53 protein-coding genes and 3 tRNA genes are annotated in these 53,777 nt (G+C 65.3%); 46 read left to right on the plus strand and 10 right to left on the minus strand.

Annotation, left to right across the window (positions count from 1 at the left end; translation table 11 throughout):
* Positions 1 to 40: 40 nt before the first annotated feature.
* The 25 genes from ACFWB0_RS10075 to ACFWB0_RS10195 all read left to right on the plus strand — a co-directional run bounded on the left by ACFWB0_RS10075 (position 41) and on the right by ACFWB0_RS10195 (position 25,828).
* Positions 41 to 113, plus strand: a tRNA-Thr gene (locus ACFWB0_RS10075).
* Positions 114 to 158: 45 nt separating this feature from the next.
* Positions 159 to 231 (plus strand) — tRNA-Met (locus ACFWB0_RS10080).
* A gap of 60 nt (positions 232 to 291) precedes the next feature.
* The gene (rpmG, locus tag ACFWB0_RS10085) at positions 292 to 459 is read left to right on the plus strand and encodes a 50S ribosomal protein L33 (protein ID WP_003941903.1); all 168 of its coding nucleotides are present in this window, start codon (positions 292 to 294) and stop codon (positions 457 to 459) included.
* Positions 460 to 546: 87 nt separating this feature from the next.
* Positions 547 to 1,119, plus strand: coding sequence for a (3R)-hydroxyacyl-ACP dehydratase subunit HadA (hadA, locus tag ACFWB0_RS10090; protein WP_378490300.1), 573 nt, complete (start codon positions 547 to 549; stop codon positions 1,117 to 1,119).
* Complete coding sequence (gene hadB / locus ACFWB0_RS10095) at positions 1,106 to 1,531, plus strand: (3R)-hydroxyacyl-ACP dehydratase subunit HadB (protein WP_378490301.1); 426 nt, start codon at positions 1,106 to 1,108, stop codon at positions 1,529 to 1,531. Before hadA ends, hadB begins: the two co-directional genes overlap by 14 nt.
* A gap of 178 nt (positions 1,532 to 1,709) precedes the next feature.
* Positions 1,710 to 1,782: transfer RNA gene (locus tag ACFWB0_RS10100), tRNA-Trp, on the plus strand.
* 33 nt (positions 1,783 to 1,815) lie between these two features.
* The gene (secE, locus tag ACFWB0_RS10105) at positions 1,816 to 2,238 is read left to right on the plus strand and encodes a preprotein translocase subunit SecE (RefSeq protein WP_378490302.1); all 423 of its coding nucleotides are present in this window, start codon (positions 1,816 to 1,818) and stop codon (positions 2,236 to 2,238) included.
* Positions 2,239 to 2,286: 48 nt separating this feature from the next.
* Positions 2,287 to 3,069: a transcription termination/antitermination protein NusG gene (gene nusG, locus ACFWB0_RS10110; RefSeq protein WP_378490303.1), complete on the plus strand. Its 783-nt coding sequence runs from the start codon at positions 2,287 to 2,289 to the stop codon at positions 3,067 to 3,069.
* Between the two features lie 79 nt (positions 3,070 to 3,148).
* Positions 3,149 to 3,583: a 50S ribosomal protein L11 gene (gene rplK / locus ACFWB0_RS10115; RefSeq protein ID WP_330151368.1), complete on the plus strand. Its 435-nt coding sequence runs from the start codon at positions 3,149 to 3,151 to the stop codon at positions 3,581 to 3,583.
* 85 nt (positions 3,584 to 3,668) lie between these two features.
* Positions 3,669 to 4,382, plus strand: a complete 714-nt coding sequence (rplA, locus tag ACFWB0_RS10120) for a 50S ribosomal protein L1 (protein WP_378490304.1) — start codon at positions 3,669 to 3,671, stop codon at positions 4,380 to 4,382.
* A 421-nt stretch (positions 4,383 to 4,803) separates the two neighbouring features.
* Positions 4,804 to 5,331: a 50S ribosomal protein L10 gene (gene rplJ, locus ACFWB0_RS10125; RefSeq protein ID WP_378490305.1), complete on the plus strand. Its 528-nt coding sequence runs from the start codon at positions 4,804 to 4,806 to the stop codon at positions 5,329 to 5,331.
* A 126-nt stretch (positions 5,332 to 5,457) separates the two neighbouring features.
* Positions 5,458 to 5,841: a 50S ribosomal protein L7/L12 gene (gene rplL / locus ACFWB0_RS10130; RefSeq protein ID WP_378490306.1), complete on the plus strand. Its 384-nt coding sequence runs from the start codon at positions 5,458 to 5,460 to the stop codon at positions 5,839 to 5,841.
* Between the two features lie 334 nt (positions 5,842 to 6,175).
* Positions 6,176 to 7,261 (plus strand): ABC transporter ATP-binding protein, encoded by a 1,086-nt coding sequence (locus ACFWB0_RS10135; RefSeq protein ID WP_378490351.1) that lies wholly within the window; start codon positions 6,176 to 6,178, stop codon positions 7,259 to 7,261.
* Positions 7,262 to 7,269: 8 nt separating this feature from the next.
* On the plus strand, positions 7,270 to 8,061 hold the full coding sequence (locus ACFWB0_RS10140; protein WP_378490307.1) for an MlaE family ABC transporter permease: 792 nt from the start codon (positions 7,270 to 7,272) through the stop codon (positions 8,059 to 8,061).
* A gap of 4 nt (positions 8,062 to 8,065) precedes the next feature.
* Positions 8,066 to 8,926, plus strand: a complete 861-nt coding sequence (locus tag ACFWB0_RS10145; protein ID WP_378490308.1) for an MlaE family ABC transporter permease — start codon at positions 8,066 to 8,068, stop codon at positions 8,924 to 8,926.
* The gene (locus ACFWB0_RS10150; RefSeq protein WP_378490309.1) at positions 8,923 to 10,293 is read left to right on the plus strand and encodes an MCE family protein; all 1,371 of its coding nucleotides are present in this window, start codon (positions 8,923 to 8,925) and stop codon (positions 10,291 to 10,293) included. The genes ACFWB0_RS10145 and ACFWB0_RS10150 overlap by 4 nt, the downstream gene beginning before the upstream one ends.
* Complete coding sequence (locus ACFWB0_RS10155; protein ID WP_378490310.1) at positions 10,290 to 11,369, plus strand: MCE family protein; 1,080 nt, start codon at positions 10,290 to 10,292, stop codon at positions 11,367 to 11,369. The genes ACFWB0_RS10150 and ACFWB0_RS10155 overlap by 4 nt, the downstream gene beginning before the upstream one ends.
* The gene (locus ACFWB0_RS10160) at positions 11,366 to 12,364 is read left to right on the plus strand and encodes an MCE family protein (RefSeq protein ID WP_378490311.1); all 999 of its coding nucleotides are present in this window, start codon (positions 11,366 to 11,368) and stop codon (positions 12,362 to 12,364) included. The genes ACFWB0_RS10155 and ACFWB0_RS10160 overlap by 4 nt, the downstream gene beginning before the upstream one ends.
* Complete coding sequence (locus ACFWB0_RS10165; protein ID WP_378490312.1) at positions 12,364 to 13,623, plus strand: MCE family protein; 1,260 nt, start codon at positions 12,364 to 12,366, stop codon at positions 13,621 to 13,623. The genes ACFWB0_RS10160 and ACFWB0_RS10165 overlap by 1 nt, the downstream gene beginning before the upstream one ends.
* Before the next feature lie 29 nt (positions 13,624 to 13,652).
* Positions 13,653 to 14,951, plus strand: coding sequence for an MCE family protein (locus ACFWB0_RS10170; RefSeq protein ID WP_378490352.1), 1,299 nt, complete (start codon positions 13,653 to 13,655; stop codon positions 14,949 to 14,951).
* Positions 14,948 to 16,195, plus strand: coding sequence for an MCE family protein (locus tag ACFWB0_RS10175; RefSeq protein WP_378490313.1), 1,248 nt, complete (start codon positions 14,948 to 14,950; stop codon positions 16,193 to 16,195). Before ACFWB0_RS10170 ends, ACFWB0_RS10175 begins: the two co-directional genes overlap by 4 nt.
* A 47-nt stretch (positions 16,196 to 16,242) precedes the next feature.
* Positions 16,243 to 16,830: a hypothetical protein gene (locus ACFWB0_RS10180; RefSeq protein ID WP_378490353.1), complete on the plus strand. Its 588-nt coding sequence runs from the start codon at positions 16,243 to 16,245 to the stop codon at positions 16,828 to 16,830.
* A 304-nt stretch (positions 16,831 to 17,134) separates the two neighbouring features.
* Complete coding sequence (locus ACFWB0_RS10185) at positions 17,135 to 17,875, plus strand: hypothetical protein (RefSeq protein WP_378490314.1); 741 nt, start codon at positions 17,135 to 17,137, stop codon at positions 17,873 to 17,875.
* 359 nt (positions 17,876 to 18,234) lie between these two features.
* A complete protein-coding gene (gene rpoB / locus ACFWB0_RS10190; RefSeq protein WP_378490315.1) occupies positions 18,235 to 21,741 on the plus strand; it encodes a DNA-directed RNA polymerase subunit beta in 3,507 nt (1,168 codons plus the stop codon).
* A gap of 115 nt (positions 21,742 to 21,856) precedes the next feature.
* A complete protein-coding gene (locus tag ACFWB0_RS10195; protein ID WP_378490316.1) occupies positions 21,857 to 25,828 on the plus strand; it encodes a DNA-directed RNA polymerase subunit beta' in 3,972 nt (1,323 codons plus the stop codon).
* Between the two features lie 108 nt (positions 25,829 to 25,936).
* Here the strand turns inward: ACFWB0_RS10195 and ACFWB0_RS10200 are convergent, their stop codons facing one another.
* On the minus strand, positions 25,937 to 26,428 hold the full coding sequence (locus ACFWB0_RS10200; protein WP_378490317.1) for a SixA phosphatase family protein: 492 nt from the start codon (positions 26,426 to 26,428) through the stop codon (positions 25,937 to 25,939).
* 176 nt (positions 26,429 to 26,604) lie between these two features.
* Here ACFWB0_RS10200 and ACFWB0_RS10205 point away from each other — a divergent pair, with 176 nt between their 5' ends.
* The 4 genes from ACFWB0_RS10205 (at position 26,605) to ACFWB0_RS10220 (ending at position 29,624) form a co-directional block, all read left to right on the plus strand.
* Positions 26,605 to 28,284: an FAD-dependent oxidoreductase gene (locus tag ACFWB0_RS10205; RefSeq protein WP_378490318.1), complete on the plus strand. Its 1,680-nt coding sequence runs from the start codon at positions 26,605 to 26,607 to the stop codon at positions 28,282 to 28,284.
* Between the two features lie 155 nt (positions 28,285 to 28,439).
* Positions 28,440 to 28,901: a Rieske (2Fe-2S) protein gene (locus tag ACFWB0_RS10210; RefSeq protein WP_378490319.1), complete on the plus strand. Its 462-nt coding sequence runs from the start codon at positions 28,440 to 28,442 to the stop codon at positions 28,899 to 28,901.
* 63 nt (positions 28,902 to 28,964) lie between these two features.
* The gene (locus ACFWB0_RS10215) at positions 28,965 to 29,300 is read left to right on the plus strand and encodes a YidH family protein (protein ID WP_378490354.1); all 336 of its coding nucleotides are present in this window, start codon (positions 28,965 to 28,967) and stop codon (positions 29,298 to 29,300) included.
* Positions 29,301 to 29,306: 6 nt separating this feature from the next.
* Positions 29,307 to 29,624, plus strand: coding sequence for a DUF202 domain-containing protein (locus tag ACFWB0_RS10220; protein ID WP_378490320.1), 318 nt, complete (start codon positions 29,307 to 29,309; stop codon positions 29,622 to 29,624).
* Here ACFWB0_RS10220 and ACFWB0_RS10225 read toward each other — a convergent pair.
* The gene (locus ACFWB0_RS10225; protein WP_378490321.1) at positions 29,616 to 30,038 is read right to left on the minus strand and encodes a PaaI family thioesterase; all 423 of its coding nucleotides are present in this window, start codon (positions 30,036 to 30,038) and stop codon (positions 29,616 to 29,618) included. The two genes, ACFWB0_RS10220 and ACFWB0_RS10225, sit on opposite strands and share 9 nt — an antisense overlap.
* 46 nt (positions 30,039 to 30,084) lie before the next feature.
* Between ACFWB0_RS10225 and ACFWB0_RS10230 the strand changes: the two genes are divergently transcribed.
* From ACFWB0_RS10230 to ACFWB0_RS10265, 8 genes are all read left to right on the plus strand, one after another.
* On the plus strand, positions 30,085 to 30,978 hold the full coding sequence (locus ACFWB0_RS10230) for a LysR family transcriptional regulator (RefSeq protein ID WP_378490322.1): 894 nt from the start codon (positions 30,085 to 30,087) through the stop codon (positions 30,976 to 30,978).
* 88 nt (positions 30,979 to 31,066) lie between these two features.
* Entirely contained in the window at positions 31,067 to 31,858 is a 792-nt protein-coding gene (locus ACFWB0_RS10235; protein ID WP_378490323.1) for a TIGR03084 family metal-binding protein, read from the plus strand.
* Positions 31,855 to 33,582, plus strand: a complete 1,728-nt coding sequence (locus ACFWB0_RS10240; RefSeq protein WP_378490324.1) for an acyclic terpene utilization AtuA family protein — start codon at positions 31,855 to 31,857, stop codon at positions 33,580 to 33,582. The genes ACFWB0_RS10235 and ACFWB0_RS10240 overlap by 4 nt, the downstream gene beginning before the upstream one ends.
* Positions 33,579 to 34,727 carry an acyl-CoA dehydrogenase family protein gene (locus tag ACFWB0_RS10245; protein WP_378490325.1) on the plus strand — a complete coding sequence of 383 codons (1,149 nt, stop codon included), beginning with the start codon at positions 33,579 to 33,581 and terminating at the stop codon, positions 34,725 to 34,727. The genes ACFWB0_RS10240 and ACFWB0_RS10245 overlap by 4 nt, the downstream gene beginning before the upstream one ends.
* Positions 34,724 to 36,322 (plus strand): acyl-CoA carboxylase subunit beta, encoded by a 1,599-nt coding sequence (locus ACFWB0_RS10250; RefSeq protein WP_378490326.1) that lies wholly within the window; start codon positions 34,724 to 34,726, stop codon positions 36,320 to 36,322. The genes ACFWB0_RS10245 and ACFWB0_RS10250 overlap by 4 nt, the downstream gene beginning before the upstream one ends.
* A gap of 8 nt (positions 36,323 to 36,330) precedes the next feature.
* The gene (locus ACFWB0_RS10255) at positions 36,331 to 38,406 is read left to right on the plus strand and encodes a biotin carboxylase N-terminal domain-containing protein (RefSeq protein WP_378490327.1); all 2,076 of its coding nucleotides are present in this window, start codon (positions 36,331 to 36,333) and stop codon (positions 38,404 to 38,406) included.
* Positions 38,403 to 39,563, plus strand: coding sequence for an acyl-CoA dehydrogenase family protein (locus ACFWB0_RS10260; RefSeq protein WP_378490328.1), 1,161 nt, complete (start codon positions 38,403 to 38,405; stop codon positions 39,561 to 39,563). Before ACFWB0_RS10255 ends, ACFWB0_RS10260 begins: the two co-directional genes overlap by 4 nt.
* A gap of 13 nt (positions 39,564 to 39,576) precedes the next feature.
* Positions 39,577 to 40,377, plus strand: coding sequence for an enoyl-CoA hydratase family protein (locus ACFWB0_RS10265; RefSeq protein ID WP_378490329.1), 801 nt, complete (start codon positions 39,577 to 39,579; stop codon positions 40,375 to 40,377).
* Positions 40,378 to 40,409: 32 nt separating this feature from the next.
* Here ACFWB0_RS10265 and ACFWB0_RS10270 read toward each other — a convergent pair whose 3' ends face one another.
* A complete protein-coding gene (locus tag ACFWB0_RS10270) occupies positions 40,410 to 40,946 on the minus strand; it encodes a TetR/AcrR family transcriptional regulator (protein ID WP_378490355.1) in 537 nt (178 codons plus the stop codon).
* 101 nt (positions 40,947 to 41,047) lie between these two features.
* On the opposite strand from ACFWB0_RS10270, the gene ACFWB0_RS10275 reads away from it, so the two are divergent.
* The 7 genes from ACFWB0_RS10275 to tuf all read left to right on the plus strand — a co-directional run bounded on the left by ACFWB0_RS10275 (position 41,048) and on the right by tuf (position 47,527).
* Entirely contained in the window at positions 41,048 to 41,677 is a 630-nt protein-coding gene (locus tag ACFWB0_RS10275) for a TetR/AcrR family transcriptional regulator (RefSeq protein ID WP_378490330.1), read from the plus strand.
* An 11-nt stretch (positions 41,678 to 41,688) separates the two neighbouring features.
* The gene (locus tag ACFWB0_RS10280; protein ID WP_378490331.1) at positions 41,689 to 42,255 is read left to right on the plus strand and encodes a DUF3558 domain-containing protein; all 567 of its coding nucleotides are present in this window, start codon (positions 41,689 to 41,691) and stop codon (positions 42,253 to 42,255) included.
* Between the two features lie 83 nt (positions 42,256 to 42,338).
* Positions 42,339 to 42,824, plus strand: coding sequence for a DUF3558 domain-containing protein (locus ACFWB0_RS10285; protein WP_378490356.1), 486 nt, complete (start codon positions 42,339 to 42,341; stop codon positions 42,822 to 42,824).
* Between the two features lie 332 nt (positions 42,825 to 43,156).
* A complete protein-coding gene (rpsL, locus tag ACFWB0_RS10290; protein WP_378490332.1) occupies positions 43,157 to 43,531 on the plus strand; it encodes a 30S ribosomal protein S12 in 375 nt (124 codons plus the stop codon).
* Positions 43,531 to 44,001, plus strand: coding sequence for a 30S ribosomal protein S7 (gene rpsG, locus ACFWB0_RS10295; protein WP_378490333.1), 471 nt, complete (start codon positions 43,531 to 43,533; stop codon positions 43,999 to 44,001). The genes rpsL and rpsG overlap by 1 nt, the downstream gene beginning before the upstream one ends.
* Before the next feature lie 140 nt (positions 44,002 to 44,141).
* Positions 44,142 to 46,244, plus strand: coding sequence for an elongation factor G (gene fusA, locus ACFWB0_RS10300; RefSeq protein WP_378490334.1), 2,103 nt, complete (start codon positions 44,142 to 44,144; stop codon positions 46,242 to 46,244).
* 92 nt (positions 46,245 to 46,336) lie between these two features.
* Positions 46,337 to 47,527, plus strand: coding sequence for an elongation factor Tu (gene tuf, locus ACFWB0_RS10305; protein WP_378490335.1), 1,191 nt, complete (start codon positions 46,337 to 46,339; stop codon positions 47,525 to 47,527).
* A 112-nt stretch (positions 47,528 to 47,639) separates the two neighbouring features.
* On the opposite strand, the gene ACFWB0_RS10310 is transcribed toward tuf, so the two are convergent.
* The 5 genes from ACFWB0_RS10310 to ACFWB0_RS10330 are packed head-to-tail and all read right to left on the minus strand — an operon-like array spanning position 47,640 to position 50,241.
* The gene (locus tag ACFWB0_RS10310) at positions 47,640 to 48,203 is read right to left on the minus strand and encodes a hypothetical protein (protein ID WP_378490336.1); all 564 of its coding nucleotides are present in this window, start codon (positions 48,201 to 48,203) and stop codon (positions 47,640 to 47,642) included.
* Entirely contained in the window at positions 48,200 to 49,249 is a 1,050-nt protein-coding gene (locus ACFWB0_RS10315; RefSeq protein WP_378490337.1) for a DUF6286 domain-containing Asp23/Gls24 family envelope stress response protein, read from the minus strand. Before ACFWB0_RS10315 ends, ACFWB0_RS10310 begins: the two co-directional genes overlap by 4 nt.
* On the minus strand, positions 49,242 to 49,436 hold the full coding sequence (locus ACFWB0_RS10320; RefSeq protein ID WP_378490338.1) for a DUF2273 domain-containing protein: 195 nt from the start codon (positions 49,434 to 49,436) through the stop codon (positions 49,242 to 49,244). The genes ACFWB0_RS10315 and ACFWB0_RS10320 overlap by 8 nt, the downstream gene beginning before the upstream one ends.
* Positions 49,433 to 49,783 (minus strand): hypothetical protein, encoded by a 351-nt coding sequence (locus tag ACFWB0_RS10325; protein ID WP_378490339.1) that lies wholly within the window; start codon positions 49,781 to 49,783, stop codon positions 49,433 to 49,435. Before ACFWB0_RS10325 ends, ACFWB0_RS10320 begins: the two co-directional genes overlap by 4 nt.
* Positions 49,780 to 50,241: an Asp23/Gls24 family envelope stress response protein gene (locus ACFWB0_RS10330; RefSeq protein ID WP_378490340.1), complete on the minus strand. Its 462-nt coding sequence runs from the start codon at positions 50,239 to 50,241 to the stop codon at positions 49,780 to 49,782. Before ACFWB0_RS10330 ends, ACFWB0_RS10325 begins: the two co-directional genes overlap by 4 nt.
* 205 nt (positions 50,242 to 50,446) lie before the next feature.
* Here ACFWB0_RS10330 and ACFWB0_RS10335 point away from each other — a divergent pair, with 205 nt between their 5' ends.
* Together ACFWB0_RS10335 and ACFWB0_RS10340 are read left to right on the plus strand one after the other, a co-directional pair.
* Positions 50,447 to 51,628 carry an NAD(P)/FAD-dependent oxidoreductase gene (locus ACFWB0_RS10335; RefSeq protein ID WP_378490341.1) on the plus strand — a complete coding sequence of 394 codons (1,182 nt, stop codon included), beginning with the start codon at positions 50,447 to 50,449 and terminating at the stop codon, positions 51,626 to 51,628.
* Positions 51,629 to 51,660: 32 nt separating this feature from the next.
* On the plus strand, positions 51,661 to 52,437 hold the full coding sequence (locus tag ACFWB0_RS10340) for a glutamate racemase (protein WP_378490342.1): 777 nt from the start codon (positions 51,661 to 51,663) through the stop codon (positions 52,435 to 52,437).
* Between the two features lie 15 nt (positions 52,438 to 52,452).
* Here the strand turns inward: ACFWB0_RS10340 and ACFWB0_RS10345 are convergent, their stop codons facing one another.
* On the minus strand, positions 52,453 to 53,118 hold the full coding sequence (locus tag ACFWB0_RS10345; protein WP_378490343.1) for a TetR/AcrR family transcriptional regulator: 666 nt from the start codon (positions 53,116 to 53,118) through the stop codon (positions 52,453 to 52,455).
* An 82-nt stretch (positions 53,119 to 53,200) separates the two neighbouring features.
* Positions 53,201 to 53,563, minus strand: a complete 363-nt coding sequence (locus ACFWB0_RS10350; protein ID WP_378490344.1) for an SPW repeat protein — start codon at positions 53,561 to 53,563, stop codon at positions 53,201 to 53,203.
* Between the last annotated feature and the right edge of the window lie 214 nt (positions 53,564 to 53,777).

A 53,777-nucleotide genomic window follows, 5' to 3' on the forward strand; every position in this document is an offset into this window, starting at 1 on the left:
TTTGGAGGCCGCAGCGAGCAGAGATGCTTACGGTGGCCGTGCCCCCTTAGCTCAGTCGGCAGAGCGTTTCCATGGTAAGGAAAAGGTCGACGGTTCGATTCCGTCAGGGGGCTCGCTGGATTGGAGTGACGCCCTTTATCTGCGACACTCGACACCGAGGCGGTGTAGCTCAGTTGGTAGAGCAAACGACTCATAATCGTTGCGTCGCCGGTTCAAGTCCGGTCACCGCTACCGAAGTAGAACGAACCACCTGATCCGAAATGGTCAGATTTACGCGAAAGAAGGCATCCCGTGGCCTCCTCCACCGACGTTCGGCCGAAGATCACTCTGGCCTGCGAGGTGTGCAAGCACCGTAACTACATCACCAAGAAGAACCGTCGTAACGATCCCGACCGCCTCGAGCTGAAGAAATTCTGCCCGAACTGCGGCACCCATCAGTCGCATCGCGAGTCGAAGTAGCCTGTTCGGGATCGACGTCGACGCGTGAGCTCTCCGCAGTACCGCCCACGCCGTTAGGCGTTGAGCGGAATTGCGGAGGTTTTGCGTATGACAGACATTCTTATGAACGATGAACCCGTGGACGTGACCGAACGGGCCGGGATCCCGTTCGATGCCGCCGCCCACGCCGCCTCCATGGTCGGTCATCACTACCGAGTGGACGACTTCTACGAGGTCGGCCGCGAGAAGGTGCGTGAGTACGCCCGCGCCGTGCTCGATTCTCACCCGGCGCATCACGATGAAGAAGCAGCGAAGGGCCTCGGATACGACGGCCTGATCGCTCCGCTGACCTTCGTCTCGATCATCGGGATGATCGCACAGCGGAAGCTGTTCGAGGAGATCGTCACCGGATACGACCTCAGCCAGATCATGCAGACCGATCAGCGCTTGGTGTTGCACCGGCCGATCCAGGTCGGCGATCGTTTGTTCTGCGACGTGTACCTCGACGACTTCCGTCAGGTTGCCGGCAGCGACATCATCACCACCAAGAACGTGATCACTGATCAGTACGACAATCTCGTGTTGACCACGTGGACCACGCTCGTCGGTCGTACGGGTGGTGAGGTCGACGCGAACATCGCGGAGGCGGTCAAGGATGTGATGATGCATGACGCTCCGTAGCTTCGTCGACGTGACGGTGGGCGAGGAACTTCCCTCGCGTGTCGTGACGCTCACGCGTGGAAACCTGGTCAATTACGCCGGTGTGTCGGGTGATCCCAACCCGATCCACTGGAGCGACAAGGTTGCCGAACTTGCCGGTTTGCGCAACGTGGTCGGGCACGGCATGCTCTCCATGGGCATTGCTGCCGGCTTCGTCACCGACTGGCTCGGCGATCCGGGCGCTGTGAACGAATACAATGTTCGTTTCACGAGCCCGGTGTTCGTGGAGGCCGACAAGGCCGCCGCAATCGAGTTCACAGGCAAGGTCAAGTCGGTGGACCCGGAAAGCAGGACGGCAGTGGTCGCGATCGTGGCGAAGTCCGAAGGGCGCAAGATCTTCGGTCGGGCCACGGCAACGGTCCGCTTGGCTTGACGGTCGAGCGGATTGGGTAGTCCCGGGGCAATGCAGTACACTAGGGCTTCTGGGATCGCATAGCGCAGCGCGCTGCTCTTCGGTACTTGGATGTACCGGTGGGGTGGCGCGCGTGTCATGTGATTGCAGATCGGCCGATCTGCGAGGTGTCGAAGTGTCGACGCCGATGATCGGCCAAAGGGGCGTAGCTCAATTGGCAGAGCAGCGGTCTCCAAAACCGCAGGTTGCAGGTTCAAGTCCTGTCGCCCCTGCACCCGGACTGCCCAGCGACCGAGAGGAACGATGTGAGCGAGGAGCGCGGTAGGCGCGACGGCGACACCGGAGGGTTTGCACCCGGTGATGCCGGAACGGAAACCGGCGCAACCCCCGACGCTTCCTCTTCGGCTGCGCGTCCGAGTGGTAAGCGCGCAGTTCGCCGTTCCGGCGCACAGGCATCGTCTTCTGCAGACGCCGAGGGCCCGCGTACCCGCCGATCCGCAGTCGAGGCGGCAGACCGGCCAGCTCAGCAGAAACCCGAGAACATCTTCAAGCGCCTGCGTCGATTCCTCCGCGAGGTCATCGCGGAACTCCGCAAGGTGATCTGGCCGAATCGTAAGCAGCTGACGACCTATTCGATTGTCGTTGTTGTATTCGTGGCCGTCATGACCGCGCTCATCTTCGGATTGGACCTGGCATTCGGTCAGGGCGTCAACTGGTTGTTCGGCTAGCGCGTACGCGCGCCGGCAAATTGTGATCGACGAGAGGAAAGTGCCCCGGTGAGCACCCCCGAGAACGACTCCTACGAGCCCTCGCCCGACGAGCGCGTTTCGGACGAGGTCGTTGTCGACGAGGCAGTCGTCGACCAGGAGGTCGTCGATGGCCCCGCGACCGAAGAGTCGGTGGAGGCGGGCGCAGCAGCCGATACCGAGACCGCCGACGAGGTCGATCCTGCTGAGGCGCTCGAGAAGCAGCTGCGCCTCGAGCCGGGCGACTGGTACGTGATCCACTCGTACGCCGGCTACGAGAACAAGGTGAAGACCAATCTCGAGACCCGCGTCCTGAACCTCGACCTGAGCGAGTACATCTTCCAGGTCGAGGTGCCGACCGAAGAAGTCACCGAGATCAAGAATGGTCAGCGTAAGCAGGTCAACCGCAAGGTGTTGCCCGGTTACATCCTGGTGCGCATGGAGCTGAACGACGAATCGTGGGGCGCCGTGCGCAACACGCCCGGAGTGACCGGATTCGTCGGCGCCACGTCTCGGCCATCGCCGCTGACGATCAAGGAGGTCGTGAAGTTCCTCCTTCCTCAGCAGGCGAAGAAGAAGCCCGCCGCCGGTGCGTCCGCGGGAGGCGAGCAGACATCCGCCGCCAGCAAGCCGGCCATCGAGGTCGACTTCGAGGTCGGCGAGTCGGTCACCGTCATGGACGGTCCGTTCGCCACGCTGCCCGCGTCGATCAGCGAGGTCAACGCCGAGCAGCAGAAGCTCAAGGTCCTGGTGTCGATCTTCGGTCGCGAAACTCCCGTGGAGTTGTCCTTCACGCAGGTCTCGAAGCTCTGATCTGCCGATCCTTTCGACACACGAAAGCTTGCAGTAGGAATACGCAAGAACCACACCGAGCAAGAAACTAGGAATAGAGATGCCCCCCAAGAAGAAGAAGATCGCCGGGCTCATCAAGCTCCAGATCCAGGCCGGCGCGGCCAACCCGGCTCCGCCGGTCGGCCCCGCGCTGGGTCAGCACGGCGTCAACATCATGGAGTTCTGCAAGGCCTACAACGCGGCGACCGAGTCGCAGCGCGGCAATGTGGTGCCGGTCGAGATCACGGTCTACGAAGACCGCTCGTTCGACTTCAAGCTGAAGACCCCTCCGGCTGCCAAGCTGCTGCTCAAGGCTGCTGGTGTGCAGAAGGGCTCCGGCGAGCCGCACAAGACCAAGGTCGCCAAGGTGACCATGGATCAGGTCCGCGAGATCGCGAAGACCAAGCAGGAAGACCTCAACGCCAACGACGTCGAGGCCGCCGCGAAGATCATCGCGGGCACGGCACGCTCGATGGGCATCACCGTCGAGGGCTGACCTCCACCAGGCAAGTGTGGGAGGGCCGGCCAGGCCCGCACCACTCCCGAACCATTCACCTACCGGTGAGAAGTTAGGAAACAACATGGCAAAGCGCAGCAAGGCTTACCTCGCCGCCGCCGAGAAGATCAATCCGGACGCCCTCTACAGCCCGCTCGATGCAGCGAAGCTGGTCGAGGAGACGACGTCCAAGAACTACGACGCCACGGTCGAGGTCGCCATGCGCCTCGGTGTGGACCCGCGCAAGGCGGACCAGATGGTCCGCGGCACGGTGAACCTGCCGCACGGCACGGGTAAGACCGCGCGCGTCGTCGTCTTCGCTGTCGGCGAGAAGGCCGCTGAGGCCGAGGCCGCAGGCGCGGATGTCGTCGGTGCCGAGGATCTGATCGAGCGGATCCAGGGTGGCTGGACGGATTTCGACGCCGCCATCGCGACACCGGATCAGATGGCCAAGGTCGGCCGCATCGCTCGTGTTCTGGGCCCGCGTGGTCTCATGCCGAACCCGAAGACCGGTACGGTCACCCCGGACGTCGCGAAGGCTGTGACGGACATCAAGGGCGGCAAGATCAACTTCCGCGTCGACAAGAACTCGAACCTGCACTTCGTGATCGGCAAGGCGTCGTTCGGCGAGACGAAGCTGGTCGAGAACTACGCTGCTGCCCTCGACGAGGTGCTTCGTGTGAAGCCGTCGAGCGCGAAGGGTCGCTACATCAAGAAGGTCACGATCGCGACGACCTCCGGACCGGGCATCCCGGTGGATCCGGCGCGTACGCGTAACCTCCTCGAGATCGCCGAATAGGCTTCGGTAGCACCTTCGTTCGTTCTACGAACGCAACGAGCGGTCGGCACGGATCATCTCCGTGCCGACCGTTTTGCATTCCCGCCGATTCATCCGCTATTGTTCAGCGTGTAGTTCGGCATTGTGCCGATCTTCACCCCGATCATGTTCTACCCAAGACCGTTGGTCACCCTTTCCGCATGCGGAATCGGTTGAAGGTCCGGATTTGTCCGGCGGCCCACGCAGGAGGACGAGGTTAGGGAGATGCGAGAGAATTCGCGCGTCGAGCCTTCGGGTAAGAAGCCGATTCACCGCCTTTTCCTTCTACGCCCCGTGTGCCCTGCGCCGGGGCGTTCGTCGTTTCTCGGCCCAACGCCTGTCGCAGGTGGGACGTCCCGTTCGGGACGCCGGGAAAACGACTGTAACTGAGAGGAGGCGAAGTATGGCAAAGCCCGAGAAGGTCTCCGCAGTTGAGGAGATCACCGAGCAGTTCAAGACCTCGACGGCCGCTGTGGTCACGGAATACCGTGGTCTGTCGGTGGGAAGTCTGACCGAGCTGCGTCGCGCGCTCGGAGGGGGTGCGACCTACTCCGTCGCCAAGAACACCCTGGTCAAGCGTGCCGCCGCTGAGGCGGGCGTCGAGGGTCTCGACGATCTGTTCGTCGGTCCGACCGCCATCGCGTTCGTCAAGGGCGAGCCGGTGGACGCTGCGAAGGCTCTCAAGGCCTTCGCAAAGGACAACAAGGCACTCGTCATCAAGGGCGGGTACATGGACGGCGACGTGCTGTCCGTGGACCAGGTCAACAAGATCGCGGACCTCGAGTCCCGCGAGGTTCTGTTGGCCAAGCTCGCCGGCGCGATGAAGGGCAACTTGGCAAAGGCCGCCGGCCTGTTCAATGCTCCCGCTTCCCAGGTGGCTCGCCTCGCGGCCGCCCTGCAGGAGAAGAAGGCGGCCGAAGAAGCCGCCTGACGCTGATCCGCATCACCGCGAATCTGCATCACCGCGAAAACAGATACATCCACGCATGCTTCGGCGTGCACCCTCCCAATCGGTCGCGGATCAGCGACATGGGACTTATCAGGAAGGACCGCCACCATGGCGAAGCTCACCACCGAAGAGCTGCTCGACGCTTTCAAGGAACTGACCCTGCTCGAGCTCTCGGAGTTCGTGAAGGCGTTCGAGGAGACCTTCGAGGTCACCGCTGCTGCTCCGGTTGCCGTCGCTGCTGCCGGTGCTCCGGTCGCTGCCGAGGCTGCTGAAGAGCAGGACGAGTTCGACGTCGTCCTCGAAGGTGCCGGCGAGAAGAAGATCCAGGTCATCAAGGTCGTGCGCGAGCTCGTCTCCGGCCTGGGCCTGAAGGAAGCCAAGGACCTCGTCGAGAGTGCTCCGAAGGCGATCCTCGAGAAGGTTGCCAAGGACGCTGCCGAGGCTGCAAAGGCCAAGCTCGAAGAGGCCGGCGCCAAGGTCACCGTCAAGTAGGACGGTTCCTCATTCGCGCGGGAGTTGCTCTCGCGTAGTGGCGTGAACGTATAGCCGCCCCCACGGATTTCGAATCCGTGGGGGCGGCTTTTACGTGTGTGCCGAGAATGTCGTCCGAATCGGAATTGCCCGCGTGTTCCCTGCGCATTCCGGACGCTTGTCGAATACCGTACTGACTGTGTATCGGCGCAGGTCATGGCGTAAGTGCTCCTATGCGCAGAGTGTCGATTTGCCAACTTACTCATAAGTAGTATTCACTGTCACAGACACCACTTCGATGCGATAGAGTGGCCCAACCCACAGCGGGGGATGGCGTCGAAACAGTGTGGAGGTAATCGTGGGCGTAGAGGTTTCCGTCGAGGGGCTGACCAAGTCGTTCGGCTCGCAGCGAATCTGGCAGGACGTGTCGTTGACGCTTCCCGCGGGTGAAGTCAGTGCGCTGCTCGGTCCGTCCGGTACGGGTAAGTCGGTGTTCCTCAAGTCGCTGATCGGTCTGCTGCGGCCCGAGCAGGGCACGATCGTCATCGACGGCACCGACATTCTGCAGTGCTCGAGCAAAGATCTCTACGAGATCCGGAAGCTGTTCGGCGTGCTGTTCCAGGACGGCGCGCTGTTCGGTTCGATGAACCTGTACGACAACGTGGCTTTCCCGTTGCGTGAGCACACCAAGAAGTCCGAGTCGGACATCCGCAAGGTCGTGATGAGCAAGCTCGAGCTCGTGGGTCTGCTCGGTGCGGAAGACAAGCTTCCCGGTGAGATCTCCGGTGGTATGCGTAAGCGTGCGGGGCTGGCTCGTGCGCTGGTGCTCGATCCCGAGATCATCCTGGTGGACGAGCCGGACTCGGGTCTCGATCCGGTGCGTACGACGTACATTTCGCAGACCTTGATCGATATCAACGCGGAGATCGACGCGACGATCCTGATCGTGTCGCACAACATCAATCTGGCTCGTACGGTGCCCGACAACATCGGGATGCTGTTCCGTCGGCAGTTGGTGATGTTCGGTCCGCGTGAGGTGCTGCTCACCTCGGATGAGCCGGTGGTCAAGCAGTTCCTCAACGGCACGATGATCGGTCCGATCGGGATGTCGGAGGAGAAGGACGAGGCGCAGATGGCTCACGAGCAGGCGCTCGTGGACGCCGGGCACCATGCCGGTGGTGTCGAGGATGTGGAGGGCATCGTTCCGCAGATGCATGCGACGCCGGGGATGCCGGTGCGTCAGGCGGTGGGGCGGCGTCAGGCACGTGTGCGTCGGATCCTGCACACGCTTCCGCCGGCGGCACAGGCCGCGATCGTCGAATCGCTCGACGGTGAAGACACAGCGTCTTCCTACCCCCAGCACGACTACCGCGACGACGACACCCAGGTGATTCCCGCGTACTCGCCCGAAGGATACAACCAGCCTCACGGCATGAAGTAGGAGAATAGATGGGGGGAAGTACCTCGTTCGTGCGCCCGGTGCACGGCGCTCTCACCCAAGCCGGGAACATCTTCGAACTGTTCGTCGACGTCGTACGCAACACCTTCCGGCGTCCGTTCCAGTTCCGGGAATTCATCGAGCAGGCCTGGTTCATCGCCAGCGTCACGATCCTCCCCACAGCGCTGGTAGCGATCCCGTTCGGTGCCGTCGTATCGCTGCAGACCGGGTCGCTGATCAAGCAGCTCGGTGCGGAATCGTTCACCGGCGCAGCGAGCGTGCTCGCGGTGATCCAGCAGGGCAGCCCGATCGTGACCGCATTGCTGATCGCGGGCGCGGCAGGTTCCGCGGTCACGGCCGATCTCGGATCTCGCACCATCCGCGAGGAGATCGACGCGATGAAGGTGCTGGGCATCGACCCGATCCAGCGACTGGTGGTGCCGCGTGTGCTCGCGATGGTGTTGGTGGCCCTGCTCCTCAACGGACTGGTCTCGGTCGTCGGTATCGCGGGTGGGTACTTCTTCAACGTCATCCTCCAGGACGGGACCCCGGGGGCGTACCTCGCATCGTTCTCGGCCCTGGCGCAGCTTCCCGACCTCTATGTGGCGGAGCTCAAAGCGGCGATCTTCGGTGTCATCGCCGGCGTCGTCGCGTCGTACAAGGGACTGAACCCGGGTCCCGGCCCGAAGGGCGTCGGCGAAGCGGTGAACCAGACCGTCGTCATTACATTCCTGTTGCTTTTCTTTGCGAATCTCATCCTGACGATGGTGTATTTGCAGGTCGTTCCGGCGAAGGGGTCCTGAACCGATGACAATCGCCAAGGGCCGCGGAGATCTCTTTCTGATCCGCGGCCGGAGAGTGCTGCGCGCACCGCTGAACATTCTCGACCGCGCGGGCGAGCAGATGTCGTTCTACGCGCGGGCGGTCGCGTGGATTCCGCGAACGATCACGCATTACCGCAAGGAAGTTCTTCGGCTCCTCGCCGAGGTGACCTTCGGCAGTGGTGCCCTCGCCGTGATCGGCGGCACCATCGGCGTCATCGCGATGATGTCCGGGTTCACCGGCGTCGTCGTAGGCCTGCAGGGCTACGCGGCGCTCGAACAGCTCGGATCGTCGGTGCTCACGGGCTTCCTGTCTGCCTACGTCAACACCCGTGAGCTCGCGCCGGTCGTCGCAGCGCTCGCGTTGTCGGCCACTGTCGGCTGTGGTTTCACCGCACAGCTCGGCGCGATGCGGATCAGTGAAGAGATCGATGCCCTCGAGGTGATGGCGGTTCCGTCGGTGCCGTTCCTCGTGACCACGCGAATGATTGCAGGCTTCGTTGCGGTCATCCCGCTGTACATCGTCGGCCTGCTCGCCGCGTACCTGATGACACGGGTGATCAGCACCATGTTCAACGGGCAGTCGGCAGGGTCGTACGACCACTATTTCAATCTGTTCCTCCCACCGGAGGACGTGCTCTATTCGTTCGCGAAAGTACTGGTATTCGCGTTCGTGCTGATCCTCATCCACTGCTACTACGGATTCCACGCGAGTGGCGGTCCCGCAGGCGTCGGTGTGGCTGTGGGGCGTGCGGTGCGGACCGCGATCGTCACCATCGCGGTGCTCGACTTCTTCCTCAGTCTCGCGATCTGGGGGACCAGCACGACGGTGAGGGTGGCGGGATGAGCGAGACATCGACGGTGCGGCGGCGCCTGCTCGGTCTGGTGTTCTTCCTCGTCTTGGCACTGTTCATCGCCGGCACCATCGCGATGTACAACAAGACGTTCAAGAAGGTCGTCGAGGTCGAACTCCTCACCGACAGCATCGGCAACGCGCTCCCCAAGAACGCCGACGTGAAGGTACGCGGTGTGATCGTGGGGGAGGTGCGATCGACGAGCACCTCGGGCGACCAGGTCACTGCGCACCTCGCCATCGACCCGAATCAGGCCGACCTCATTCCCGCCGATTCGACAGGACAGCTGCTGCCGAAGACGCTTTTCGGTGAGCGGTACGTGTCGCTGATCATCCCGGACGATCCCGGCCGTTCGCTGCAGGCAGGCGACGTCCTGGTGCAGGACACCAGCGAGAAGACCGCCGAACTCGGCGAGGTGCTCGACGGACTGCTCCCCCTGCTGCAGGCGATTCCTCCGCAGGACCTCGCGAACACCCTCGGTGCACTCGCACAGGGACTCAGCGGCCGAGGCGAGACGCTCGGCCGGACCGTCGACAACCTCGAACAGATATTCCGAGAGGTCAACGTGGAACTGCCGACCCTGCAGGAAGACCTGCGCGGCCTCGCCGATTTCACCCGGACCTACTCCGAGGCTGCCCCCGACCTCATCAATGCACTCGACAACCTCCGGACCACCGGCGGCACCGTCGTCGAACAGCAGAACCAGATCCGGACCCTGCTGGCCAGCGCGACCGGCGCCTCCGCGTCGACCGCAGATTTTCTGCAGACCAACGCGAACTCGCTGATCAGCATCGCTGCGGACTCCAAGGAAGCCTTGCAGTTGCTCGCCCGGTACTCGCCGTCGTTCCAATGCACGTTCCGGGGTTTCGCCGAAGCCAAGCCCGCCGCGGTGGAACTGCTCGCCGCTGACGATCCTTTCCCCGGCGCGCGCGCAAACATCCAGTTCACCAACCCCAAGGGCCGCTACCTGCCCAACCAGGACGAACCGCGTCTGCTCGACACTCGAGGACCAGCCTGCTACGACCAGGTCACCGAACCGGGCCGGCATTTCCCCCAGTACCCCGGTGGCTCGGTCAACGACGGCTCCTACCAGGTGCCCTCTCGTAACCCGGGACCCGCGTCGATCCCGATGTTTCCGGCACCCGAAGGATCTGGTGTGCCCGACGACGTGAGCACCATCATCGGGCTGTCCGGGCCGGACGCCGCGACCCCGGTCTCGTACGAGGGGTCGCGTGCAGAACAGGACACCCTCGACGTGATCTACGGCCAGGCCACAGGCATCGCACCGCAGGACGTCCCGGGGTGGACGACACGGCTGGGCGCACCCGCACTTCGTGGTGCGGAGGTGAGCTTCCAGTGAGAGGCCTTGCTGCACCACTGATCAAGTTGATCGTCTTTGCTGTCGTCACCATCTTCGCCACCGGTGTCCTCGCAGCCACCATCGCGACCGTCGGAGGTAGCGGAGGGGCGAAGTTCCACGCCGTGTTCTCCGACGTGACCTCACTCAACGAGGGCGACGACGTGCGCATCGCAGGCGTCAAGGTGGGACAGGTCGACGACATCGCGATCGTCAACGAACGCCAGGCCCGCGTGACGTTCTCACTCCAGCAACGCGATTGGCTTCCTGCGACGTCGACCGCGGCCCTGCGTTTCCGGAATCTGGTCGGCCAGCGCTACATCGCGCTGGGACAGGGCGAAGGCGACCAGGGGCTGCGCATGACCGAAGGGGAGACCATCCCCATCGAACGGACTCGGCCGGCAGTCAACCTCACGACGTTGTTCGACGGATTCCGCCCGCTGTTCCAAACGCTCAGCGCCGACGACGTCAACAAGCTGTCCTTCCAGATCATCCAGGTCTTCCAAGGCGAAGCGGGCACCATCGGCGATCTCGTGCGCAGCACCGCAAGCCTGACCAACACGATCGCCGACAAGGACGCCGTGATCGGTGCCGTGATCGACAACCTCAACACCGTCCTCACGACGATCGACGAGCGCGACGAACAACTCGACTCGCTCCTGGTCAACACCCAAGCGCTCGTCAGCGGTCTCGCAGCGGACCGCGACACGGTGGGTTCGTCGGTGCAGTCACTCGCGGGCCTGACCGACGCGGTGGCGGACGTGCTGGAACCGACCCGCCCGTCGGTCACCCAGTCGATCACCGCGCTGAACGAGCTGACCGCGAACCTCAATGCGAACAGCGGTGAAGTGAACGACGTGCTCGCGAACCTGCCCGTCAAACTCGAGAAACTCGGCCGTGTCGCCAGCTACGGGTCGTGGTTCCAGTTCTACCTGTGCGGTATCGACATCATCGCCGGCCCCGGTTCGGTGCCGTACCTGAATCTCCCCACAGGGCTACCCACCGTCAATCAGCCCATCTATACGAATGCGGCGCAGCGATGCTCGCAGGACGGGATGCAGGAGTTGCAGGGACGATGAGTACACGCCGCAGTCCGGCAGCCGCCGGTGCCCTGGGCATCGTCGTGATTCTGCTGGCAACACTGTCCGCATTCTTTCTCGACTCGTTGCCGATCGTCGGCGCCGGAGCGACCTACAAAGCCGAGTTCAGCGAGGCGGCAGGGCTCAAGGCCACCAACGAGGTCCGCATCGCCGGCGTCAAGGTCGGTACGGTCAGCGCCGTCGAACTCGAAGGTGATCGCGTCATCGTGTCCTTCCGAGTGCAGGACGCCTGGGTCGGCGACAACACCTCGGCATCGATCCAGATCAAGACGATCCTGGGGCAGAAGTACCTCGCGCTGAACCCGAGCGGTGCCGAGGTCCTCGACCCGGACGACCGGATTCCGTTGGACCGCACGGTCTCGCCGTACGACGTGATCGAGGCATTCTCGTCCGCGGCCACGACACTCGGCGACATCGACTCCGACCAGCTCGCAACGAGTTTCGAGACCTTGGCCGGCGCGTTCTCGGAGACTCCCGACGACATCCGCGCGTCTCTCGACGGCGTGAGCAGGTTGTCGGAGACGATCGCGAGTCGCGACAAGGAACTCAAGCGGCTCCTCGAAGCCACGGGCAATGTGTCGCAGATCCTGGCCGACCGGAACACCGAGTTCAATCGTCTGCTCAGCGACGGAGCCCTGCTCATCACCGAGCTCAACAACCGGCAACAGGCCATCTCACAGCTGCTCGAAGGAACCAAGCGGCTCTCCACGGAGCTCTCGGCGCTGGTGGTGGAGAACCAGGAACAGATCGGTCCGGCTCTCGAGAACCTGCGCGGCGTCGTGCAGATCCTGCAGGACAACAACGACAACCTCGACAGGGCCATGAAGCTGTACGAGCCGTTCGTGCGTCTGTACTCCAATGTGGTCGGCAACGGCCGCTGGTTCGATCAGGTCGTCGTGAACCTCACGCCGCCGGGTCTGCCCGAGATTCCGGGATACCGAGAGCCGGGGCGCACATTGGGAGAGGGGAACTGATGGCACACGCCGACAACACCGATTCCCCGGAGCGGAGCGGCCGCGGGCGCACTGCGCTGATCGCGCTCGCAGTGGCCGTGGCGCTCGTGGTCGCGGGTGCCCTGTGGTGGGTGTTCGCCCGCGCCGGAACGACGACGGTCACCGCGTACTTCGACAAGGCCGTCGGTATCTACGAAGGATCCGACGTACGGGTTCTCGGCGTCGAGGTCGGCAGTGTCACCTCCGTCGAACCGCAAGGGGAGATCGTCGAGGTCTCCATGCGCATCGCTCGCGGAGTGGACATCCCGGCCGACGCCAGGGCCGTGCAGATCACGCCCTCCGTGGTCGCCGACCGCTACGTCCAGCTCACCCCTGCCTACTCGGGTGGCGAGACGATGAGCGACGGTGCCGTCATCGACCGCGAACACACCGCTACTCCCGTCGAGGTCGACGAGCTGTACGCGAGCATCGACGAGCTGGCGCGGGCCCTCGGACCGGAGGGAGCGAACGCCGACGGTGCGCTGACCGAGTTCGTGGAGGTCGGTGCCGAGAACCTCGAAGGCAACGGCGCGGCGCTCGGCCAGAGCATCGACCAGCTCTCGGCTGCTGCCCGCACGCTCAACGAATCGCGCGGTGATCTCTACGGAACCATCGAGAACCTGCAGATCTTCGTGAGCGCGCTCGCGGCCAACGACCAGCAGGTGCGGCAGTTCAACACTCAACTTGCGGATCTGTCGGGATTTCTCGCCGGGGAACGCCAGAACCTCGGTGAAGCTCTCGAACAGCTTTCGATGACGCTCGGGGACGTCACGACGTTCGTGCGCGACAACCAGGAAGCGGTCAAGGACAACGTCGATGCCTTGGTTCCCGTCACGGAGAATCTGGCGAACAATCGTCAATCTCTCGTGAACTCCCTGACGCTGCTGCCACTCGCGGTGAGCAACCTCGTCAACTCGTACGACGCAGAATCGGGCTCGTTGTCGTCGCGTCTGGTCCTGCCGGATCTGGAGGATCCGGCCGGGGCCATCTGCAAGCTCATCGACGTGGGCAAGCTGATGCCCGGCGATCCCGAGTTCGAAGCGCTGGGACGGCAGATGCAGCCCTTGATCGACCGCTGCGGCGACGTCATGGGGCAGATCACCGAGGACACGAGGTCCCCGGACCTGATCCTGCCGTTCGGAATCATGAGCGGCGAGAACATCCAGCGGCAGGTCGTCCCGGGTACGGTGCCGGGTGTCGTGTCGCCGCGGCTGGACCTGAGCGAAGAGGGGGGCCAGTGAGGCGCACGGTGACACATGGACGCACGAGCCTGCCGCGTTCGACGCTCGTCGGCGTGGGGGCATGCGTCGTCGCGATGACGGTCGCGGGTTGCGGTGGCATCTACGATGTTCCGCTTCCCGGCGGCGCCGATCTCGGCGACGATCCGATCCGGGTCACCATCGAATTCGACGATGTCCTCGATCTGGTGCCGCAGTCGACCGTCAAGGTCTACGGCGTGCCGATGGGGCGGGTCCAATCGATCGGCGTGGCAGGGGACGGATGGACCGCAGACGTCGAGATCGTCCTCAACTCCGAAGCCGACCTACCCGCCAACACGTTCGCCGTGGTCGAGCAGAGCAGTCTGCTGGGCGAGAAGTTCGTGCAGCTCGCTCCGCCGTCGGACGAGCCCGCGTCGGGTGAACTCGTGGACGGCGCCACCATCCCGCTCGAACGGACACGTCACGCGACCGAGATCGAGCCCGTCCTCGGGGCACTGTCATTGCTGCTCAACGGTGGCGGTGTCGGTCAACTCGCCCCCGTGATCGAAGAGCTGTCGACGGCATTCGAGGGGCGGGAAGGCACGACACGCAGCCTCATCCAAGAGGCAGAATCCCTGATCACCGGACTCGACCAGCAGCGGGACGACATCACCCGCGCGATCGACGGCCTCGACGCGTTGTCCGAGCGGGTCGCAGCGCAGAACGAGCAGGTCGCCGCGATCCTCGACGACCTCCCGGTGGCGACGGAGGTGCTCGAACAGCAGCGACCCGAGCTCACGCAACTCCTCGTGCAGCTCGACCGGCTCGGAACGGTCGGCACCGATATCCTCGATCAGTCCAAGGACGACCTCATTGCCGATCTGCTCGCGCTGCGCCCGACTCTCCAGGCACTGGCTGCGTCGGGCGACGATCTCGTGCAGTCTTTGTCGTTCATCCCGACGGTGCCGTTCCCGGACAGCGTCGAAGACATCATCGTCGGCGGTTCCATGAACCTGTTCCTCCTCGTCGACCTGCAGATCGGCGACGCACTCGCCTCACTCGGTGTGGGGCAGGGCGAGCCCGTCTACAGAGAGCCGAAGTTCGGGAACCCGAAGCCGCTCGTCGACCCGTCCAACCCGTACTACAACGGAAACGGACCGCATGTGGGGTGGCCGACGGTCTCGTTGGTACCGCTACTGCCCGCACCGACATTGCCCGACCTCCTGACCCTTCCCGACGGTGTCACGTTGCCGGAGGGTGTCGAGATCCCCGGGGTCGCTGAGGCCGGCGGCAGCCGTGCGCCCGCACCGCCTCCGCCCAATCCGCTGGAGGGCCTGATGGATCAGCTCGGAATCGGGGGTGGCAGATGAGATCGCGGTTGGTGAGGATTCAGCTCGTGGCCTTCGTCGTCATCGCGCTGCTGGGCGTGGTGTACGTGGGCGCCCGTTACGTTCGGCTCGACAATCTCATGGGCTTCGGCCAGTACACCGTCAACGCCCAATTCCCGAGTTCGGGCGGTGTGTTCGAGAATGCGGAGGTCACCTACCGAGGCGTACCGGTCGGGCGGGTGGGCACTCTCTCGCTCACCGCCGACGGTATCGATGTCGAGTTGAATCTCGACGACGGCGGGCCGCAGATCCCGGCATCGGCTCGGGCCGTGGTCGCGAACCGATCCGCGATCGGTGAACAGTACGTCGACCTACGACCACCCACCGACCAAGGCCCGTACCTGGTCGAGGGATCGGTCATCGAATCGACGGCCGACGATCTTCCGGTGCCGGTCGAAGACCTGCTGGTGAGTACGAACGAGCTGACGCGTTCGGTGCCGAAGGAGGCACTGCACACCGTCGTCACCGAACTCGGCGCGGCGTTCGACGGTCGAGGCGACGAGCTGCAGATTCTCGTCGACTCGCTCGCCCAGCTCAGTGAATCGGGTGTCGAATACCTGCCGCAGACCGTCACGTTGATCCGGGACAGCCTGACCGTGCTCGACACCCAGTCCGAGCAGTCGTCCGCAATCGAGCAGTTCAGCTCCGATCTCGACCTGATCACCGCTCAACTGCGCGACAGCGACCCCGACATCCGCAGGCTCATCGAAGCCGGAACCTCTGCGAGCGATGAGCTGGACCGACTGATCGCGGATTCAGGTCCGGGACTCACCGCTGACCTGACCAACCTCGCTGCGCTCGGTGAGACTCTTGCGCCGCAGGCGATCGCACTGCAGCCACTGCTCGCGTTTCTTCCGGCTGTGGCGGCCAGCGCCGGTACCGTCGCCCCCGGCGACGGTACGGTGAGGCAGGGCATCGTGCTGGAGACGAACAACCCGCCGTCGTGCACCCTGGGATACGAGGGAACGTACGAGATCATCGAGCAGATGCGCGCGGAGAATCCGAACTTCGACGATCACCAGCAGGACTTCCCGTTCAACACGGAAGCGTCGTGCGAGGCGCCGCAAGGCAGCGTGACGGGTGTGCGCAGTGCGAACCGGATCGTGTTCGCCGATCCCGCGACCATCCAGCCGTGGGATTTCATCCCGAAGAAGGACCCCGACAAGCTGAACCTGAATCCGATAGCGACGCAGTTGGCGCCGCTTCTCGGAGTCACCCCGAAATGAGCAGTGAGTAGGTTATTGGAGTGAGAGCAAGAACTGTCGCCCTGTCGATCGTGAGCGCTCTGGCGGTGGTCGCCCTCGTGGCCGTCGTGTGGTTCGGATTCGGATGGGCGAAGGCACTGATCGTCGATCGTTCGGTGGCCGAAACGCGCGATGCCGCGTTGGCCGGGGCGTTCCAGGCAACGATCAACCTCAACAGTGTCGATGCGCAGGATGTGGATGCGTCGCTCGACAACATGCGCTCGTCGATCACCGGCGACGCGCTGCTGGGCGATCTCGCCGCGACCGAACAACAGATCCGCGACCAGGTCACTGCGACCGGCACCAGCATGTCGGCGGAGGTGCTCTTCGGATCCTTGACCGAACTGAATACCGACGACGACGTGGCAAAGGCACTCGTCGTGCTCGCGGTGCGCACGACCACTCCCGAGAACTACGTGGTCAACAAGGTCTCGGTGAACGCGTCGATGGCGAAGGACGGCGACGTCTGGAAAGCGGTGACGATCGAGCCGCTCGGGTCGGTCGCGATGGAGGAGGGCCCGACCGCGGGCACACAGCCTGCTCCCTCCGAGCCTGTACCGGGAGAGCCGGCGCCGGCAGAGCCCGCTCCGGTACCCGAGGGTGCCGCAACGCCGTGACCTGCAACAACGTCCCCATCTGCAGCAACGTCTCGACCAGCAGTGACGGCTCGACGAGCAGTGACAGTAGCGAGCCGACGAAGGAGAACGTGTAGTGCCACCGCAGCGACGCAACCCCGGGCCGCCGCGCCGTCGACCGAAGATCGCCGGCGCGTCCCGTACCAGGCCTGAGCCGAGTACCGACGCGGTCACCCCGAACCCGGATTCTTCGAACCCGGATTCTTCGAGCCCGGTTTCTTCGAGCCCAGTTTCTTCGAGCCCAGCGTCTTCGAGTCGCGAAGCCGATCGCGTCGAGCAGGTCGACGTGTCCGCCTCGACCGGTCCGGCCACTGACAGCTCCGCCAGCTCCGACAGCGCGGTCGACTCGGCCCGGCCGGACGGCGCCGACAAGAAGGCTGGGCCGGACGCGAAGGCCGGGCCGGACGAGACGGTCGATCCTGAAAAGATTTCCGCCCCGAGTCCGGGCGAGACCCCGCTGCAGACCTATGACCGGTTGCATGCCGACGCCTCCCATCAGATGTACCCACCGCACCAGCCCGATGGCCGGCAAAGATCGGGACCGAGCCGGATGTCGGTGCTCGCAGTGGCGGTGGTCGCCGTCCTGCTGGGTGCGCTCGCGGTGGTCGCGGCCTTCCGGCCCGGAACGTCGGACGGAAGTGTTGCGTGGGTCGACCGGGCGGAGACCGCCGCGGTGACCGAGGCCGCCGCGTACGCGATCGAGGCGATGCACGGGTACAACTTCGAGACGATCGACGAGGATTTCGCCGAGATCCGCGAACTGCTCACCGACGAACGCCGCGAGGAATTCGACTCGACTGCCCAGGTCACCAAGGAGGCCGCCGTGCAGACCCGGACCGTGACGGAGGTGACTGTGGCGCACATCGGAGCACGGATGATCGACGAGTCCAAGGCCGAGGTCGCTGCGTACATCAACGTGAGCGCGACCGGTGACGGGGTGGCGCAGGGGAGTGCGGCAGCGCCATTGCTGGTGCGGATGGAGAAGGCGGATGGTCGCTGGCTGGTCTCCGAGATCCGTGATCAGTAGGCCCGGCGCACCCGGTCGGTAGGCCTGTTGCGGGTGGGACACCGGTGACCGATGGCTCTTGACGTGAACGACGTGAGACGTCACTCTATCGGTACGCCTGTGCGATACCGACTCAGTTACGTCGCCTCCAGGTTTCTTTGACGCACCCGTGGACATTTTCGTGTGTTCAGTGTAAGTTGGTTCTTTGCGCTGGCTGCCTCCTGTCCACACCTCGACCTGTGAGCCCGTGAATCGTTCCCTTAGGGCGATTTCATCGGATTCTTCGGCGGGGTTTCAGTTCGGGTTGTGACCAGCCGAAACGCCCCACATGAAGAAGCAGGTACAGCGGCGGTCGCACCGGTTGGAGCGACCCGCGTGAGGTGCTGGAAGGACGCATCTTGGCAGTCTCTAGCCAGACCAAGGCAGTAGCCGGAATCCCCGGAGCCCCGAAGAGGGTCTCATTCGCGAAAATTCGCGAACCCCTCGAAGTTCCCGGGCTCCTCGATGTACAGACAGATTCCTTCGAATGGTTGATCGGGTCGGAGCGCTGGCGCGCGAAGGCTGCTGAGCGCCGCGACGGCAGTGTTGCCGGTGGTCTCGAAGAGATCCTCGCCGAGCTTTCGCCGATCGAAGATTTCTCGGGTTCGATGTCCCTCTCCTTCTCCGACCCGCGCTTCGACGAGGTCAAGGCCTCGGTCGAGGAGTGCAAGGACAAGGACATGACGTACGCGGCTCCGCTGTTCGTCACTGCCGAGTTCATCAACAACAACACCGGTGAAATCAAGAGCCAGACGGTCTTCATGGGTGACTTCCCGATGATGACCGGCAAGGGCACCTTCGTCATCAACGGCACCGAGCGTGTCGTCGTGTCGCAGCTCGTGCGTTCGCCCGGTGTGTACTTCGACAAGTCCGTCGACAAGAGCACCGAGAAGGACCTGCACAGCGTCAAGGTCATCCCCGGTCGCGGTGCATGGCTCGAGTTCGACGTCGACAAGCGCGACACCGTCGGTGTGCGCATCGACCGTAAGCGTCGCCAGCCCGTCACGGTGCTGCTCAAGGCTCTCGGTTGGTCCACCGAGCAGATCGTGGAGCGCTTCGGCTTCTCCGAGATCATGATGTCCACGCTCGAGAAGGACAACACCGCAGGTACCGACGAGGCGCTCCTCGACATCTACCGCAAGCTTCGTCCGGGCGAGCCGCCGACGAAGGAGAGCGCACAGACGCTCCTCGAGAACCTGTTCTTCAAGGACAAGCGCTACGATCTGGCGCGCGTGGGCCGTTACAAGATCAACAAGAAGCTGGGCCTGAACACCGGCCAGCCGATCGAGGCATCGACCCTCACCGAAGAAGACATCGTCGCGACCATCGAGTACCTGGTGCGTCTGCATGCGAGCGAGAACTGGATGACCGCTCCGGACGGCGTCGAGGTTCCGGTCGAGGTCGACGACATCGATCACTTCGGCAACCGTCGTCTGCGTACCGTCGGCGAGCTCATCCAGAACCAGATCCGCGTGGGCCTGTCCCGCATGGAGCGCGTCGTTCGTGAGCGCATGACGACCCAGGACGTCGAGGCGATCACGCCGCAGACCCTGATCAACATCCGTCCCGTCGTGGCCGCGATCAAGGAGTTCTTCGGAACTTCGCAGCTGTCGCAGTTCATGGACCAGAACAACCCGCTGTCGGGCCTGACGCACAAGCGTCGCCTGTCGGCTCTCGGCCCCGGTGGTCTGTCGCGTGAGCGTGCCGGCCTCGAGGTTCGTGACGTCCACCCGTCGCACTACGGCCGCATGTGCCCGATCGAGACCCCTGAAGGCCCGAACATCGGCCTGATCGGTTCGCTGTCGGTGTACGCGCGGGTCAACCCGTTCGGGTTCATCGAGACCCCGTACCGCAAGGTCGTCGACGGTATCGTCACCGACGAGGTCGACTACCTCACGGCAGACGAAGAGGACCGCTTCCTCATCGCGCAGGCGAACTCGCCGATCGCAACGGACAATACGTTCGCCGATGATCGCGTGCTCGTCCGCAAGAAGGGCGCGGAGATCGAGTACGTCGGTGCCGACGCAGTCGAGTACATGGACGTCTCGCCGCGCCAGATGGTGTCCGTCGCGACGGCCATGATCCCGTTCCTCGAGCACGACGATGCCAACCGCGCGCTCATGGGCGCGAACATGCAGCGTCAGGCCGTGCCGCTGATCCGTAGCGAGGCTCCGGTCGTCGGTACCGGCATGGAGCTGCGTGCTGCAGTGGATGCCGGCGACGTCATCGTCACCGAGAAGCCCGGCGTGGTCGAGGAGGTGTCGGCCGACTTCATCACGGTGATGGCCGACGACGGCACCCGCCGCACCTACCGTCTGCGCAAGTTCGACCGATCGAACCAGGGCACGTGCTCCAACCAGCGTCCGATCATCGACGAGGGGCAGCGTGTCGAGGCCGGCCAGGTTCTGGCCGACGGCCCCTGCACCGAGAACGGTGAGATGGCGCTGGGCAAGAACCTGCTCCTCGCGATCATGCCGTGGGAAGGCCACAACTACGAGGACGCGATCATCCTGTCGCAGCGCCTCGTGGAAGAGGACGTCCTGACCTCGATCCACATCGAGGAGCACGAGATCGATGCCCGCGACACCAAGCTCGGTGCCGAGGAGATCACTCGCGACATTCCGAACGTCTCCGACGAGGTCCTTGCCGACCTCGACGAGCGCGGCATCGTCCGCATCGGTGCCGAGGTCCGCGACGGCGACATCCTGGTCGGCAAGGTCACCCCGAAGGGCGAGACCGAGCTCACCCCGGAGGAGCGCCTGCTCCGCGCGATCTTCGGTGAGAAGGCCCGCGAGGTGCGCGACACGTCGCTCAAGGTTCCTCACGGCGAGACCGGCAAGGTCATCGGCGTCCGCGTGTTCTCCCGCGAGGACGACGACGATCTGCCTCCGGGCGTCAACGAACTCGTCCGCGTGTACGTGGCGCAGAAGCGCAAGATCCAGGACGGCGACAAGCTCGCCGGACGCCACGGCAACAAGGGCGTCATCGGCAAGATCCTCCCGCAGGAGGACATGCCGTTCCTGCCCGACGGCACGCCTGTCGACATCATCCTGAACACCCACGGTGTTCCGCGTCGTATGAATATCGGCCAGATCCTCGAGACTCACCTCGGCTGGATCGGCAAGGCCGGTTGGAACGTGCAGGTCGCCGACGACGGGTCGCGCCCCGAGTGGGCACAGAATCTGCCCGCGGAGATGCTCGCCGCCGAGCCCGACTCGAACATCGCAACGCCGGTGTTCGACGGTGCTCGCGAGGAGGAGCTCACGGGTCTGCTGTCGTCGACGCTGCCGAACCGCGACGGCGAGGTCATGGTCGGCCCCGACGGCAAGGCGACGCTGTTCGACGGTCGTTCCGGCGAGCCGTTCCCGTACCCGGTTGCGGTCGGCTACATGTACATCATCAAGCTGCACCACTTGGTCGACGACAAGATCCACGCGCGTTCGACCGGTCCGTACTCGATGATCACGCAGCAGCCGCTCGGTGGTAAGGCCCAGTTCGGTGGTCAGCGCTTCGGTGAGATGGAGTGCTGGGCCATGCAGGCCTACGGCGCCGCATACACCCTGCAGGAGCTGCTCACCATCAAGTCCGACGACGTGGTGGGTCGCGTGAAGGTGTACGAGGCGATCGTCAAGGGCGAGAACATCCCCGAGCCCGGTATTCCGGAGTCGTTCAAGGTGCTCCTCAAGGAACTTCAGTCGCTCTGCCTCAACGTGGAGGTGCTGTCCAGCGACGGCGCTGCCATCGCAATGGCCGACAGCGACGACGAGGACCTGGAGCGGGCAGCAGCCAACCTGGGCATCAACCTTTCCCGCAACGAGTCGGCCACGGTCGACGACCTCGCGAACTAGGAGCCGAACCGATGCGGTACGCCACCGAGTCACACCGGACGCGTACCGCATCGGGCCCCGGCAGCGATAGCGACAACTAGCAGCAACAAGGCCCGCACAGGGGAAAGGAAGTTACGTGCTCGACGTCAACTTCTTCGATGAACTCCGGATCGGTCTGGCCACCGCGGCCGACATCCGTAACTGGTCGTACGGCGAGGTCAAGAAGCCGGAGACCATCAACTACCGCACGCTCAAGCCCGAGAAGGACGGCCTCTTCTGCGAGAAGATCTTCGGCCCCACCCGGGACTGGGAGTGCTACTGCGGTAAGTACAAGCGTGTCCGCTTCAAGGGCATCATCTGTGAGCGCTGCGGCGTCGAGGTGACCCGCGCCAAGGTGCGCCGTGAGCGGATGGGCCACATCGAACTGGCCGCACCCGTCACACACATCTGGTACTTCAAGGGTGTGCCGAGCCGTCTCGGTTACCTGCTCGACCTCGCTCCGAAGGATCTCGAGAAGATCATCTACTTCGCTGCGTACGTCATCACCTCGGTCGACGACGAGCTCCGTCACAACGAGCTCTCGACGCTCGAGGCGGAGATGGAGGTCGAGAAGAAGGGTGTCGCCGATCAGCGCGACGCCGACCTCGAAGCTCGCGCACAGAAGCTCGAAGCCGATCTGGCGGAGCTCGAGGCAGAAGGCGCGAAGTCGGACGTCCGCCGCAAGGTCAAGGACGGCGGCGAGCGCGAAATGCGTCAGCTGCGCGACCGTGCTCAGCGCGAGCTCGATCGCCTCGACGAGATCTGGACGACGTTCACGAAGCTCGCTACCAAGCAGCTCATCGTGGACGAGCTGATCTACCGCGAGCTGCAGGACCGCTACGGCGAGTACTTCACCGGCGCGATGGGTGCAGAGGCGATCCAGAAGCTCATCGAGACCTTCGACATCATCGCCGAGGCCGAGAACCTGCGCGAGATCATCCGCAGTGGCAAGGGCCAGAAGAAGCTCCGCGCGCTCAAGCGTCTCAAGGTCGTGGCGGCGTTCGCGCAGTCCGGCAACTCGCCGATGGGCATGGTTCTCGACGCTGTTCCGGTGATCCCGCCGGAGCTGCGTCCCATGGTGCAGCTCGACGGTGGCCGCTTCGCGACCTCCGACCTCAACGACCTGTACCGCCGTGTCATCAACCGGAACAACCGCCTCAAGCGACTGATCGACCTCGGAGCTCCCGAGATCATCGTCAACAACGAGAAGCGGATGCTCCAGGAGTCCGTCGACGCGCTGTTCGACAACGGTCGTCGTGGCCGGCCGGTGACGGGTCCGGGCAACCGCCCCCTCAAGTCGCTGTCCGATCTGCTCAAGGGCAAGCAGGGTCGCTTCCGTCAGAACCTGCTCGGTAAGCGCGTCGACTACTCGGGCCGTTCGGTCATCGTCGTCGGCCCGCAGCTCAAGCTGCACCAGTGCGGCCTGCCGAAGCTCATGGCTCTCGAGCTGTTCAAGCCGTTCGTGATGAAGCGCCTCGTGGACCTGAACCACGCGCAGAACATCAAGTCGGCCAAGCGCATGGTCGAGCGTCAGCGTCCGCAGGTGTGGGACGTCCTCGAAGAGGTCATCAACGAGCACCCGGTTCTGCTGAACCGTGCGCCTACGCTGCACCGCCTCGGAATCCAGGCGTTCGAGCCGCAGCTCGTCGAGGGTAAGGCCATCCAGCTGCACCCGCTCGTGTGTGAGGCCTTCAACGCCGACTTCGACGGTGACCAGATGGCCGTGCACCTGCCGCTGTCGGCGGAGGCTCAGGCCGAAGCGCGCATCCTGATGCTGTCGTCGAACAACATCCTGTCGCCGGCATCGGGCCGCCCGCTCGCTATGCCGCGTCTGGACATGGTGACGGGTCTGTACCACCTGACCCGTCTCGTCGAGGACGCCGTGGGTGCGTACAAGCCTGCCTCGGCCGACGAGGCGGAGCAGGGCGTGTACTCGTCGCCTGCAGAGGCCATCATGGCCGTCGACCGCGGTGTGCTGTCGGTGCAGTCGCCGATCCGGGTGCGTCTGGCCCACCAGCGTCCGCCGCGCGAGATCGAGAACGAGCTGTTCCCCGAAGGCTGGCGTTACGGCGAGAGTTGGCTCGCCGATACCACCCTCGGTCGCGTGATGTTCAACGAGTTGCTGCCGATCAACTACGGCTTCGTCAACGACATCATGCCGAAGAAGCGCCAGGCCGGGATCATCAACGACCTCGCCGAGCGTTATCCGATGATCGTGGTGGCGCAGACCGTCGACAAGCTCAAGGACGCGGGCTTCTACTGGGCCACGCGTTCGGGTGTCACCATCGCGATGTCGGACGTGCTGGTTCCGCCGGAGAAGAAGGAGATCCTCGAGCGTTACGAGGGTCAGGCCGACTCGATCCAGCGGCAGTACGACCGCGGCAAGCTGTCGGAGGACGAGCGTCGCGATTCGCTCGTCAAGCTGTGGCAGGAAGCGACCGAAGAGGTCGGCCAGGTCATGGAGGCTCACTACCCGGACGACAACCCGATCCCGACGATCGTGAAGTCCGGCGCTGCGGGCAACATGACCCAGATCCGCTCGCTGGCGGGTATGAAGGGCCTGGTGACGAACCCGAAGGGCGAGTTCATTCCTCGTCCGATCAAGTCCTCGTTCCGTGAGGGCCTGACCGTCGCCGAGTACTTCATCAATACGCACGGTGCGCGTAAGGGTCTGGCCGATACCGCTCTGCGTACCGCCGACTCGGGTTACCTGACTCGTCGTCTGGTGGACGTCTCGCAGGACGTCATCGTCCGCGAGGTCGACTGCGGCACGCCGCGCGGCATCGAGATGGTCATCGCCGAGCCCGAGCGTGACGCACAGGGCAACGAGACCGGCAAGCTGGTTCGCGACGCTCACATCGAGACGAGCACGTACGCCCGCACGCTGGCGACGGAGGCAATCGACGCCGCCGGGAACGTCGTCGTCGAGCGCGGCTCCGACCTCGGCGATCCCGCGATCGAGGCTCTCCTCGAGGCCGGTATCCAGAAGGTCAAGGTCCGCTCGGTCCTCACCTGCGACACCGGTACCGGGGTCTGCGCAACCTGCTACGGCCGCTCCATGGCGACGGGCAAGCTCGTCGACATCGGCGAGGCCGTCGGTATCGTCGCCGCTCAGTCGATCGGTGAGCCCGGTACACAGCTGACGATGCGTACGTTCCACCAGGGTGGTGTCGGCGAGGACATCACCGGCGGTCTGCCGCGTGTCCAGGAGTTGTTCGAGGCCCGTGTCCCCAAGGGCAAGGCTCCGATCGCCGACGTGTCCGGCCGTATCCGCCTCGAGGACGACGATCGTTTCTACAAGATCACGATCGTCCCCGACGACGGTGGCGAGGAGGTCGTGTACGACAAGCTGTCCAAGCGTCAGCGTCTGCACGTCATCCGTAAGGCAGACGGCACCGAAGGTGTCCTCGGCGACGGCGACCACGTGGATGTCGGTCAGCAGCTCCTCGAAGGTGCTGCCGATCCGCACGAGGTGCTGCGCGTGATGGGCCCCCGTCAGGTTCAGATCCACTTGGTCCATGAGGTCCAGGAGGTCTACCGGAGCCAGGGTGTGTCGATTCACGACAAGCACATCGAGACGATCGTTCGTCAGATGCTGCGTCGCGTGACGATCATCGATTCGGGTGCGACGGAGTTCCTGCCCGGTTCACTGGTCGAGCGCAGCGAGTTCGAGGCTGCGAACCGTCGTGTGGTCCAGGAAGGTGGCGAGCCGGCAGCGGGTCGTCCCGTCCTGATGGGCATCACGAAGGCCTCGCTGGCCACCGACTCGTGGCTGTCGGCGGCATCGTTCCAGGAGACCACTCGTGTGCTGACCGACGCGGCGATCAACTGCCGTTCGGACAAGCTGATCGGTCTCAAGGAAAACGTGATCATCGGCAAGCTGATTCCTGCCGGTACCGGCATCAACAAGTACCGGAACATCCAGGTTCAGCCGACCGAGGAAGCGCGTGCTGCCGCGTACGCCATCCCGGCGTACGACGACCAGTACTACTCGCCGGACGGCTTCGGCCAGAACACCGGTGCTGCAGTGCCTCTGGATGACTACGGTTACTCCAACGACTACCGGTAGTTCGCTGCCGTAGTCACAAAGGTCCCGCCCTCTCTCTTCAGGGCGGGACCTTTGTGGTTTCTGGGTGCTGTGCGGAAATGCTGCTCGACGCGCCGTGCGGGGCGCGGCTCAGCGCGCGATGTGGAAGTTCGTCAGTTCTGCACGGCCCGGCTCGAGGTCGGCCCAGCTGCCTCGAACGGTGAGAACCGCGAGTGCTGAGGTCGGAAACTTCTCGGAGAGTTGGTGGGCGATGTCGCTGCTGTGGTCGGTGGCAAGTATCAGCGCCGTCTCGGACAGTGACGGCTCGTGCCCGACCACGAGCAGGGTGTGAATGTTCGGCTCCACCGAGCGGATCTCTCCGAGGACGTCCTCGGGTGTGGCCCCGTAGAGCGCCGCGCGGTAATCGACGGGTGCGTCGATGGTCGCCTCGGCGAGGGTTTTGCGCGTGCGCGTCGCATCGGAGCACAGCACTGCGTCGATCTCGGGCAGGTCGGCTCGTATCCATCGACCGGCGAGACCTGCCTCTCGTCGGCCGCGTGGAGAGAGGGGGCGCTCGTGATCGTCCACGTCGTCCGGATATGCGGACTTCCCGTGGCGCAGCAGGATCAGGGTGCGGGTCATCGTTCCACCGTAGGGGCTGTGTGTTCGGATCGGAACGCCGACGTCGACTTCCTGCTGCCGGTGTGGCCGGTCGTGTCTTGCGGAGCGCGCGGATGCGCGGCTAGAGTTCCAGTTAACTGTTACCATGTGTTACATGAAACTGGCGGTCGTTCCGCCCCGCTTCCGAGGACATCGACATGGCCTACGTCATCACCCAGACGTGCTGCAACGACGCGAGCTGCGTTGCCGTCTGCCCGGTCAACTGCATCCATCCCACTCCCGACGAGCCTCAGTTCGGGTCGGCGGAGATGCTGCACATCGACCCGCAGACCTGCATCGACTGCGGTGCGTGCGCCGACGCCTGCCCGGTCGAAGCGATCCTCCCGGACGACAAGCTCGAACCATCCCAGACCCGTTTCGCCGAGATCAACGCCGACTACTACCGGACGCACCCCATGCCGGACGGCTGGAGTCCACTCGCTCCGGCGCCGGCCGCCCCGCGTGATCGCGGAACCCTGCGGGTCGCTGTGGTCGGCGCCGGGCCTGCAGCCTGCTACGCCGCGCAGGAACTGCTCGAACGCTCCGATGTCGAGGTCGAGATGTTCGACCGGCTACCGACGCCCTTCGGCCTGGTCCGCGCAGGTGTCGCGCCCGATCACCCCGGCACGAAGTCCGTCACCGAGTCGTTCGAATGGTCCTTCCGCCGCGAGGCCTTCGCCCTGCACCTCGACACCGAGATCGGCCGCGATCTCACTCACGCGGAACTGCTCGAGCACCACCACGCGGTGGTGTACGCGGTGGGTGCCTCCGCTGACCGTCGTCTCGGTATCCCCGGTGAAGACCTCGCAGGCAGTCACGCCGCTACCGAATTCGTCGCCTGGTACAACGGTCATCCCGACTACGCCGACCGCACCTTCGATCTGTCGGGGGAGCGCGCCGTCATCGTGGGCAACGGTAACGTCGCGATCGACGTCGCTCGCATCCTCACGATGGACGTCGACGAACTCGCCCGCACCGACATCGCCGATCACGCGCTCGAGGCACTGCGGCACAGCAATGTTCGCGAAGTCGTCCTCCTCGGGCGCCGCGGACCGGTTCAGGCCGCATACAGCAATCCCGAATTCCTCGCGCTCGGTGATCTGAACGGTGTGGATATCGTCATCGACGAGTCCGATCTCGTTCTCGACGCGGCCGGCGAACGTGCCGTGGCACATGATCCTGCTGTGGCGATGCGGGTGCAGCTCGCACGGGAGTACGCAGCGCGCACACCGCAGGACGGGAATCGGCGCATCGTCTTCCGCTATTTCACCGCTCCCGAGGAGCTGTTCGGCACCGGCCGCGTGGAAGGCGTCCGTATCGCGCACACCGAATTGGTCGAGAACTCCGAGGGTGCGCTCGTAGCGCGGACGACCGACGACGTGGAGGTGATCGACGCCGGCCTCGTGCTCCGATCGATCGGGTACCGAGGTGTGCCCGTTCCCGATCTGCCGTTCGACGACCAGCGGGCCGTGGTGCCCAACACCGGCGGCCGCGTCGAAACCGGCGTCTACGTCACGGGATGGATCAAACGCGGGCCCAGCGGCGTGATCGGCACCAACAAGGGGTGCGCGAAGGAGACCGTGGCGGCGCTGTTCGCCGATTTCGACGCGGGAAGGTTGACACAGCCGGAGGGTGATCGTCGAAGTCTCGGCACACTTCTGGCCGAGCGGCGCCCTGACCGCGTCGACCTGGACGGGTGGCGGGCAATCGACGCCGCCGAACGCGCCGCGGGCCGCGTGAGCGGTCGTCCGCGCATCAAGATCACGGACCGGGCCGCGCTCGTCGACCTCGGTCGGCGCCGCCGCAGACTTCCGTTCATCGGATCCGTTCGGCGATAGAACTACTGGGCGTACCGCCGGCCGCGTCCTCATCATCGCGGGCGGCGAGCCTGCCGCGCGCGATGAGGGCGCGGCGGTGACACAGGTCGCGGCCCTGTCGCTGTTGCGGGACTACCCTGAGCGGGGTGTGTCAGCGATCGGAACGGACAGTGTGAATGAGTAGCGACCCCTCCTCGATGTCCCGGCGGGTTGTGTTGTCGAGCGCGGGTACCGCAGTTGCCGCGGGAGCTCTGACGGCATGCGGCGCACCGACCTCGCCGGAGCAGCAGCCCGCGCCTGCCGCGACCACCACCGCGCCTCCGGGACCGGACGCCGAGGTGGTTGCCGCAGTGGTCGACGTGCCCGTCGGCAGTGGCGTGTTCCTGGAGGGAAAGCGGCTCGTCGTCACCCAGCCGACGGCCGGTGACTTCCACGCTTTCATTGCCATCTGCACCCATCAGGGATGCAACATCACCGATGTGGAGGACGACCTGATCGTGTGTCGATGCCACGGCAGCAAGTTCGCGCTCGACGGGGTGCCGGTCGAAGGGCCCGCGAAGAAGCCGTTGAAGTCGCGTCCCGCGGCGGCGCGTGGCACGGATGTGGTCGTCGACCGAGCACCGCGCGGGAACCGGTGAACGGGAACCGACCGGACTAGAGTCCGCCCTGTGAGTTCAACGCGACGAGATCGACGGCCACGGATGCTGCGCGGAGGCACCGAGCCCGACCCGCGGTTCACGCTGGCCAACGAACGCACATTTCTTGCATGGATTCGCACCGCCCTCGGTCTCATCGCCGCAGCGGTGGCGCTCGAGGCTTTCGCAGGCGACGTCATCGAACCGGTGGTGCGCACGGTGCTGTCGTGCCTCCTGCTCGGGTTCGCCGTCGTGTTCGTGGTCGTCGCGGTGATGCGATGGATCACTGTCGAGCAGGCCATGCGCTCAGGCCTGCCGTTACCGTTCCCGTGGGCCGCGTATCTGCTCGCAGGACTGCTGGCGGTGGCGGGAATCGTTCTGGCCGTGGCACTCGTGGTGTGATCGCCCATGCGGCACGACGATCCCGGCCTGCAACCCGAGCGCACTTCGCTCGCGTGGTTGCGCACCGAAGCGGTGCTCGGCGCGATCGTGCTGGGCTTCATGCGATTCGTTCCCGGGCCCGGTCCGGTCGTCGCGTCGATCGGGCTCTTGTGCCTGGTGCCAGTGCTGGTGCTGCTGTTCACCTCGCGGGAAGGTCACCGCGCGCGAGTGCGCGGGCTCGGCGCAGGTAGCGGCATCTATTTCCTGTGGCGCAACCTGCTGCTCGCAGCCACCGTTGCAGCACTCGGGTGCTGCGCTCTGGTCCTGATAATGCTCTCAGCGTGAGATGTCGATCAGGCGGGCACTGCCTTGCGCTGCGGCACAGACCTTCTCGGATCCGTCCTCGGTGACCACGACGATCTCGCACCGGCACAATGCCTGACGTTTCGTGGATTCGACGACGTGAGCGTCGGCGCGCACGAGGACTCCCTGCGCGGGACGCAGATAATCGATGGTGAAGCCCGTCGTGACGATCGACGGTCCGAGCGCGGTGCCTGCGGCGAACGTGAGTGCGTTGTCCGCCGCATACGACAGGACGCCGCCGTGTGCGAAACCGAATTGCTGGAGCAGTTCGGGTTGCAGCGGTATCTCGAGCGACACACCGTCCGGGCCGTAGGCGGACAGGCGTGCGCCGATCAGGGTGCTGAACGGTTGTGCGGCGAGAACTTCCCGGGCTCGCTCGATATCGAATGACGACATGCCCGCATTCTGCCTCAGCGGCCGTGGTCTGACATATCGTTTCTGTATGACCGAATGGCCGGATCTCTCAGCGCTGGAGCTACTCGTCGGTATCGACGATCATGGTGGGCTCGGTGCCGCGGCACGCGTGGTGGGGGTTGCTCAGCCCAACGCCACCCGATCGATCCGGCGCCTCGAGAAACAGCTCGGTGCAGTTCTCGTGAAGCGCGGACGGTCCGGGTCGGTGCTCACACCGGAAGGCACCGTGGTGGCGCACTGGGCCAGAGAGATCCTTGCCGATGCGCATCGACTCCTCGACGCGGCCGCGGCGCTGAGCGCCGGACATCATCCCGAATTCGTCGTTGCGTCATCGATGACGGTCGCGGAACACCTGATCCCACGGTGGCTCGGTGCGTTCCGCGCGGTGCACGACGAGGTTCAGATCCAACTGCAGGTGCACAATTCGATGCAGGTATGCGACATCGCGGCGGCCGGGGGATGTGACGTCGGGTTCGTCGAGGGACCCAGCATCCCCGCGGGCCTGCACAGTGTGGTTGTGGCGCGCGACGAGCTGGTCGTCGTGGTGGCGCCGGGTCATCCGTGGGCACGTCGCCGTCGACCGCTCACCGTGGCAGAACTCGCCGCGACCCCCTTGGTGGTTCGTGAGGAGGGATCCGGCACGCGCCGCACGCTCGATCTCGCACTGCAGGAGTACGCACGGCCGGCCCCGCTGCTCGAACTCGGCAGCGGCGCAGCGGTGCGGACCAGCGCACTCGGCGGCGTCGGGCCCGCGGTGCTCAGTACCCTCGCCGTCGCCGAATATGTGGAGTCTGGGCAATTGCGGGTGGTCGAGGTCGACGATCTCGATCTGTCCCGGGTACTGCGTGCCGTGTGGCGGCCTCCGCGCGTGCTCGAGGGGCTCGCCGGTGATCTTTTGCGCATGATCGTCCGATCCCGCTGATGCGCGCGATCCCGTGGTGAGCGGCCTCCCGCGGAGAAAACAATCATGAGTGCTTGATTTAGTGGCGCCGAGGTGTGATGCTGAGCGCATGGCTGACCTGCCCTCGCTCCTCGACGACCTGCGCGCCGAAGGCGACACTCTCGACGCACTCGTCGCGGACCTGGGCGATGTCGAATGGCGTCGTCCGACTCCCGCAACCGGATGGACGGTGGCGCACCAGATCGGTCACCTGCTGTGGACCGACCGCGCTGCGCTCACCGCGATCACCGATCCGGACACATTCATCGCCGAAATCGAGAACCTCACCGATATCGACACATTCGTCGACCGGGGAGCTTCGGAGTACGCGGCGCTCACGCCTGACGAACTACTCGCAACCTGGCGCACCGTACGCCGGGATCTTGCGCGCGCACTCGCCGAGGTCCCCGCGGGAACGAAAATTCTGTGGTACGGACCGCAGATGTCTGCGGCCTCGATGGCGACCGCGCGACTCATGGAGACATGGGCGCACGGAGGTGATGTCGCGTCTGCCCTCGGGGTGACTCGCCGGCCGACGTCGCGCCTGCAGCGTGTCGCGCACATCGGCGTCCGCACGCGCGACTTCGCGTTCGTCATCCACGACCGTGCAGTACCCGCCGAACCGTTCCGGGTGGAACTCACCGCACCTGACGGAAGTATCTGGGACTGGGGGCCGCGCGACGCCACGCAATCGGTGACCGGGCCCGCTCTCGACTTCTGTCTGCTCGTCACACAACGCGTGCACCGCGCCGACACCGCGCTCGTCGCCCACGGGCCCGACGCCGAGGCCTGGCTCGGCATCGCGCAGGCCTTTGCGGGCCCGCCGGGAACCGGACGTGAGCAGGGCCGAGGAACGCAGTGAACCGGCAGCGAAGCGCCGTGGTGCGGATCGGCAACTGCTCCGGTTTCTACGGAGACCGGCTGTCGGCGATGCGCGACATGCTCGAGGGCGGCGAGCTCGACTACCTCACCGGCGACTACCTCGCCGAACTGACCATGCTGATTCTCGGGCGCGACCGCATGAAGGATCCCACCGCAGGCTACGCAAAGACCTTCCTGCGCCAGGCCGAGGACTGCATGGGCCTCGCACTGGACAACGGAGTGCGCATCGTCGCAAATGCCGGTGGCCTCAACCCCGCAGGCCTCGCCGATGCGCTTCGAAATCTCGCAGGCGCGCTCGGCCTCGCTCCGCGTATCGCCCACGTCGAGGGCGACGACCTCATCGCCCGCGTCGACGAGCTCGGCCTGACCACCGATCCTCCTCCGCTCACCGCGAATGCATATCTCGGTGCGTGGGGGATCGTGGACTGCCTGAACGCGGGAGCCGACATCGTCGTCACCGGGCGCGTCACCGATGCCTCAGCCATCGTCGGTCCCGCGGCGGCCCACTTCAGTTGGGCTCGAAACGAATTCGATGCACTGGCGGGGGCTGTCGCCGCAGGCCATGTCATCGAATGCGGCACCCAGGCAACCGGCGGCAACTACGCGTTCTTCACCGAACTGGACGACCTCGACCGCCCCGGATTCCCGATCGCCGAGATCGAGGCAGACGGCTCGTCGACCATAACGAAGCACTCCGGAACGGGTGGCGCCGTCACCGTGGGAACGGTGACCGCACAGCTGCTGTACGAGGTGACGGGTGGACGCTATGCGGGTCCGGATGTCACCACACGCATCGACACCATCCACCTCGACCAGGTCGGTCCCGACCGCGTCGAACTCACCGGAGTGCGCGGCGAGGCACCCCCGCCGACCCTCAAGGTCTGCCTCAACGCGCTGGCCGGATTCCACAACCAGGCCGAGTTCGTCCTCACCGGACTCGACATCGAAGCCAAAGCGCGCCTAGTGCGACGTCAGATCGAAGCGAACCTGCCCGCGCGCCCCGCCGAGTTGGAATGGGTACTCGCCCGCACCGACCACGCCGACGCCGACACCGAGGAAGCCGCGAGTGCGCTGCTGCGCTGCACCGTCCGCGACCCCGATCCGAAGGTTGCCGGACGCGGATTCACCTCCACCGCCGTAGAGTTCGCACTCGCGGGATATCCCGGCCTTTTCCTCACCGCGCCACCGGGAGCGGGCAGTGCCTACGGCGTGTACACCGCGGGCTACGTCGATGCCGTTCAGGTTCCCCACGTGGCCGTGCTCCCCGACGGCGCCCGCGTCGAGGTCCCCCCTGCAGGGCAGACCCGGACACTCGACCCACTCGACGCTCCCGAGTTGCCTGCGCCGTACCCCGACGGACCCACCCGGCGCGCGCCGCTCGGCGCGGTGGCCGGCGCACGCAGCGGCGACAAGGGAGGCGACGCCAACATCGGCGTGTGGGTTCGTAGCGACGACGAGTGGCGCTGGCTCGCACACACTCTCACTGTCGCTACCGTCAAATCGCTCCTGCCCGAAACTGCGCCACTCGCCGTCACCCGCCACCTGCTACCGAACCTACGGGCCGTCAACTTCGTGATCGAAGGAATCCTCGGTCGCGGTGTCGCCTCCCGCGCGAGGTTCGACCCGCAGGCCAAGGGGCTCGGCGAATGGTTGCGGGCCCGACACCTCGATATTCCGACCACCTTCCTGGAGGACCACACGTGAGCATCTGGAACACCCCCGAACGACGTGCACTGCGCGAGACCGTGACCGGGTTCGTCGACCGTGACGTTCTGCCGTACCTCGACGAGTGGGAACGCGACGGCGAACTTCCCCGTGAACTCCACAAGAAGGCGGCAGCACTCGGGCTACTCGGCGTGGGCTTCCCCGAGGAGGTCGGCGGTTCCGGGGGAGACAGCGCCGACACCCTCACCGTGTGCGAGACATTCCACGAGGCCGGCGCTTCCGGTGGCGCGTTCGCGTCGTTGTTCACCTGCGGCATCGCCCTGCCCCACCTGATCGCCGCAGGAGATCCGGACCAGATCGACCGATGGGTGAAGCCCACACTCGCGGGTGAGCTCATCGGGTCGCTCGCGATCACCGAACCCGGCGGCGGATCCGACGTCGGGAACCTGACCACCACGGCGGTGCGTGACGGCGACCACTACATCGTCAACGGTGCCAAGACGTACATCACGTCCGGTTGCCGCGCCGATTTCGTCGTCACCGCCGTCCGCACCGGCGGACCGGGCGCGGGTGGCGTCTCGCTGCTCGTGATCGAGAAGGGCACACCGGGTTTCACGGTCTCCCGCAAGCTCGACAAGATGGGCTGGCGCGCCTCCGACACGGCCGAGTTGTCGTTCGTCGACGCCCGCGTCCCGGCCACCAACCTGGTGGGCGCCGAGAACACCGGCTTCTTCCAGATCGCCCAGGGCTTCGTGTCCGAGCGCATCGCCCTCGCTGCCCAGGCGTACTCGGGTGCGCAGCGCTGCCTCGACCTGACCATCGCCTGGTGCCGCGACCGGGAAACGTTCGGCCGCCCGCTGATCAGCAGACAGGCGGTCCAGCGCACCCTCGCCGACATGACGCGGCGGATCGACGTCGCCCGCGTCTACTCGCGAGCCCTCGTCGAACGGGCCGTCGGCGGCGACCTGGACCTCATCGCCGAGGTGTGCTTCGCGAAGAACAGTTCGGTCGAAGCCGGGGAATGGGTGGCCCACCAGGCGGTGCAGCTGTTCGGCGGGCTCGGCTACATGGCCGAGTCCGAAGTGGAACGTCAGTACCGCGACATGCGTATTCTCGGCATCGGGGGTGGCACGAGCGAGATCCTGATCGAACTCGCCGCGAAGCGATTGGGGTACCACGGGTGAGCACGCTGGCGTCGGCCCTCGATACCGGATCCGCCGAGTACGACGCTGCCGCCGAGGCGATGACTTCTCGACTCGCCGAACTCGACACCGAGCACTCCAAGGCGCTCGGCGGTGGTGGCGAAAAATACGTGCGCCGACACCACGAGCGGGGCAAACTGCTGGCCCGAGAGCGGATCGAGTTGCTGATCGACCCCGACTCGCCGTTCCTCGAACTCTCACCTCTCGCCGCCTGGGGAACCGAATTTCCCGTGGGCGCCGGGGTGGTCACGGGCATCGGTGTCGTCGAAGGTGTCGAATGCGTGATCGTCGCGAACGACCCGACCGTCCGGGGCGGCACCAGCAACCCGTGGACTCTCCGGAAGAATCTGCGTGCCAACGATATAGCGATGCAGAACCGGATGCCGCTGATCTCGCTGGTGGAGTCGGGTGGCGCCGACCTCCCCACGCAGAAGGAGGTGTTCATTCCCGGCGGCCGGCTCTTTCGCGACCTCACACGCCTGTCTGCCGCAGGCATCCCGACCATCGCCCTCGTGTTCGGCAACTCCACCGCCGGTGGTGCCTATATCCCGGGCATGTCCGATCACGTCGTCATGATCAAGGAACGGTCCAAGGTGTTCCTCGCCGGGCCGCCGCTCGTGAAGATGGCCACGGGCGAGGAATCCGACGACGAGACACTCGGCGGCGCCGAGATGCACGCCCGCACCTCGGGTCTGGCCGACTACCTGGCGGTCGACGAACACGACGCCCTGCGAATCGGGCGCAGCATCGTGCGGCGGCTCAACTACCGCAAGCAGGGCCCCGCGGCCGTGCAGAACGCGCTCGAACCCCGCTACGACGCCGAAGAACTGATCGGGATCGTCCCCGACGACCTCAGGCGGCCCTTCGATCCGCGCGAGGTGATCGCCCGGATCGTCGACGACTCCGACTTCGACGAGTTCAAACCCCTGTACGGATCGTCGCTGGTCACGGGGTGGGCGCAGCTGCACGGATTCCCGGTCGGGATTCTCGCCAATTCCCGCGGCGTCCTGTTCAGCGAGGAATCGCAGAAGGCCGCCCAGTTCATCCAACTCGCCAATCGCGCGAACACACCACTGTTGTTCCTCCACAACACCACCGGATACATGGTGGGCCGCGAGTACGAGGAACGCGGCATGATCAAACACGGCGCGATGATGATCAACGCGGTCTCCAACTCGACGGTGCCGCACATCTCGATCCTGCTCGGCGCCTCGTACGGTGCGGGACACTACGGAATGTGCGGTCGCGCCTTCGACCCACGTTTCCTCTTCGCCTGGCCGAGTGCGCGCTCCGCGGTGATGGGCGGCGCACAACTCGCGGGGGTCATCTCGATCGTCGGCCGCGCCGCAGCCGAAGCCCGAGGCCAGGCGTTCGACGAGGCTGCAGACGAGGCGATGCGCGCCGCGATCGAGAATCAGATCGAGGCCGAGTCACTGCCGATGTTCCTGTCCGGTCGCTTGTACGACGACGGGATCATCGATCCCCGCGACACCCGCACCGTGGTGGGTATGTGCCTGTCGGCCATCGCCACCGCACCGATCGAAGGCGCCGAGGGCTTCGGCGTCTTCCGGATGTGAGGTCCACAGTGAACGACACAGTCAGCAACTCGGCGTTCCACGCCGGCTTCGACACCGTGCTCGTCGCCAACCGCGGAGAGATCGCCCGCCGGGTCTTCGCCTCGTGCCGTCGCGGTGGCCTCGGCACCGTCGCAGTGTTCTCCGACGCAGACTCCGGTAGCCCGCACGTCGCCGATGCCGACGCCGCGGTCCGGCTCCCGGGCGTCGCACCGGCCGACACGTATCTGCGGGCCGACGCCGTCATCGCGGCCGCGCACGCAGCGGACGCGGATGCGATACATCCCGGATACGGATTTCTCTCCGAGAACGCCGAGTTCGCGCAGTCGGTCCTCGACGCAGGTCTCGTCTGGATCGGTCCACAACCCGACTCGATCTCTCGGATGGGTTCGAAGGTCGAGGCGAAGAAACTCATGGAGGATGCGGGGGTTCCGGTCCTCCCGGAACTCGATCCCGCCCAGGTCACCGACGCCGACCTGCCGGTGCTCGTCAAAGCGTCTGCCGGCGGAGGCGGACGAGGCATGCGGATCGTGCGGTCGGTGGACGACCTGCCCGCTCAGCTCGAGGCCGCCCGCCACGAAGCGGAATCGGCGTTCGGCGATCCGACGGTGTTCTGCGAGCGCTACCTCGAAACCGGTCGGCACATCGAGGTACAGGTCCTCGCCGATCGGCACGGCACCGTGTGGGCCGTCGGTGAGCGAGAATGCTCCATCCAGCGCAGGCACCAGAAGGTCGTCGAGGAAGCACCGTCCCCGCTCGTCGATTCGATCCCCGGCATGCGCGAGAAGTTGTTCGACGCTGCGCGCCGCGCCGCCGAAGCCATCGGTTACGAAGGTGCGGGCACCGTCGAATTCCTCGCCTCCGGTGAATCGGGGGAGTTCTACTTCCTCGAGATGAACACCCGGCTGCAGGTCGAGCATCCCGTCACCGAATGCGTGACCGGCCTCGACCTGGTCGATCTGCAACTGCACATCGCCGCAGGCGGCCGACTCGACCCCGAACCGCCGCCGGTCCGCGGACATTCGATCGAGGTCCGGCTCTACGCCGAGGACCCCGCCCGCGATTGGCAGCCGCAGACGGGCGTCGTGCACCGGATCGCGGTACCGGGAGCGGAAACCGAATTCGGGATACTGCGCAGCACCGGGATCCGCCTGGACTCGGGAGTCGTCGCCGGATCGCACGTGGGAACTCACTACGACGCGATGCTCGCGAAGGTGATCTCCTACGCACCGACGCGGATGCAGGCCGCACGGCTGCTTGCGAAAGCGCTCGTGGGAGCGGAGATCCACGGCATCCGCACGAATCGCGATCTGCTGGTCAACGTTCTCCGGCACCCCGCATTCCTCGCGGGTGAGACCGATACCGCGTTCTTCACCACGCATGATCTCGCCGTGTTATCGGAACCGGTCGCAACGCTGGAGGCAGAAGCGATCTCGGCTCTGGCCGCCGCACTGGCGGAGTCCGAGCACAATCGCGCCGCTGCAACCGTCGATTCGGGACTCCCTGCCGGATGGAGGAACCTGGTGTCGGCGCCGCAGACCAAGACATACACCGGGATCCACGGTGAACACGAAATTCGGTATCGGCACAGCAGGAGCGGACCGGTCGTCGATGGTTCGGCCGACGTCGTCGTCGAGTGCACTCCCGAACGCGTCGTCCTCGACCGCGGCGGGGTGCACCGTAGATTCACCATCGCCCGATACGGCGGCACCGCCCAAGGCAGTACCGTCCACGGCGACACCGTGTACGTCGATTCAGCGCTCGGACCGGTCCGACTCGAGGTGGTGCCTCGTTTCGCCGACCCTGCGTCGCACCGCGCAGTGGGCTCGCTGCTCGCTCCCATGCCGGGATCGGTGCTCCGGCTCGGCGCGGCCCTCGGCGACACCGTGGCCGCGGGGCAGCCGATCCTGTGGCTCGAGGCGATGAAGATGGAGCACACCGTCACCGCGCCGGGGACAGGGATACTCACCGAACTCAACGTCGATGTCGGCTCGCAGGTCGACGTCGGCGCAGTGCTGGCCGTGGTGTCCGCCGAAGGCCCGCTATCGGACGAAGAACAATCCGCAACGTCAGGAGCACCGGAATGATCGTCACCGAAACCGAAGAACAACAGGAACTTCGATCGGCCGTAGCGTCTCTGGCGCAGCGCTACAACTATATGGATTACGTGCTGCCGAAATCGCGCAGGAACGAGCCGCTCACCGAACTATGGGCGGAGGCATCGAAACTCGGGTTTCTCGGCGTGAACCTCCCCGAGGAGTACGGCGGCGGTGGTGCCGGAATCTACGAGTTGGCGCTGGTACAGGAGGAACTCGCCGCGCACGGATGCGGTCTGTTGCTCGTGGTCGTCTCGCCGGCGATCTGCGGAACCATCATCTCCAAGTACGGAACGGCGGACCAGAAGCAGCAGTGGTTGCCCGGACTCGCCGACGGCACGAAGATCATGGCATTCGGAATCACCGAAGCCGACGCAGGTTCGAACTCCCACAAGATCGGTACCGTCGCCAAGCGTGACGGCGACGACTGGATCCTGTCGGGCAACAAGGTGTTCATCTCCGGCGTCGATCAGGCGGACGCGGTACTGATCGTCGCCCGCACCGAGGATGCGGTCAGCGGAAAGCTTCGTCCCGCACTGTTCATCGTGCCCACCGACACCCACGGGTTCGTCAAGACCCCGATGGAGATGGACATCATCGAACCCGATCGACAGTTCTCGCTCTTCCTCGATGACGTCCGCCTTCCCGCGGACGCACTCGTGGGTGAACCGGATGCGGCGCTCGCGCAGTTGTTCGCCGGGCTCAACCCCGAACGTATCCTCGGTGCCGCCATGGCGGTCGGAATGGGTCGCTACGCGCTCGATGCCGCGGTGAAGTACGCGAACGAACGCACAGTGTGGAAGCAACCGATCGGTGCACACCAGGGCATCGCACATCCCCTGGCGCAGCGCAAGATCGAGGTCGAACTCGCCAAACTGATGATGCAGAAGGCCGCGTCGCTCTACGACAGCGGCGACGATTTCGGTGCCGCCGAAGCTGCGAACATGGCCAAGTACGCCGCGGGGGAGGCTGCCATCGCCAGCCTGGACCAGGCAATCCAGACACACGGCGGGGGAGGGCTCACCAAAGAGTACGGACTCGCCGCGATGCTCGGCGCCGCCAGGATCGCACGGGTGGCCCCGGTCAGCCGCGAGATGATCCTCAATTTCGTGTCGCAGCACTCGCTGGGACTGCCGCGCTCCTACTAGGGCAGGGAACATCATGACGCACACCGAATCCGCCGATCCGCTCGTACGCTACGACGTCGCGCACGGTGTCGCGACACTGACATTGGACTCGCCGCACAACCGCAACGCTTTGTCGTCGACCCTGCTGCATCAGCTGAGGCGGGGACTCGACGACGCGGCTGCGGACCCGCACGTGCGCTCGGTCGTGCTCACGCATACCGGTGGAACATTCTGTGCCGGAGCGGATCTGCGTGAGGCCGGCGGGGCCGATTCGGCAGGCACGCCGCAGAAGGCGGCCGCGCAGCGCACCCTCGAAATGTCCGACCTGCTGCGGCAGATCCTCGACACGCCCAAACCTGTTGTCGGGCAGATCGACGGTCATGTGCGGGCAGGCGGAATGGGAATCGTCGGTGCCTGCGATGTCGTCGTAGCGGGTCCGCGAACGACCTTCGCGCTCACCGAAGCGCGCCTGGGGCTGGCCGCCTCGATCATCTCCCTCACGGTGTTGCCGAGGTTGTCACCACGGGCGGCCTCGCGGTACTTCCTCACCGGTGAGCGATTCGGTCCGGAAGAAGCCCTCGCGTACGGGCTGGTGACGATCACCGCCGACGACCCCGCAGGCACCGTTGCGGAACTGCTCGCCGAGTTCCGCGAGTGCTCACCGCAGGGCCTCGCAGAATCGAAGCAGCTGCTGACACGGGGGATGCTCGAGGATTTCGATCGGTACGGCGCAGATCTCGCCGCACAATCGGCACGGTTGTTCGGTTCGGCCGACGCGGTCGAGGGGATGGCGGCGTTCCTGCAGAAACGACCGCCGTCGTGGGCCCGGCGATGATGCACCGGCCGCCTCGACCCGGGCCGTTCGATTCAGCGATCCACGGTGGCCAGCAGTTCGCGCAGGATGCATTCGAGCCCCCACCGCAGCGTGCCCGGTGCGGGCAGGGGAACGGTCTGCTGATAACCGACGAGGCAGTAGAGGGAGGTGCGGGCGAAGCCTTCGGCAGCCTCGCCGACGCCCAGGATCGCGGACGTCGCTTCCACGACAACCAGATACCGCTGGTAATCGACGGTGGCCTGCACGGACCGGACTTCCGCGTCGGTGTGCGCCCAGCCGCGGATCGAGGACTCAGCGCTGTGGGGGAGACCGCACGCGAAATCGATCAGCATCTCGAGGCGTCGGATCGGGGACGCTTCGAGGCGCGCGGTCGCGGCGAGCCGGATCGTCTGCCGTTCGAGCCAGTTCTCGAGGAATTCCTTACGGAACTGGGCCCAGCTGGCGAAGTAGTTGTAGAACGACCCCGTGGTGACATCGAGGTGCGAACACAATTGCGCCTGCTTGAGCGCCCCGTAATCGTTCGACGAGAGGAGTTCGATCGCCGCATCGAAATAGTCCTCGCGTCTCACCAATGTCGCCACAGTGAAACTGCCCTTCTGTTTCGTCCCGAAGTACGAGTGTACGGAGCCGCGATTTGTGCGTACGGTCTCAGGACCGGAGGAAGGCACAGATGACGCGCGAACCGAAGCAGGACCGCAGCAGAGCGACACGTCGACGTCTGCTCGAAGCCACCATCGACACCCTTGCCGAATCCGGCTGGGCTGCGACCACGGTCGGCGTCGTCGCACAGCGTGCCGGTGTCTCGCGCGGTGCGACGCAACACCACTTCCCGACCCGGGAGGACCTCATCACCGCGGCCCTCGAGTTCATGTTCGACAGCCGTATGGATCAGGTCCGCGACGAGAACCTCGAGCTCGTATCCGGCGACGCGCACACCGAGCGGGTCGTCGCCGGCATCATCGAGCAGTACTCCGGAACCTTGTTCAAGGCGGCGCTGCAGGTCTGGACGGCGGCTGCAGCCGATCCTGCCCTGCGTGAACGCATCGTGCCTCTCGAGGAGCGGTTCGGACGGGTCGCGCATCGCGCCGCGATCGAACAACTCGGCGCCGACGATTCCGACCCCGTCGTCCACCGCATGGTCCAGGCGACCCTCGACCTCGCGCGGGGACTGGGCCTAGCAGATGTCCTGACCGACGATTCGCGTCGCCGCGCCGAGATCGTGAGGCACTGGGCCGCTCAGCTCGACACGGTCCTGGTCGATGCGCGCAGTCGACAAGCGAGCGCGCGTACGGCTGGGTAGTGTCTGTGCACATGCCTGTCGCGGGGACCGGGCGCACCGGGAGGATATCGGGGATCGTGGCGATGGCCGCGCTCGCCGGAGTGTTCGTGGCGGGATGTGGATCATCCGCCGACGATCAGGGCGGCAGCGGCCCGGAAACGACCGGGCTGCAGGTCACCGAACCCGGGCCGTTCTTCGGCGAATGCGGTTCGATCTCGGACGACGAGGTCCAGGCGGCCTTTGCGCTGGGGGAGTTCTCCGCGGTCACCCGGAACTCGGTGGGATGCGAATGGGAAACCTACGTCGGTGGTCCGAGCGTGAGTTTCTCGTGGTATCGAGGCAGCCCGATCGGCCGTGAACGTGCGGGATCGGATCTGATCGGACGGCCCGCGGTCGATGTCGAGATCGGCGGTCATCCCGGATTTATGGGGTCGGCTCAGAACGAACTCGGCCAGACCGTGCTGTGCGAGATCGGTGTGGATTTCGGTGGCGATTTCATCCACTGGTCGGTGACGTACGCGAACTTCACACCGACGGCCGATTCGTGCGCCGTTGCGCGGGACCTCGCCGAGCTGAGCGTGGAGAGGTCGCAGTCATGAACGTGGGCACGCACCCGACCGGCACGCACTTCAGGCTTCGTCGCATCATCGTGAGCGTCGTTGCGCTAGGGGCGGCCCTGCTGATGGTCGCCGGATGTGCGCGCAGCATCGAAGGCCACGCGGTGCCGCAGGGCGCAGGTGGCGGGCCGGGACTGTCAGCGGAGTTCACGAAACTGCTCACCGAATGCGACGCCGTCGCCGACGACAAGATCGCGGAGACGGTGGGTGCGGCGGCGGTGTACCGGGGGTTCTTCGGCGCGATCTGCCGGTGGGAGGGGGACAGTCCGGCAGGAGTAGTGAAGGTCACGTTCAACTGGTTCGAGACCGGATCGCTCGATCATGAGCGCAATGCAGGTGAAGAGCTCGGCTACTCGGTCGAGAACACCACCGTCGAAGGCAGGCGGGCCCTGCAGATGCGCCGGCCGAACGACCCGTTGTCCTGTGGTGTTTCCGCCGGTGCCGCGACCACGGGGATCTTCGGATGGTGGGTCCAATACGCGACCGGTGGTGCCGACCCGTGTGAGGCTGCTGCTACGTTGGCACGGCTCACCCTCAACCTCAGCAGTTGACTTCTCGCTCATGCCGCGCCGACGTGCGCGGTCATTCGTCGCGTCTCGCTTTGACCGCATGCGCCGCCGCCGGGTATCGTTGTGGGTCGTGTCCGGCCTGACCGGACCGATCTGTGTGCCTATGCGAGGCGATGCCGTACGCGCGGTCTGTAGATATCTGCAGGTGCGAGTCCCCGGCTGCCTGTGTGGGGGTACGCGACACACCCGACCTCGTGTACGCACGGGGTGCGAGTGCGGGGCAGTTGCTTTTTTGTCCCAACCGATGGATCCCTAATTTCAGAACAGCCAGTGTTGCTCGCCTGAGCAGCTTCAGACAACGAGAAAGCCGATAGATGCCAACTATCAATCAGCTGGTCCGTAAGGGTCGCCGCGACAAGACCGCCAAGGTCAAGAGCGCGGCACTCAAGGGCAGCCCGCAGCGTCGTGGCGTGTGCACCCGCGTGTACACCACCACCCCGAAGAAGCCGAACTCCGCGCTTCGTAAGGTTGCTCGTGTGCGCCTGACCACGTCGATCGAGGTCACCGCGTACATCCCGGGTGAGGGCCACAACCTCCAGGAGCACTCGATGGTGCTCGTGCGCGGCGGTCGTGTGAAGGACCTCCCCGGTGTGCGTTACAAGATCATCCGTGGCTCGCTCGACACCCAGGGTGTCAAGGGCCGCAAGCAGGCACGTAGCCGCTACGGAGCGAAGAAGGAGAAGGGCTGATGCCACGTAAAGGTCCCGCTCCGAAGCGTCCCCTCATCGCCGACCCGGTCTACGGTTCGCCGCTGGTCACCCAGCTCGTGAACAAGATCCTCGTGGACGGCAAGAAGTCCACTGCCGAGCGCATCGTCTACCAGGCGCTCGAACAGGCTCGCGAGAAGACCGGCACCGATCCGGTCGTCACGCTCAAGCGCGCGCTCGACAACGTCAAGCCCGCACTCGAGGTGCGTAGCCGTCGTGTCGGTGGCGCCACCTACCAGGTGCCGGTCGAGGTTCGCCCCGGTCGTTCCACCACGCTGGCGCTGCGCTGGCTCGTCACCTTCTCGCGTCAGCGTCGTGAGAAGACCATGGTCGAGCGTCTCGCCAACGAGCTTCTCGATGCCAGCAACGGCCTCGGTGCCGCTGTGAAGCGTCGCGAGGACACGCACAAGATGGCTGAAGCCAACAAGGCGTTCGCGCACTACCGCTGGTGAGTCGACGCCGGTCGGGTGGATCTCGGATGATCCCCCGATCGGCTGCTCGCACATCTGTGTCGGTCCGTAAAGGCCGGCTGACATCATAAGAAATGTGGTCCGCACCAAGGACCGACACGAGCTACGAGCGGGGTTTACCTGTGGCACAGGAAGTGCTGACCGACCTGAACAAGGTCCGCAACATCGGCATCATGGCGCACATCGATGCCGGTAAGACCACCACCACCGAGCGCATCCTCTTCTACACCGGTCGCAACTACAAGATCGGCGAGACCCACGACGGTGCTTCGACCACCGACTGGATGGAGCAGGAGAAGGAGCGGGGTATCACCATCACCTCCGCTGCGGTCACCTGTTTCTGGAACAACAACCAGATCAACATCATCGACACCCCCGGCCACGTCGACTTCACGGTCGAGGTCGAGCGGTCGCTGCGCGTGCTCGACGGCGCCGTTGCCGTGTTCGACGGCAAGGAGGGCGTCGAGCCCCAGTCCGAGCAGGTCTGGCGCCAGGCTGCCAAGTACGACGTCCCGCGCATCTGCTTCGTCAACAAGATGGACAAGATGGGCGCGGACTTCTTCTTCACCGTGCAGACCATCATCGACCGTCTCGGCGCGAAGCCGCTGGTCCTGCAGATCCCGATCGGTGCCGAGGACGACTTCGACGGTGTCGTCGACCTCGTCGAGATGAAGGCGCTCACCTGGCGCGGCGTCACCCCGATCGGCACGGAGGCCACGGTCGAGGAGATCCCCGCAGATCTCGCCGACCTGGCCGCCGAATACCGCGAGAAGCTGCTCGAGACCGTCGCCGAGTCCGACGAAGTGCTCATGGAGAAGTACTTCGGCGGTGAGGAGCTCACGGTCGCCGAGATCAAGGGCGCCATCCGTAAGCTGACCGTCAACTCCGAGCTGTACCCGGTCATCTGTGGCACCGCGTTCAAGAACAAGGGCGTCCAGCCCATGCTCGACGCGGTCATCGACTACCTGCCGACTCCGCTCGACATCGGTGAGGTCCACGGCCACAAGCTGAACGACGAGGAAACCGACCTCACGCGTAAGCCGAGCAAGGAAGAGCCGTTCTCGGCCCTCGCCTTCAAGATCGCTGCGCACCCGTTCTTCGGCAAGCTCACCTTCGTGCGCGTGTACTCCGGCCGTCTCGATCCCGGCCAGCAGGTGCTCAATGCCACCAAGGGCAAGAAAGAGCGCATCGGCAAGCTCTTCCAGATGCACGCCAACAAGGAGAACCCGGTCGACGAGGCCGTCGCGGGCCACATCTACGCGATGATCGGCCTGAAGGACACCACCACGGGCGATACCCTGTGCGACCAGACGAACCCGATCGTTCTCGAGTCGATGAGCTTCCCGGACCCGGTCATCCAGGTCTCCATCGAGCCGAAGACCAAGTCCGACCAGGAGAAGCTGGGCACCGCGATCCAGAAGCTCGCCGAAGAGGACCCGACGTTCTCCGTCGAGCTCGACGAGGAGACCGGCCAGACCGTCATCGGCGGTATGGGCGAGCTCCACCTCGACATCCTCGTCGACCGCATGCGTCGCGAGTTCAAGGTCGAGGCCAATGTCGGCAAGCCGCAGGTCGCGTACCGCGAGACCATCACCAAGGCTGTCGAGAAGCACGACTACACGCACAAGAAGCAGACCGGTGGCTCCGGCCAGTTCGCGAAGGTCATCATCGCTCTCGCACCCTTCAAGGGCGAGGACGGCGCGACCTACGAGTTCGAGAACAAGGTCTCCGGTGGTCGCGTCCCGCGCGAGTACATCCCGTCGGTGGATGCCGGTGCCCAGGATGCCCTGCAGTACGGCGTCCTCGCGGGATACCCGCTGGTCAATGTCAAGGTCACGCTCCTCGACGGTGCGTACCACGATGTCGACTCGTCCGAAATGGCGTTCAAGATCGCCGGCTCCCAGGCGCTGAAGGAAGCGGCACGCAAGGCCGCCCCGGTGATCCTCGAGCCGTTGATGGCTGTCGAGGTCACGACACCCGAGGAGTACATGGGTGACGTGATCGGCGACCTCAACTCCCGCCGTGGCCAGATCCAGGCCATGGAGGAACGCAGTGGTGCCCGTGTCGTGAAGGCGCTGGTTCCGCTCTCGGAGATGTTCGGTTACATCGGGGACCTGCGGTCGAAGACCCAGGGCCGCGCGAACTTCTCCATGGTGTTCGATTCCTACGCAGAGGTTCCGTCGAACGTCTCGAAGGAAATCATCGCCAAGGCCACCGGCGAGTAACCTTCGGGTTGGGACCGGTCGTCTGCACGACCAAGTAATACAAACCGCACTGCTGCATACTGCACGCAACAACAGTCCAGGAGGACATTCCAGTGGCGAAGGCGAAGTTCGAGCGGACCAAGCCGCACGTGAACATCGGCACCATCGGTCACGTCGACCATGGCAAGACGACGACCACGGCTGCGATCACCAAGGTGCTGGCCGACAAGTTTCCGGATCTCAACGAGAGCTTCGCGTTCGACCAGATCGACAAGGCTCCCGAGGAGAAGGCTCGTGGCATCACGATCAACATCTCCCACGTCGAGTACCAGACCGACAAGCGCCACTACGCGCACGTCGATGCTCCCGGTCACGCGGACTACATCAAGAACATGATCACCGGTGCTGCTCAGATGGACGGCGCGATTCTCGTTGTCGCCGCCACTGACGGCCCGATGCCGCAGACGCGCGAGCACGTGCTGCTCGCTCGCCAGGTCGGCGTGCCCTACATCCTCGTTGCCCTGAACAAGGCCGACATGGTCGACGACGAGGAAATCCTCGAGCTCGTCGAGATGGAGGTCCGCGAGCTCCTCGCTTCGCAGGAGTTCGACGAGGACGCTCCGGTCATCCCGATCTCTGCTCTCAAGGCTCTCGAGGGCGACGAGAAGTGGGTCCAGTCGGTCGTCGACCTCATGCAGGCCGTCGATGACTCGATCCCGGACCCGGTCCGCGAGACCGAGAAGCCGTTCCTCATGCCCGTCGAGGACGTCTTCACGATCACGGGTCGCGGCACGGTCGTCACCGGCCGTATCGAGCGTGGCGTGGTCAACGTGAACGAAGAGGTCGAGATCGTCGGCATCAAGGAAACGTCGACCAAGACCACGGTCACCGGCATCGAGATGTTCCGCAAGCTGCTCGACCAGGGCCAGGCCGGCGACAACGTCGGTCTCCTCGTCCGCGGCATCAAGCGTGAGGACGTCGAGCGCGGCCAGGTCGTCATCAAGCCGGGCACCACGACTCCCCACAAGGAGTTCGAGGGCCAGGCCTACATCCTCAACAAGGAAGAGGGCGGCCGTCACACGCCGTTCTTCAACAACTACCGTCCGCAGTTCTACTTCCGTACCACGGACGTGACGGGCGTTGTGACCCTTCCCGAGGGCACCGAGATGGTCATGCCCGGTGACAACACCGAGATGTCCGTCAAGCTGATCCAGCCGGTCGCCATGGACGAGGGCCTCCGCTTCGCGATCCGCGAGGGTGGCCGTACCGTCGGCGCCGGTCGCGTCACGAAGATCATCGCGTGAGCTGATACTCACTGACGCTCGAACGGCGTCCACCCTTCGGGGTGGACGCCGTTCCGCGTTTCTGAGCAGAGACAGAGTTGTTGCGCAGTGGGCGGTCGGCCCGGACGACAGCTCAGCGGCCTTCGCCCGCCGGATCCAGATGCAGCAGCACCTGCGTTGCGACACGTGCACCACCGACCGCGGCAGCGGCCCGACGCGCGGCGTCCTCGGCGGCGGCCGTGAACTCGGAGATATCGATGCCGGGCTCGGCGTGGACGGTCACCGACAGCGTCGGCAGGTGCCGTTCCACCACCGCACGACCACGCACGGAGCGGACGCCATGGAAGGTTTCCAGTTCTCGCGCCACACCGGTTGCGACCGGACCGAGATCGACACCGAGCGTCGCGTCGGTCACCTCGTCGTACAGCTCCACGGTCGAGGTACGTCGCCGCGACAGATTCACCACCAGCAGTACTATCCCGATCGTGCATCCCGCGGCCAGGACGGTCCACAGGGCGGGCGTCCACCACGGCTGGTCGGGCAGGTCCATGATGAGTGGCCGATCCAGCTCGGCGAGTCGCTCGCGTGCGAACGGCACCCGCCACACCCATGCCAGCGCGAACGCGCCGGCGCCGAGGAGCGCGCAGCCCACCGCGAACGCGAAGAAGCGGTTGACGAGTACGGTGCGGAGTTTCACGGCAGGGTTCCCGTTTCGGTGGGGGCGTGCGCCTCGTGGCGCGACACCTTCAGAACCAGCGGAATCGGATCTGCGAGCAGAGCGAGTCGCGGTTCCAATTCTGCGCGAAGGGTGGCGCTGAGATCGTCGGTCGTGCTGTCGGACGCTGCGACCACACGGATCAGCGCGCGCCTGCGGTCGACGACGGTCCGTGCGTTGAGCACACCGGGCAGGGCGGACGCACGTGCACTGCACATCCGGGCGATGTCGGTCCGCCGCATCCAGACGGTCGGAACCTCGCCGGACAGCCTCAGTGGCAGATGGGTGCGCCTGCGCGGCTTCAGTGCCACCACGATCGCAGCGAGACCGAGAAGCGCGAGCAGCACGGCAACGGGCGCGATCCACGGATGCCAGTGCAACCGCCCGAACCATTCGAACGAGTTCCTGATCCAGGGTGCGCCGCCGTAGGTGCCGCGGACGATGAGCAGTTCCCGTGCCGCGACGAATGCGAGACCGAGCGCTCCGATCGCGATCAGTGCCGCGGCGGGTGCTGCGGCCGGTGTCGCGAGCGGCGGAAGCGGCGACACCAAGGGGATGTCGGAGCGAGGCCCGGGGTGCCCGGCGACGATGTCGGATTCCAGATATTCGACGGGCACCGACTGTTCGGACGGCTCGTCCTCGACCGCGCGCGCGGTCGAGACGATCAGCACGTTGAGTTCGTGCACCACCAGACCGGTGTACTCGTGAAGATGCCACGCGACGGCGTCGTGGACGCGACGTGTGAGCGCAGCGGCGTCGTAGGGCCATTCTGCCGCGATGTACAGGTTCACTGCCACGGCACTTCCCGCGGTGATCACCTCGGCGCGTGGCAGCTCTCTGCCCGTGAGCAGGCTCAGATTGCTGCTCTGCCGGACGACGTGCGGGACCTGCAGCGCGGCTGCCGCGGCAATCCGCTCGATGGCGCGGTCTTTGATGGTGAGGCTGCCGCGCGATCCGGCGAGATCGACCGACTCCTGTTCGGACGGCGCGGCCGGTGCGGCAGAAGTCGGTGTTGCAGGATCAGCCACGGCCACGACTTCGCAACAGCGCACCCAGGTCGAGGATGCCGTCGCGGTGCGCGCCGATGGACGCACCGAGGGCGCCCAGCAGTACTGCGAACAACAGTCCGCTGAATCCGCCCAGAATTCCGGCGAGTGCCAGCAGGAGACCTGCGATGAGTCCGACGACGGTGTTGGTCGTTGGGGTGTGGTTCACGATGTCACCTGTTTCTCTGCGGAGGCCTGTTCGGCGAGGGGCTCGCGGATGTCCTGGAACACCACGCTCACCGGCCCGCCGACGACGGGTTCGACATATCGCCGCACTGCCTCTCCGAGCGCGGGAAGATCGGCGGGGTAGAGGGCTGTCACGTGGATCTCGCACCCACGTGGGCCCAGCCGGATTCCGGCGACCCGCCGGCCCGGCAGATACGTGGCGATCTCACCGAACTCACCACTGTGCAGACCGGCGATCCCGGCGATGCCCAGCACCGTGTTCGCGACATCGTCGACGAGATCTGCCTCGTGGCGGCAGGCAGGGTTGGGGGCATCGCGGTTCGAATTCACTGCACGCGCGGTTTCTGTTCTGCCGCGGCGTTTGCCGCCTCGTCCGGAAGGACGACGTCGAACACGGTGATGTTGACTTCGGTGACTTCGAGTCCGGTCATGCGCTCGACCGCCATGATCACGTTGTGACGGATGGCGACGGCCAGTTCGTGGAGCGCGACGCCGTACTCGGCGACGATGCCGATGTCGATCGCGGCCTGTGTCTCGCCGACCTCGACTGCGACCCCTTGACCGTGGTTGATCCGAGCTCCCGGAATCCGGTCGCGCAGGGCCCCGACAACGCGTGCGGTACCGGCGCCGACGTCGAACACCCCGCTGATCTCGCGGGTTGCGAGTCCGGCGATCTTCGCGACGACGGCGTCGGCGATGATCGTCCGCCCCTGGGTGTCGACCGGGCCCGGAGACGAACCCGTCCCGAATTGCACGCGGCTGATACCTGCGCCGCTGTCGCTCGTCATGAAAGCTCCTCGGTAGTTCGTCGGTGGGGCTGTGCCGGTCGCGTGTGCAGATCTGCGTTGTACGGTCGACTCTAATTATCCGCCCGGCCGGAGGTGATGTGCCGCGCAGAGACGATCGACGCTCTGTTCACCGTCACTTGTATTTGGTATGAAGACCCGAAACATTCACGTGGCATACGTCACGACCTCAGAAGGATGGACTCAGGTGGCAGTTGATCGGATCGTCGTTGTCGGAGCGGGACTCGCCGGTGTGCGAACCGCGGAGGAATTGCGCCGCGCAGGGTTCGAGGGCGAACTGGTCCTGGTGGGCGACGAGGAGCACCTCCCGTACGACCGCCCGCCGCTGTCGAAGGACGTCCTTCGCGGCGACCGCGACGACACCACCCTGCGCCCGCAGGAGTTCTTCGAGGAGCAGAAGATCGATCTGCGGCTCGGCAGCCCGGCCACGTCCGTGGACACCGCCGCCCAGACCCTCACGTTCGCGGACGGAACCGAACTGAGCTACGACGAGCTGGTCATCGCCACAGGCCTGCGCCCACGCAGGATCCCGGGCTTGAAGGAACTCGCCGGCGTGCACGTCCTACGATCGATGGACGACAGCCGCGCTCTGCGGGGCGAGGTCGTATCGGGCGCCCGTGCTCTCGTGGTCGGGGCCGGGTTCATCGGGTGCGAGGTGGCCGCGAGTCTGCGGGCCAAGGGCGTCGAGGTCGTACTCGTCGAGCCACAGGAGACTCCGCTGGCGTCCGTTCTCGGCACCGAAGTCGGTTCGCTGGTCGCGCGGCTGCACACCGACGAGGGTGTCGATGTACGGGCAGGAGTAGGCCTGACCGAACTCCGCGGCGACGAGCGCGTCACCTCCGCGGTACTCGGCGACGGGTCCGAGATCGACGTCGACCTGGTGGTGCTCGGTATCGGATCGATACCGGTCACCGAGTGGCTCGACGGTTCGGGTATCGAACTCGACAACGGTGTGGTGTGCGACGAGGTGGGTCGCGCGTCGGCTCCCCACGTGTGGGCGGTCGGCGACGTCGCATCCTGGCAGCTACCGGAAGGCGGCCGCAAGCGCATCGAACACTGGACCAACGCGGGTGAGCAGGCCACGGTACTCGTCAAGGCCCTCGTCTCGGGCGACGTGGGTGTCGCGTCTGCGGTGCCCTACTTCTGGAGCGACCAGTACGAGATCAAGATCCAGGGGCTCGGCGCGGTACGCGGCGACGACACCGTGCACGTCGTGCGCGACGACGGCCGCAAGTTCCTGGCCTTCTACGAACGCGACGGCCGACTCGTCGGTGTGGTCGGCGGTGGAATGCCGGCTCAGGTGATGAAGAACCGGATGAAGATCGCAGCGGGCGCGCCCATCGAGGAGTTGCTCGCCACCATGGCGTGAGCCCGGTGGCCCGGACCCGATAGATTCGTAGGGTGATCGTTGCTCTCATCGACTCGGGTTTCGGGCTGCTGCCGACGTCCGCGTGGTTGCGACGCCTGCGTCCCGACCTCGACCTGATGTTGTCGATGGACCCCGCAGGCGCACCATGGGGTCCCAAGCCGTCCGACTGGGTGATCGAACGTGTGGTCACGACGGCGCGGCGGGCAGTGGATCGGGGAGCCCACGTCGTGGTGCTGCCGTGCAACACCGCATCCGTGACGGCTCTCGAACACGTGCGCGCCGACCTCGGCGACGGTGTGCCCGTCGTGGGCACGGTTCCCGCGATCAAACCGGCAGCCGCCGCGTGCGGGTCGGTTGCGATCTGGGCGACCGCGGCGACCACCGCGAGCCGATACCAGGCAGATCTGATCGCACAGTTCGCGAACGGCAGCGACGTCGTCGGGGTCGCGTGCCACGGTCTCGCCGATGCGATCGACCGCGGCGACCGGGCCGGGGCAGCCGCCGCGATCGCCTCCGCCGTCGAGCGGACCCCCACCGACGTCGAGGGCGTCGTGCTCGGGTGCACGCACTATCCGCTCGTCTCGGACACGATCACGGCGCAACTGCCGCTCGGGGTTCGCCTGTTCGACAGCGCCGAGGCCGTCGCACTGCAGACACTCCGACGAATCGACACGCTCGGTCGGACGTCGAGGGGCTCCGGGCGCGTCGAGGTGTTCCTCAGCGGTGAGTCCGGAACACTTCCCGCGGGCGCCGGCGCATTCGCGGCGGGCCGCGAGTTGCTCGAGGCGTCCTCGAACCCGATCGGCTGACGTGCGCTCGGCCCGTCAGTGCAGAGCTGTTGTCGGGCCCAAGGCTGTTGTCGGACCCAAGCGGGCCAGCATCCTCGGTAACGGCGTCATCCCCGACATTCCGGCCGCAATCAGGCGTGCCACGTTCTGCAGTTCCTCGTGGGCTCGCGGTAGACCGTCGCGTCCGAACAGCCGGTCCGTCGTAGCGGCCGAGAGCATCGCCGAGACCCATGTCGTCGCCGCTGTGCGCACGGCGTTCACCGACACCGGTGCCGGTGTACTGGCCTGGAGCACGCGCATCGTCGTGTCGTGGAGATAGGCGCGGAGGGTCCGCAGGTGGCTGCGCACATCGGTGTGTGTTTCGGCCTCCCGCCAGACGATCACGCGGAGCACCGAGGAGTCGTTGTGTCCGAGGTTGAGGGCCGTGTCGAGATTGACCAGGCTTGTTGCAGGATCGCCCGGCGCAACCAGCGCGAGGACATCGGAGATCGGTTCGGTGGGGAGACGTTCGGCGATCAACGCATCGAGGACGGCTTCCTTGGAAGGGAAATAGTAGAAGATCAGGCCCTTCGGTACGCGGGCTGCCGTCGCGATGGCGGTGGTGGCGGTCGCGTCGAAGCCCTGCTCGGCGAACAAGGTCTCGGCGGCGTCGAGGATGCGAGTGCGGGTGGTGGGGTTCGCGTTCGCGCGGTAGGCGTTCACTGATCACCTCCGGGGGAGAAGGCCCCTGCGACGCCGGTGGCGCCGGGAGCAACCGGCCCCACCGGCGGGACAGTGATCGGATTCAGTGATGCGTGGCCAAGCGGCCTCCATGCATGCGGGTGTTCATGGCGGGCAGCGCAGCGACCGCGACGACCACGGTCAGCACACCGACGATCCACGCGGTCCACGACGCCCCGCCGAAGGCGGTGTACGACATGACCCACGGGGAGATGAACAGCAGTGCGCCGAAGATTCCCATCGCATAGTCGATCGATGCCATCGTGGGGCGCATGATCTGCGCGATACCGCACAGGGCGACGAGTGCACCGAGGACGACGAGCGACCACGTGGCGTTGGTATTCGTGTCCAACCAGAGCGGTGACAGGGCGGCGAATACGCCGAGAACGACGGCTACATAGTCCTGCAGCCGGCTGTCGGAGAACATGGTGAGCCTCCTTCGGGTGATGGTTCGTGAGAATGTGTCCCCACTCCTCGGTATAGGCCTGATCGACCGGTCGGTCAATGTTGAGGAGAGTTGCTAAGTGATAAATCTTTCTGCAGGTGGAGTGACCTTTTCGGTGTTGATCGTGACGTAGGCGAAATATTCTCTCCGCGGAGGATGTTCCACAAGCAGCAGCGCCGCGACGCGGCGCCGCTGC

Source organism: Rhodococcus sp. NPDC060086, from assembly GCF_042730275.1.
Classification (GTDB): Bacteria; Actinomycetota; Actinomycetes; order Mycobacteriales; family Mycobacteriaceae; genus Rhodococcus.

Coding starts and splice junctions, on each gene's coding strand:
- hadA (WP_378490300.1), top strand. CDS start 547: ATGACAGACATTCTTATGAACGATGAACCCGTGGACGTGACCGAACGG.
- hadB (WP_378490301.1), top strand. CDS start 1,106: ATGACGCTCCGTAGCTTCGTCGACGTGACGGTGGGCGAGGAACTTCCC.
- rplK (WP_330151368.1), top strand. CDS start 3,149: ATGCCCCCCAAGAAGAAGAAGATCGCCGGGCTCATCAAGCTCCAGATC.
- rplA (WP_378490304.1), top strand. CDS start 3,669: ATGGCAAAGCGCAGCAAGGCTTACCTCGCCGCCGCCGAGAAGATCAAT.
- rplJ (WP_378490305.1), top strand. CDS start 4,804: ATGGCAAAGCCCGAGAAGGTCTCCGCAGTTGAGGAGATCACCGAGCAG.
- rplL (WP_378490306.1), top strand. CDS start 5,458: ATGGCGAAGCTCACCACCGAAGAGCTGCTCGACGCTTTCAAGGAACTG.
- ACFWB0_RS10140 (WP_378490307.1), top strand. CDS start 7,270: ATGGGGGGAAGTACCTCGTTCGTGCGCCCGGTGCACGGCGCTCTCACC.
- ACFWB0_RS10145 (WP_378490308.1), top strand. CDS start 8,066: ATGACAATCGCCAAGGGCCGCGGAGATCTCTTTCTGATCCGCGGCCGG.
- ACFWB0_RS10150 (WP_378490309.1), top strand. CDS start 8,923: ATGAGCGAGACATCGACGGTGCGGCGGCGCCTGCTCGGTCTGGTGTTC.
- ACFWB0_RS10160 (WP_378490311.1), top strand. CDS start 11,366: ATGAGTACACGCCGCAGTCCGGCAGCCGCCGGTGCCCTGGGCATCGTC.
- ACFWB0_RS10165 (WP_378490312.1), top strand. CDS start 12,364: ATGGCACACGCCGACAACACCGATTCCCCGGAGCGGAGCGGCCGCGGG.
- ACFWB0_RS10175 (WP_378490313.1), top strand. CDS start 14,948: ATGAGATCGCGGTTGGTGAGGATTCAGCTCGTGGCCTTCGTCGTCATC.
- ACFWB0_RS10200 (WP_378490317.1), bottom strand. CDS start 26,428: ATGACCCGCACCCTGATCCTGCTGCGCCACGGGAAGTCCGCATATCCG.
- ACFWB0_RS10205 (WP_378490318.1), top strand. CDS start 26,605: ATGGCCTACGTCATCACCCAGACGTGCTGCAACGACGCGAGCTGCGTT.
- ACFWB0_RS10210 (WP_378490319.1), top strand. CDS start 28,440: ATGAGTAGCGACCCCTCCTCGATGTCCCGGCGGGTTGTGTTGTCGAGC.
- ACFWB0_RS10215 (WP_378490354.1), top strand. CDS start 28,965: ATGCTGCGCGGAGGCACCGAGCCCGACCCGCGGTTCACGCTGGCCAAC.
- ACFWB0_RS10220 (WP_378490320.1), top strand. CDS start 29,307: ATGCGGCACGACGATCCCGGCCTGCAACCCGAGCGCACTTCGCTCGCG.
- ACFWB0_RS10225 (WP_378490321.1), bottom strand. CDS start 30,038: ATGTCGTCATTCGATATCGAGCGAGCCCGGGAAGTTCTCGCCGCACAA.
- ACFWB0_RS10230 (WP_378490322.1), top strand. CDS start 30,085: ATGACCGAATGGCCGGATCTCTCAGCGCTGGAGCTACTCGTCGGTATC.
- ACFWB0_RS10235 (WP_378490323.1), top strand. CDS start 31,067: ATGGCTGACCTGCCCTCGCTCCTCGACGACCTGCGCGCCGAAGGCGAC.
- ACFWB0_RS10260 (WP_378490328.1), top strand. CDS start 38,403: ATGATCGTCACCGAAACCGAAGAACAACAGGAACTTCGATCGGCCGTA.
- ACFWB0_RS10265 (WP_378490329.1), top strand. CDS start 39,577: ATGACGCACACCGAATCCGCCGATCCGCTCGTACGCTACGACGTCGCG.
- ACFWB0_RS10275 (WP_378490330.1), top strand. CDS start 41,048: ATGACGCGCGAACCGAAGCAGGACCGCAGCAGAGCGACACGTCGACGT.
- ACFWB0_RS10280 (WP_378490331.1), top strand. CDS start 41,689: ATGCCTGTCGCGGGGACCGGGCGCACCGGGAGGATATCGGGGATCGTG.
- ACFWB0_RS10285 (WP_378490356.1), top strand. CDS start 42,339: ATGGTCGCCGGATGTGCGCGCAGCATCGAAGGCCACGCGGTGCCGCAG.
- rpsL (WP_378490332.1), top strand. CDS start 43,157: ATGCCAACTATCAATCAGCTGGTCCGTAAGGGTCGCCGCGACAAGACC.
- rpsG (WP_378490333.1), top strand. CDS start 43,531: ATGCCACGTAAAGGTCCCGCTCCGAAGCGTCCCCTCATCGCCGACCCG.
- ACFWB0_RS10330 (WP_378490340.1), bottom strand. CDS start 50,241: ATGACGAGCGACAGCGGCGCAGGTATCAGCCGCGTGCAATTCGGGACG.
- ACFWB0_RS10350 (WP_378490344.1), bottom strand. CDS start 53,563: ATGTTCTCCGACAGCCGGCTGCAGGACTATGTAGCCGTCGTTCTCGGC.